The following is a 55676-nucleotide window of genomic DNA, read 5'->3' on the forward strand; positions in this document are numbered from 1 at the left end:
CGCCACCGCATCCTCGTCAGTTTCGCAGCCGTTCTGGTGGTCATGTCCGTGATAGCCCTCATCGCGTACGCCTGGTTTCTTCAGGCGGGGGAGGAGGCGACTGAGGTCGAGAAGGGCATCCTTCCGGACCTTTATCACAGTACCGAGATCATGACGGGCCAGATGGCGGCCCATAGTCTGCTTCAGGAATATGCCCTTCAGGACAACCCGTCAGACAGAAGCACGGTTGCAAACGCGATCACGACCAATCGCAACCAGGTGCAGCGGTCGATGGACGACTATGAGGCAACGATCGTCTCCGATATCGACAAGCAGAATTATGCAGCCGTCAAACAACTCGCCAACCAATTCCGTCTGGCTGAAACTGCTGTGCTGGAAACAAGCCGGGCTGCCTTGTCGAAAGGTGAAACTCCCAATGAAAGCCCAGCTATCAAGAACGAAGTAGAGCCGATCTTTGTAAAATTGCAGTCCGCTCTGCAGGCCATGGTTGAGGATCACAGAGGCGAGGCAAACAGCGCGACGCAGCGGATCAGCTCGATCGTCAGAACGGCCGAAGTCGGTTTGAGCGTTGGCTTGTTGATAGCCCTCGGGCTAGCCCTTCTTTTGGGTTACCAGCTGTTTCGCGCCATTACAGGTCCGCTCACCCGTTTGGTCGACGCGGTTCAATTGATGCGGCAAGGCGACTTCAGCGAACGGCTCGATCTGAGGCGCCGAGACGAATTCAGCGTGCTTGCCGACGGCTTCAACGCAATGGCGGACGATCTCACAACCCTCATTGGTCAGGTTCAAAGGTCCAGCATACAGGTCGGCACGTCGATAACTGAGATCGCCGCCACCTCCAAGCAACAGCAGGCAACTGCGACTGAAATCGCAGCGACCACAACAGAAATCCGAGCGACAGCCAAGGAAATCTCCGCCACATCAAACGAACTGGTCCGCACGATGAACGAGGTCTCCACAGTTGCCGAACAAACCGCTGCCGTGGCTGGCGGGGGGCAAGCGGGGCTGACCCGTATGGAAGAAACCATGCAGCAGGTCATGGAAGCGGCTGGCGCGATCAATTCCAAACTGGCGATCCTGAGCGAGAAAGCCGGCAGCATCAATCAGGTGGTGACGACCATCACCAAAGTGGCCGATCAGACGAACCTGTTGTCGCTCAACGCTTCCATCGAGGCGGAGAAGGCAGGCCAATATGGCCGGGGTTTTGCAGTGGTGGCAACGGAAATCCGAAGGCTCGCGGACCAGACAGCTGTCTCCACCTACGATATCGAGCAAATGGTCAAGGACATCCAGTCGGCAGTCGCGGCCGGGGTGATGGGCATGGACAAGTTTTCCGAGCAGGTCCGTCGGGGTATGCAGGACATCCAGCAGGTCGGCGGGCAACTCTTCGAGATCATTCAGCAGGTTCAGGGGCTGGTGCCACGTTTCGAAGTCGCCAATGAAGGCATGCAAGCACAGGCGACCGGCGCGGGGCAGATCAGCGACACGCTAACCCAGCTAAGCGAGGCAGCTCAGCAAACAGTCGAGTCCCTTCAGCAATCGACGCTCGCGATCGACGAGCTCAATCAAGTCTCAGGCGGCATGCGAAGTAGCATATCGAGGTTCAAGCTACGAGCATAGCGAGCCGGCAGTAGGAGGTGACAATGCTATTCCTCGCCTTCAGCATGGGTCCGGATCGCTACTTGATCGATGTCCACAAAATTGAAGAGGTGCTGCCCTATATCGACGTGAAAGTTCTTCCGGGTGCGCCAACTGGTGTGGTGGGTTTGGTCAGCTATAACGGAATACCCATCCCCCTGATCGATGTCACCCTTCTTGCGCTTGGCCGACCATCGGAGCGCCTGTTGAGCACCCGGATCGTTGTGACGCGCTATCCGGCGGATGATGGCGAGCGACGCCTGCTGGGGCTGATCGCGGAACGGGTGACGGATACGATCGAGCGAGACCCGGCCGATTTCGCGCCGTTCGGACTGGAACCAGGAACCCCGCCCTATCTTGGGCCGGTGGCTTCCGATGGTTTGGAGATCATTCAGTGGGTCAAAGTGGAAGCGCTGCTTTCGGAAGAGATTCGTACCGCTTTGCTCCGCCAGGCGGCAATAGGTGATCAATGACCGGAGCAATAGAAAAGCTCCTGACGGAAACCATTGGACTGGACAGTGCCAGCGTTGGTCCGACAGTGGTTCGTCAGGCGGTCAGAGAACGGATGGAAGCATGCCGGATAACCAACCCTCAGGCCTATAGGCAACACTTAGCCGGTTCCTCGCAGGAGCTGCAGGAGCTGATCAATGCGGTGGTGATCCCAGAGACCTGGTTCTTTCGCGACCGAGAAGCGTTCACGATGCTGGCGCGGCATGCGCGCGCGCACAAGCCTGCTCAGCCGATAAGAATCCTGAGCCTGCCATGTTCAACCGGCGAAGAGGCTTACTCGGTCGCCATGGCCATGTTCGATGCCGGCTTTGAGGCGCATGAGTTCAAGATCGATGGCGTGGACGTCAGCAGCCGCAATATCGCGACGGCTGAACACGCCATCTATGGCCGCAATTCGTTTCGCGGCAGCCATTTAGAATTCAAGGATCGCTATTTCGAAGCGGCCGAGGGCGGGTTGCGGCCTGTTGCTGGGGTGCTGAAACAGGTTCGGTTCATGGTAGGAAACTTGTTCGGTTCTCACGCGCCTTTCGGGCAAGAGGTCTATGACATCCTGCTTTGCCGCAATTTGCTGATCTATTTCAATCGAGAGCTGCAGGATCGCGCATTGATCTGCCTGAAGGACCTGCTGGCCAAAGACGGACTTCTTCTGGTCGGTCCGGCGGAAGCAGCTCTTCCAAGGGTGCATGGCTTTCTTTCCGCTGAATGGCCATTGGCCTTCGCCTTTCTGAAATCGGAGCCCGTCAAGACCACGGCGCCGAAGGTTTCGGCCGCCGTCCCGGTGCGGACGCCAAGCCCTAAGGTCAACAAGAGCGAGCCTCTTCGTCCGTTCCGACCGACAAGTGGCAATGAAGGCCGCGGGCAGGCTCCGGCCAAGCCGCTTGCACGCGCCTCGGAAAGCCTCATCGCGGTTGAACGGATCGCCAATGCAGGACGCGTAAAGGAGGCACAGGAGGTCGCCCTGGCGCATCTCAGGGAGTTCGGTCCTTCCGCAGAAATCTTCTACCTGCTGGGCCTCGTCCAGGATGCGGATGGTTCTGCACCCGAAGCCGCGCAAAGTTATCGCAAGGCGCTCTATCTCGCGCCAAATCATCGAGAAGCTCTTGTCCATCTGGCCTTGCTGCTTAGCAAGCAAGGCGACCATAACGGCGCCGAGGCGCTGGCCGGCCGGCTGGGTCGGGTCCAGAAAAGGAGCGGCAGTTGATGGCGGCTTCGACAAGGATCGCTCAGCCGGTGGAGGAGATCGAAATCAACGACTGCTGGCGGCAAATAGGCGTACGGGGTGACAAGTCATGTCCGCTACTAGAGCAGCATCTCCACTGCCGCAATTGCCCGACCTACAAGAAGATCGCACGACGCCTCCTCGACCGTGCAGCTCCCTCGGCATCTCGCGACGAATGGCCTGACAAGGCTGGTCGTGCAGGGATCGATTCGGCAGACAGCGACGCGCTGCAGACGGCCGTTCTCTTCCGTTTGGGGGAGGAATGGCTGGCACTTCCGGTCGGTATTTTTCATGAAGTGGCTGAATCTCGTCGCGTTCATTCACTTCCACATCGCAGGAACAGTGCACTGCTCGGCATTGCGAATGTCCGTGGTGAATTGCTTATTTGCCTGTCCCTGGCCGAATTGCTCGGGATAGACGAGCGCAAGGAAGGGGAACAAGGCACACGAACCAAGGTATTTCGCCGCCTTGTCGTGGTAGGCGAGCGCGACAAGCGGGTTGCTTTTATGGTTGATGAGATCCACGGCTTACATCGGTACCAGGAACGCGACACTCTCGCTGTTCCGGCCATGATTGGCAAGGCACTGTCGGCCGCTACGGTTGCCGTGCTGCCATGGCAAGGACGAGCCGTTGGCTGTCTCGATCCACGACAACTGCTCACGATGCTGGATCGGAGCATCGCATGACAGATGAAGACTTCAGCCAGGTTTCGATGCTCAGCCTCTTCCAGGCCGAACTGGAGACGCAGTCACGGGCTCTGACCTCTGGACTTCTGGCACTCGAACGCGATCCTATCGCCGCCGACGCCCTGGAAGCATGCATGCGTGCCGCGCATTCCCTGAAAGGAGCTGCCCGCATCATCGACCTGATGCCCGCAGTCAAAGTTGCAAATGCGATGGAAGACTGCCTGGTCGCAGCGCAACGCGGGCATCTGAGGGTGCGACGGGAGCATATAGACGCGCTTCTGCAAGGTTCTGACCTTTTGAAATTGATCGCATCGGGATCATCGAGCGAAAGCGCCAACTCAGAAGTCGAAACCTTTCTCGCGAAGTTCGAGGGGTTGTCCCTCCCCCAGGCAAAGCCCGGGCCCCAAGATTCTGCAGCTGATTTCGCAACTCCAGATCATGCCCAGGAGCAACTGGCGACGACCTCTTCAGCGAACCTCCTCGTTGGGGCGGTGCCGCAAGCCCACGGCAGCATCAGCTCTGATAGAATGGTTCGGGTGACGGCAGACAGCCTGAACCGATTGCTCGGGCTGGCTGGCGAGTCGCTGATGGAAGCTCGGCGGCTCAGGCCATTCGCTGACGGGCTGCTACGGCTGAAGCGACTTCAATCGGACCTCGCAAGTGCATTCGACAATCTTCATGCAGTGCTGCCGCCGGTTTCAAACGATGCGGCGGTGGTGGAGGCGCTGGCTGAAGCGCAGCGAAAGCTTCGGTTGAGCCAAGCGTTCCTGGCGGAGCGTTTCGATGAGTTGGATTCAGTGGATCGGAAAGCGACCGATCTTGCCAACAGATTGTACGACGAAACGTTGGCGAGCCGGATGCGGCCTTTTGAGGACGGCGTGCGACACTATGCGAGAATGATCCGCGACCTCGGTCGTACCCTTGGCAAGCGGGTGCGACTGGAGATCGTAGGCGGCTCGACCGGCATCGACCGCGATATCCTCGAGCAGCTCGATGCCCCTTTGGGGCACCTTCTGCGCAACGCTGTAGACCATGGGCTTGAACCGCCTGAGGAGCGCCTCGCGATGGGCAAACCCGAAGAGGGGCTCATCAGGCTCGAAGCGAGGCACAATGCCGGGCTGCTGCAGATAGCCGTGGTGGACGACGGCAGGGGGATAGAGCTCTCGAAGCTGCGCGAGGCCGTCGTCGCCCGGCAACTTGCAACCAGGGAAAGTGCTGAAACACTCAGCGAAAGCGAATTGCTCGCGTTTCTGTTTCTGCCAGGCTTTTCCATGAAAGCGGGCCTTACCGACGTCTCAGGTCGCGGTGTGGGGCTCGATGCAGTGCAAGCCATGACGAAGGAAGTCCGGGGAGTCGCAAGCGTCTCCTCAGAATTTGGCCACGGAACCCGATTTCAACTGCAATTGCCGCTGACACTGTCGGTCCTCCGCACGCTGCTCGTCGATGTCGATGGAGAGCCCTATGCTTTTCCACTCGCTGCCATTTCCAAGACTTTGAAACTGCAACGGACGGAGATCAACGTCCTGCAGGGCCGGCCGCATTTTCGATTGAACGATCGACAGATCGGGCTGGTCACCGCTCGCGAGGTGCTCGATCGAGGTGAGCCCGGATCGGAACCGAACGAACTATCGGTCGTCGTCGTGGATGCGGGTCGGGGCGATGCGTACGGCCTGATCGTTGACCGTTTTCTCGGGGAACGCGAGTTAGTGATCAGACCTCTCGATCCACGGTTTGCCAAGATCAAGGACATCAGCGCAGCGGCCCTGATGGAAGACGGTTCGCCTGTTCTGATCTTCGACGTCGACGATCTGATCCGATCGGTGGAAAAGCTTGCATCGTCCAGCGGATTTCGAGCTCTTCGGCGCGCCGCGGGCGGTCCCGAAGCGAGCAGGCGCAAGCGCGTGCTCGTGATTGACGATTCACTGACGGTTCGCGAACTCCAGCGCAAGATGCTCGGCAATTACGGTTATGAGGTCGAAGTGGCGGTAGACGGCATGGACGGGTGGAATGCCGTCCGGTCTGGTCCTTTCGATCTCGTCGTCACCGACATCGACATGCCTCGCATGGATGGCATCGAGCTGGTGAGTTTGATCAGAAAGGATGCTGATCTCAAGAACACACCCATTATGATCGTTTCATACAAGGATCGGGAAGAAGATCGCGCGCGCGGGCTCGACGCAGGTGCGGACTATTATCTGACCAAGAGTAGTTTTCAGGACGAGGCGCTGATCCATGCCGTCGTGGACATGATTGGCGAGGCGGCTGAATGAGATCGAGATTGGAAGCCAGCGAATGAGAATCGGCGTAGTTAACGACATGCCGATGGCGGTTGAACTTCTGCGTCGACTGGTTCTGTTGACCGGCGAACATCAGGTCGCGTGGATCGCGACTAATGGGCGTGAGGCGGTCGAGGTCTGCAGACGTGATCTGCCGGATCTGATACTCATGGATCTAGCGATGCCAGAGATGGACGGCGTGGAAGCGACCCGCAGAATCATGGCGGAAACCCCGTGCTCAATCTTGCTGGTGACCGCCAGTATCGAAGCCAACCTCGCCGGCGTCTACGAAGCAATGGGTCATGGCGCGCTTGACGCAGTCGATATTCCGTCAGTGGGCATCGAAGGCAACGCGTCCTCGCAATCCGCCCGGCTTTTGACGAACAAGATACTAACGATAGGCAAGCTGATCGGTGATGCGCCTACCCAGGCAAAAAGGCGGATGTCACGTGCGGCTGAGCCGTCAACTCGACGCCTGATAGCAATCGGCGCCTCTGCGGGCGGGCCGGCTGCCGTTGCCGCAGTCCTGAGCGCGTTTCCCGTTGATTTTGGCGGCGCGATTGTGCTCGTCCAGCATCTCGATGCTCAGTTCGTTCCAGGCCTTGTTGATTGGCTAGGGCAGCATACGCGTCTCCCGATCCGTCCGGCGGGGGAAAGGGATAGCCCTCAAGCGGGCACCGTTCTCGTTGCCAGTTCTGCGGATCATCTGGTTTTCAAGTCAGCTCAGCAACTTGGCTATACGCCCAGCCCCAAGGACAATGTTTATCGGCCGTCCGTAGATGTGTTCTTCGAAAGTGCGGCGCAATGGTGGCCTGGCCCGGTGATTGGTGTTCTGCTCACAGGCATGGGCAGGGATGGTGCGCGCGGGCTGAGACAGCTCCGTGACAAGGGGCATCTCACAATCGCGCAGGATAGAGCAACCAGTGCCGTCTATGGCATGCCGAAGGCCGCCGCCGACATCGGCGCGGCTGTTGATATTCTTCCTTTGGGTGCGATCGGCTCACGTATAATCGAAGCCTGCGAGCGCTCCACGTGAAAGGCCCCTTCCGATGACGCAAGAACCAGAGTTGGTCCCGCCACTCGCAGATAACTATTCATCCATGGTTCTGCTCATCGATGATCAGATCATGGTTTGCGAGGCGGTCAGGCGCGCTCTAGCCAACGAGCCCGATATTTCCTTACACTTCTGCACCGACCCGTTGAGAGCGATGACGGTCGCGGATGAGGTAAAGCCAACCGTTATCCTGCAGGATCTCGTGATGCCAGGGGTCGATGGGCTGCATCTGGTGCGAGAATACAGGAAGCATGCGTCGACACGCGCGGTGCCAGTCATTGTGCTGTCGAGCAAGGAAGATCCAGCCACCAAGGGCGAAGCCTTCGCTGCGGGCGCGAACGACTATCTCGTCAAACTGCCGGATCGTATCGAGTTGATTGCACGCATTCGATATCACACGCGGGCCTATCTGGATCACGTCCAGCGAGACTCGGCACACCGAGCGCTGAGGGAAAGCCAGCGACAGCTGATCAGTGCAAATCTAGAGCTTGAACGTCTGACGCGGATCGATGGCCTGACGGGTCTCGGCAACAGGCGCTATTTTGACGAATATCTGGCGGCTGAATGGAAACGCGCTTTTCGCGCACAGTCCCCACTGTCGCTGTTGATGATCGATGCCGACAACTTCAAACGATACAACGATACCTATGGCCATATGGCCGGCGACGATGTGCTCAAGCAAATCGCCCGCGTAATCCAGAGCGGTTCCGGCCGCTCCACCGATCTCGCTGCGCGGTACGGAGGCGAAGAGTTCGTCATCGTGTTGGTCGACACTATACTGGAACAATCCAGTGCGATCGCCGAGCGGCTCGTCCAGAGCGTGCGGGAGTTGAACATACCCCACGGCCCGGATCGCGTGACCATCAGCGTCGGCGTCGCAACAGCGGTGCCCACCGAGAACGAGACGCCAAACGATTTCGTCAATGCCGCCGATTTGGCTCTGTTTCGTGCCAAATCGGAAGGACGAAATCGTGTTGCGCTTCATATGTCCCGCAGCTAGAGAAGCTCACATCTCAGTCAACGAAGCGCGCCCTGTTCGATTTGAGGACGACCTTGGCAAAGTCGGGCATCTCGAGACCTTGCCGCACCAGGCCATCAAGAGTTTTCTCAGCCGCCCTGATGGCGGAGAGCCGGGCCAGCACAGTCTCAGCCTCCAGGCGAGGCACCACGGCGACACCGTCGCGGTCGCCGACCAGTATGTCTCCCGGCGAGATAGTCACTCCTCCCAGCACCACCGGGAATCCGACCGTGCCTGGACCATTTCGCGCAGGCGAATTCGCAATGACCCCGGCACAGTAAACCGGCAACCCGACCGCCTCGATCCCGACAACGTCGCGCACCAGGCCGTCAGTGATGAAGCCGGCGACCCCCTTGTTGCGCGCCATGCCGAGCACGAGATCGCCAGTTACCGCGGTACCGGCAAAGCTGTCGGTGGCCGCGACGATGACATCGCCACTTGCTGCGGCATCCAGTGCTCCAAACAGGGCGAGGTTGTCGGCGGGACCGCAGTGACAGGTCACGGCGACGCCGACCATCGTCGCAGTAGCTGGCGACAGTGGCTTGATCGCATAATGCAAGGCGCCGCGTCCCCCCATCGCGTCTACGACCTGGCTAACCGGCACGCCCGCAAAAGCACTGATGATTTCTGCTGCGGGCCGTTCGAAACGGCGCTTGATGGTGAGCAGTGGTGGGTCTTCAATCATGTAGCGGCCCCATTCCCTGAACGAACGAAATACAGTCCGGCCCGAGGTCGCGCAGGCTCCGCGCGCCCATCAGTCCCATGACGCGGTCGATCTCCTTGCGGTAGAGTTCGAGCACGTGGCGTACCCCCTCCTCGCCGGCGACCGCGAGCCCCCACAACTGCGGCCGCCCGATCAGACAGCACGAGGCGCCGAGCGCCAGGGCCTTGACGACGTCAGAGCCTCGCCTGATGCCGCCGTCGATAAGCACTGGTACGCGGCCGGCGACAGCCGCGACAACCGCCGTCAACGCGTCCAGGGATGCGGCGGCGCCGTCAAGCTGACGTCCCCCATGATTGGATACGATGATGCCGTCGATTCCTCGGGCTACAGCCTCGGCGGCTTCGCTGGGATGCAGGACGCCTTTCAGCAACAACGGTCCGGACCAGACAGTGCGCAGCCAGTCGACATCGGCCCAGGAGAGTCCGGGATCGAGCATTGCGGCCATTCGGCCCGCCAATGCACCGACCGTCGCCGTATCTCCGGGGCGCGCGTAGTTGCCGAAAGTCAGTTTCGGGAGTCGGGTGCGCATACGAAGAAGCCACGCCGCCTTGGTGGCGGCCGCGAGGGTTCCGGCCACACCGAAGCGCGGCGGGATGGCAAAACCGTTGCGGATGTCGCGTTCACGGTTGCCAAGCATCTGGTTATCAATGGTGAGCACCAGCGCGTCGTAGCTTGAGGCACGCGCCCGATCCACCATTTCTCGGGTGAAGCCGCGATCGGTATAGACGAACACCTGCATCCACCGTGGGCTACTTCCGGTGGCTGCTATATCCTCCAGCGTGCAGACCGATCCGTGGCTGGCGCAGTAGAATGTCCCTGCGGCCGCTGCGGCTCGGGCGGCTGCGCGCTCGCCGTCGGGCCAGAACAGCCCAGCCAGGCCGGTTGGCGCGATGCCCAGCGGGATGGCAAGTTTCGCGCCGAAGAGGTCAAGGGAAAGGTCTCGCGTCGTTGCACCGTTGAGTGGTCGCGGCAGAATGGCAACCTCGTTAAAAGCTTGCTCGTTCCGGCGCAGCGTTCGCTCATCCTCGGCACCGCCATCGGCGAAGTCGAACACCGGGCGTGGCAAAGTCCGCCGCGCGGCGACGCGGACCGCGGCCACGCTGTACAGGCACTTCAACGCCGCCATCGAAGCAGACGATGCCGCACCGCCGGCACCGCGGTCATCGCCTGTGTTTGAGGCGGACGAGGAGCTACTCACGGTTGCTTTCCGCCGATGCGACCATGATGCGTCGGTCCACCGCCTCCCGGAACACGCACGCAGGAGAGTGTTCCCTCAAAGGAGGGATCGCTGCCGGTCGCCAGCACGCCGGCATTTGTCACCCAAAGCATCTCGCCCGAGAAGACGCAGTTGGTCGTTGCCTTGCCGCAGACGAAGAAACCCTCCGCTGTGCCGTTGGGCTTCAGAACGTGAATGCCGTTGGCGGCAATATCCGTGACATAAAGGCGGCCATCGGCTCCGACCTTCAGCCCGTCCGGGATCGGATTGGCCCCAGGCAAGCGGCCCAGGTCTTCGACGGAACCATCCGGACGCTGCCGCTTGACGCGCCCCGTATAGGACTCCCCCAAATGATCGAGCCGTCGGCTTCGATCGCCACACCATTGGGGAAGGTCGGCTTGTCGAAACCGAGAGCAAGGTAAGCACTGCCATCGGGGTTGACGGCAAAAATGTAGCTTGGGTCCGGATTCCCCGGGTTGTATGTGCCGGGATCGCTGAAGATGAGCCGGCCGTCAGCAGCAAATACAAGATCGTTTGGCCCATTGAGCCGAATGCCCGCGACTTCGCTCAGCAGGATTTCCGGCTTTCCGCCTTCGGCAACCCGCTGGATCGATGGCGTCGTCATGTCCGCGGCCCGCCAAGGTCCGGTCGTGCCGCCGTTCTGGCAGACATAGAGCAGGTCATCCGATCCGAGAACGCAGGCGTTGGGCGCTCCGGCAACATACGCGAACTGGCGAGCACTTCCGTCGCGATCTATGGCCGTCAGCTGGCTGCGATAGCTTTCGACGATGACAATTCGGCCATCGGGCAGCACCGTCGGGCCCTCGGGCCAGCCAAGGCCGGTCGCGACAACCTCGACGGCCAGCTTTTCAACCTCGTTCATCGTGCGACCCCCAGAACGGCAGCCTAACAAGATTTGTCGGGTATAATCCAGCCTGGCGGTCTCCGGACCCGGCGAGTCAAAGATAGCTTGGCTGACGTGCGCGTTGCTGGGCCCCCTAGGTGTTTGATCCCAGGCTTTGATGGCGCATACTTTTCGTCCGAATCAAAGGATGCGCTATGGGCCAGGTTCTTCATGGGAGCGCCACGACGACAGAGGCGATCCGTCGAGCGATACAGCATAGTCAAGAGAGCCTGAGGGCGCTGGCGAAGCGCTACGGCATCAATCAGAAGACGGTTAGGAAGTGGAGGAACCGGACGTCGGCCGCCGATCTTCCGACTGGCCCCAGAGATCCGAAGTCGACAGTGCTATCGACTGAGGAAGAGGCGGTCATCGTCGCCTTTCGGCGTTATACGCTGCTGCCACTGGACGATTGCCTCTATGCTCTCCAACCGACGATCCCGCATCTGTCGCGGTCATCCTTGCATCGCTGCCTGCAGCGTCACGGGATAGGCAGGTTGCCGGATGTCGAGGGCGACAAGCCGGCAAGGAAGAAGTTCAAGGCCTATCCAATCGGCTACTTCCATATCGACGTCGCCGAGGTCCGAACCGAGCAGGGCAAGCTGCATATGTTCGTGGCCATAGATCGGACCTCGAAGTTCGCTTTCGTCGAGCTGCACGAGAAGGCAACGACAGCGGTCTCCGCCGATTTCCTGCGCCATCTTCTTGATGCTGTCCCTTACAAGATCCACACAGTGCTTACCGACAACGGCATTCAGTTCACGACCCCAGGTGCCGGCGGCTCGGCCGTTCCGCTGATCAAGGAAGCCATGGCGGCGGGAGAAATCATATGGGCGCACGCCTTCGAACATACTTGCGCCAAGGCCGATATCGACCACCGAACGACAAAGCCAAGGCACCCATGGACCAACGGCCAGGTCGAACGCATGAACCGCACGATCAAGGATGCGACCGTCAAACGCTTCTACTACGAGAGCCATGACCAACTGCGCCAGCATCTCGCCGATTTCGTCTTAGCCTATAATTTCGGCCGTCGACTGAAGATCCTCAAGGGCCTCACGCCCTTTGAATACATCTGCAAAATCTGGACAAAAGAGCCCGAACGATTCAGGCTCGATCCAACCCATCAAACCTTGGGACTAAACACCTAGGCCGCCCCCCCACCCCGGCGCCGGTGAACCCCGACGGGCGGAGGCCTATGGCTACAGCGCGAGCCGATCGGTGTCTACATAGCTCGGTAGCACTGGCTTGCTCCTCCAGGTTGGGTGGCAGGATTAGGTGCTGCTGAGGCCAGCGTGCAAGGAACAAGTGCAGGTGGAGAAGGTTGAATCTCAGTTCCTCTCCCTCTAACACTCACAAAGTCCAACAATTCTCTGCTCCGCTGCCAGGCGCTCTTGAGCCGAGCGTTTGCAGGGCGTGCGTGTGGCCAAAAGCTGGGGAGCGCCGCAGCGCCCAGGCGTGCAAATTGCTCTCTGAACGCCGATCCTTCTCCGAAGCTGGGGAGTAGCCCCAAAATCCAACAGCAATATCATGCCTCAACGGCGGTTTTGCCACTGCCAGTTTTGCGGTTCGCTCGCCTGTCAAAAGGGACAGTCTTTCGGGTCACGATCCGGAGTGGGTTTGCCAAGGCTCCCGGAATCGAGGTGGCTCACTTTTGCGTCGGGGCTCCGCCACTCTTCAGATCAAAAGCAACCAGCACCAATACGCACCAATCACCATTTGCACAGCGAACGCGGTGAACCTGAGACTGACCGCGAGTTGGCTGGTTGAGACGAGGTGGATCACCGACTGCACTATACGTGCGCCTAACATCGTGGAGGCCAAGGGATCCGTGACATCTGTCTTTGAAATGATGATCGCGACTCCGAGCAGACCTCCGAAGATTGGAAGCCCTTCAATGCAGTTGGCGTGGGCACGGGCTAACCTCCGCATAAACGGGGAGAGGGCTCCGTTATCTGGCGTAAAGCCGTTTGCCGGGACTTGCCCAGAGATCACCAGGTAGCTCCGGATAACTTCCATCACGATCAGCAGGGCCAGCGCCCACGAGATGAAGCCAATCAATGCGTAAGCACTCGCCGACATGTGCCCTCCCCGTTGCTAGCACTCTAGGTCGTTGTAGCCGATCAACTAGTCTAATGCTATTCGACGAGGAGGGGCGGCCTGTAGTGGGGCCGAAACGGAATAGCAGCTTTTGGACGTTGTGCCCGGAATAGCTGCCGTTCAGCCAATCAGCAGTGATTGACCGCTTTCGCCCTTTAGCGACCCTTCCGCGCCAGATCAGTCGATGCTTGAAGCTGCCATTCGCAGAGTGAAAGCGGCGTCGAGCATGGCCAGAAAGGCGCGCACGGCGGGGTTGGCGCGTCGGCTTGCCGGCCAGAGCACGGTGACATTGTTTCGCTCGACCGCGAACGTGGACAGCACTGGGACCAGTTCGCCGCGCTTCACATAGGGAGCCGCCATGAAGGAGGCGCCTATGCCTATCCCACCGCCGGCTGCCAGCATGATGAGCACGGCATCGCTGGCATCGGCGACCACACCGGAATTGGGCACGATCTCGATTTCACGGTCGCCAATCCGGAAGGGCCAGCGAAAGGCCTGGCCTGTGCTCTGATATCGAAGGTTGACGGTGTCGTGCCCTTCCAGGTGATCGGGATGGGTCGGTGTGCCGCGTTCCTCGAGATAGGCTGGCGAGGCGAAGCAGCAAAGCCGATGGGGTGCGAGCTTGCGTGATAGTAGCCGGGTGTCAGCCAGATCACCGATGCGTATGGCGACATCGATCCCTTCCTCGATCATGTCCACCATCTGGTCACCCAGCCTGAGATCGACGATCAGGTTCGGATGGAGCCGACGGAAAGCCGGTAAAGCCGGAGCGATCAGATGCAGTCCGATCGGCAGCGACGCGGCCACGCGCAACGTGCCCGATGGTTCGGAGCGCGCGGTCATTGCCGCCTGCTCTATTTCCTCGGCCTCGCGTAGCAGACGCAGCGCGCGCTCATGCAGGTCGCGCCCTTCGGGCGTGAAGGTGAGCGAGCGCGTTGTACGGGTAAACAGCGACACTCCTAAATGCCGCTCGAGCCGCTGGACGCTCTTGCTGACCGCCGACGGGGAAATCGACAGCGCGCGCGCCGCTGCCGTGTAGCTGCCGAGCGATCCCGCACGCGCGAAGGCGATGATGCCAGTGAGCCGATCCAAAGTGATATGTTCCGCCATGGCATTACTTAACCGCCATCGGCACCGATTATCAACCGGCGGTCATGCCGCTAGATTCGCTCCAATGACATGGATGAGCGGAGATTTCACCAATGAGCGATAAGATGAAGGCAGTCCGTCTGCACGCATTCGGTGGTCCCGAGATGCTGGTGTACGAAGACGCGCCTAGGCCGGGTGTGAAGCCCGGCGAGGTGCTTGTCCGAGTCCAGGCGGCCGGGCTTAATCCGCCCGACTGGTATCTGCGGGATGGCTATCGCGCACTGCCGCCAGAATGGCGACCCAACGCGTCCTTCCCACTGATTCTCGGCACGGACGTGTCGGGCGTCATTGAAGCGGTTGGCGCTGACGCCGCTGAGTTCAGCATCGGTGACGAGGTCTACGCAATGGTTCGCTTCCCCGATAACTTGATGACGGGTAGCAATGCCTACGCGCATTATGTCAGTGTGCCGGCATCGCATGTTGCGTTGAAACCAGCCGGCATCGACCATATTCATGCGGCTGGTGCGCCGATGTCGCTTCTGACGGCATGGCAGTTCTTGATCGAACTTGGCCACGACGAGCCGAATCCGTTCCAGCCCTTACCGCATGAGCCGGTGCCCCTCGACGGCAAGACGGTGCTCATCAATGGTGCCGGAGGCGGTGTCGGGCATCTGGCCGTCCAGTTGGCGAAATGGCGGGGCGCGCGCGTCATCGCGGTGACATCGGCCAAGAACGAGGCGCTGATGCGCGATCTCGGCGTGGATCAATTCATCGACTACAAGACAACCGCGGCGGAAGATGTCGTTCGAGACGTCGACCTTGTCCTCGACGCGGTGGGCGGCGCGGACATGGAGCGCTTCTTCCATGTTCTGAAGCCGGGCGGCGCGCTGTTCCTGGTCAACCCACTGGGCTTCGCTGGTCACGAAGAGACAGAGAGGCTGGGGATCACGGTCTCATCCACACAGGTTCGATCCAATGGCGCGCAGTTGGCAAAAGCCGCCCGCCTGCTCGACGACGGCCTTGTGCGTGTCGTCATCGACAGCACATTCCCGCTGGCCGAGGCATCGCGCGCACATGAGCGCGCCGCCGACGGCAGTATTCAAGGCAAGATCGTGCTGGCCGTCTGAATTGTTGCTTTCAGTCCGAACGACCATCGGGAGTGCAGACGATCGGGCGCGATTACGCCGTTTAGCCGACGAAGACCACCGACCGACGTCCGGCTGAATCGTGCTCGACTACAAGTGCCGCGATGGCTGCCGCGATCTTCGCGCCGCCTTGCACTGACGGTTCGATAGGATTGGCGAAGTCCGCGTCCTCATTCGATACCAAGCGCAGGTCGACGAGCGGCAAACCGCGCGAGAACGCCGCCCGGGTGATGACGTCGTTGAGGACCGTCAGGGCAGTTGCGGCAAGTCTACGACGCTATGGGTCGGGAAAGCGCGCCTCGTAGATCGTGCAGACAGCGGTGGGTAGGTTTTGGCCCAGCGCCCCCTCGAGCATCGTACAGTAGTCGTGCTCGAATTCCTCCCGGATATCGCTGATCCTGTCCAGAACCTCGGCCACCGAACAGGCCCCCTGCTCCAGAATCCCTGCATGACGAAGAGCATCATTGCCACCGACGCTGACGACAAGATGGCTAGCATCCTGGGGGAGCCGTTCAAGCTGCCGCTCGACGCCGCTTGTGACGGCGCCGTCGACGGCGTTTACCGTTGCACGCCACCCCTCCGGCAACCGCTCCCGCAGCTGCCGCACTACGTCGGGCCCGTGCGCGACATAGGCAGCGTTGTCAAAGATCGAATCCCCGAGAAGGACGACGTGTGGCATCGGATGCTCCGTTGAGGCCTCTGCCAATGCTGCATCAGCAGAGGAGGTAAGGTGGTGGGTTGTGACCGCGGCAGCGAGCACGGTCAGGAGATCACGGCGAGTCAGGCCACCTACAGAACGGAACGGCATCTCAGCCGTCCAGGAACGCCAGAAGCGCGGCATTCACCGCGCTGGCCTCTTCGCGCTGTTCCCAATGCGTCGCCTTCTCGAACGTCTGCAGGCCCCGATCGTTGCAAAGGGCCAGACTGCGCTCGGCCAGGCCATATTCCAGAGCTTGGTCCTGCATCCCCCACAGTACAAGGGTCGGCGTCGTGATCCGCTCATTCAGGCTTGGGCGGAAGCGCAGCGCCCGATACCAGTTGAGCATGCCTGTCAGCGCCCCCGGCCGTTCCCAGGCCTGCCGATACTCTGCGATTTCCTCCGCCGTGAAGGCATCTGTTCGGCTGGATTTGATGAGCGCCCGTGCCAGCAGAGCCGAGCGCCCCGCCCCCAGAAAAGCCTCCGGCAGCAAGGGGAACTGGAAGAAGGCCGCATAGCTGCTCCGCAGGAACTGGGTCGGAGATCGCAAGGAATGGGCAAGCAGCACCTCGGGATGGGGCGCGTTCAGGATGACGAGCCTTTCCAGGCGGTGCGGCAGCTTTGCGCCTGCGGCCCAGGCGACGATACCGCCCCAGTAAATGACCGACGAGGTGAAACCTTCCGATGCCGAGCGCGTCGGCGATGGCAACGACATCGCCGACGAGCTTGGGGAGCGTGTATTCACGGATGGCTTTCGGCTTGTCACTGGTGTTGTAGCCCCTCTGGTCGGGAACGATGACCCGGAACCGGCGGTAGCGAGCGCATCGATCTGCCGTCTCCAGCCGATCCAGAAGTCGCCGGGAGCAGTCTGTCCCGGTCCAGCCGCTAGGCTGGCAGCAGCGGAGGCGTCGATCAAAGTGAATACCTCGCGGAGTTGACGAGGAGTTCTGATAGGCAAGTTTCAATTTCGCGCTTTTTCCCGAAAATTCGAGAGCGTGAGGAATTGAAACCATTCGTTGATTAATCAGGGGTTTTCGCCGGCCTGTCACGCCGGAGGTCGCGGGTTCGCGCCCCGTCACTCGCGCCATTTCTCCTCAGGAGAAATGTGACATAATCGTCTAGAATCATGGTCTTGCATGTGGAAATTCAGATCCGGTCGGATCTGAATTCGGTCTCTCCCGCAACGACGTCACCCCTTGGCCAGCAGCGCCTCGACCTCCTGCAGCGTCGGCATGGATGGCGCCGTACCCGGCCTTGTCACCGAAATGCCGGCGACGGCGCAGGCGAAGCGGACGGCTTGCAGCGGCTCCACGCCTTTGGCGAGTGCTGCGGCCAGGCCACCATTGAAGGCATCACCCGCACCAGTGGTTTCAACCACCGGGCCAGCACTGACCACGGGAACATGGTCGGAACGGTTCGCCGTGTGCAGCAGCGCGCCTTTTTCGCCGAGCGTGATGATGACCGAGCCGACGCCCTTTTTGAGCAGGCTGTCGGCGGCGCGGCGAGCCTCGTCGATCGAAGAAACCTTGATGCCGGTCAGCTCTTCGGCCTCGGTCTCGTTGGGGGTGACATAGTCGCAAAGCGTATAGATGCGGTCCGGCAGCTTGGCCGCCGGCGCCGGATTGAGGATGGTGGTCACCCCTGCACCGCGCGCGATTTCGAGTGCGCGCAGTGCCGCGTCGATCGGCTGTTCGAGCTGGGTGACGAAGACGCCGGCGCCGCCGATCAGGCCGGCGTTGGCCTCGATGTCTTCAGGCGAGATCAGCATCGCCGCACCCGGGCTGACGATGATGGCGTTGTTGCCGGTTGTCTCCTCGATGAAGATATAGGCCGCGCCGGTATAGCTTTGCGGCGTCTCGATGACGGCGGATTTGACGCTCGCCTCTGCCCAGGTCGCCTTGGCCATGTCGGCGAAAGCATCGACGCCAAGCCGGGTCAGGAAGGTGACGTCCGCGCCGAGCTTGCCTGCCGCCACCGCCTGGTTCGAGCCCTTGCCGCCCGGTCCCAGCTTGAAGGAATTACCAAGAATGGTTTCACCCATGCGCGGCTGTCGATCGGCGCGGTAGGCGGTGTCGGCGACGAAAACGCCCAGAATGACGACAGGTTTGCCCGACGCCATGGCCCTACTCGGCGTCGGGCGGCACGACGCCCTTGCGAAAGGCGAAGCAGCCATAGAAGCGGCGCTCGCCGGTCTGGATGACGCAATAGGCTTTCTTGGCGCGCTCGTAGAAGGCATAGCGCTCGACCGAGATCATCGGCCAGGCCTTGCCTTCCGCCTTGTCGATCTCCTTCTGCACCTCTTTTTGCACCGGCGGGATCTCCTCCGGCTTGCCGACGATCTCCATGCGCGCGGCCGCATCGTCGACGAAAGTGTCCAGCGGATAGAGCGACAGCACCGCCTTGACCACATCGGCCGCCGAGGCGTCGATGTGCAGCAGCTTGCCGAGCACGGTCTGCTTTGCCACCGAATCGGCGGGGAAATTGGTGTCGGCGATGACCAGATCGTCGCCGTGTCCCATTGCCCTGAGCGCCTGGAGCACATCGGCATTGAGCAATGGGTTGATCCCTTTGAGCATGGCAGTCCTCGTCAAACAGGTTTGGTCAAAGTCGATTGGAAATCAGAGCCGGTTGCCGGTCTCGGCGTCGAAGAGATGGACCTGGTCGAGGCGCGGCTTGAGATTGAGCGTGTCGCCGGGCTTGAAGTCGTGGCGCTCGCGAAACAGCGCCACCATCTCGCCCTCGCCGAAACGCACGAAGACCAGCGTTTCGGAACCGGTCGGCTCGACCACCGAGATCTTTGCTGGCACGCCGTCGGCATGGATTTCGAGATGCTCGGGCCGCACGCCATAGACCACGGCCTGGCCCTCCTTGGCGGCGCTGCCGGCCGCGATCGGGAACAGCGTGCCCGCTACCTCGACCTTGTCGCCCTTGCGCACCACGCCCTTGAGCAGGTTCATCGACGGCGAGCCGATGAAGCCGGCGACAAACAGATTGGCCGGCCGGTCGAACAATTCCAATGGCGCGCCGACTTGCTCGATGCGGCCGTCGCGCATGACGACGATCTTGTCGGCCATGGTCATGGCCTCGATCTGATCGTGGGTGACGTAGATGGTGGTGGTCTTCAGCCGCTGGTGCAGTTCCTTGATCTCGGTGCGCATCTGCACGCGCAGCTTGGCGTCGAGATTGGAGAGCGGCTCATCGAACAGGAAGACCTGCGGGTTGCGCACGATGGCGCGGCCCATGGCGACTCGCTGGCGCTGGCCGCCGGAGAGCTGGCGCGGATAGCGTTTCAGGTACGGATTGAGGTCGAGAATGTCGGCGGCGCGCTTGACCCGCTCGGCGACCACGGCCGGATCGGTCTTGCGCAGCTTCAGCGCAAACGCCATGTTCTGCTCCACCGTCTTGTGCGGATAGAGCGCGTAGTTCTGGAACACCATGGCGATGTCGCGCTTGGCCGGCGGCAGATTGTTGACGATGCGCTCGCCAATGGCGATCGTGCCGCCGGAGACGGTCTCCAGCCCGGCCACCATCCTGAGCAGCGTGGACTTGCCGCAGCCCGACGGGCCGACCAGCACCACGAACTGGCCATCGGCGATGTCGACGCTGACCTCGTGCAGGACCTTGACGGTTCCGAACGCCTTGGCCACATTGCTGATCGCGACTTGAGCCATCGTCCCCCCTTTTCTCGCGGTGAAGCTAGCCATTGCCAACGGCAAGGGCAAGTCGGTATGTTATCGATAAAAAGCCATTCGTGTTGACAAGGTAATCGATTACGCAAATATTAGCTGTTGCCAATCCGGCAGTCGGATTTTTATCCGAAAATCGGAGCTCCAGGCGACGCAGGGTGGGGTCCCACGTCCCCGTATGATAAAGGAGAACCGCCGACGTTTCGGCGTCGGAGGGATTGGCATTTCAATTCACGACTGTTGTTCTGGGAGGAATAGATGAGAGTCGGTCTTTACGAAAAACTCGTCCGCGCGGGTGCCACCCGGCGTGACATACTCAAGGGCGCGGCCTCAATGGCCGCGATCGCCGCCGCATCGGGCGCTGGGCTCGGCGCTTTCACCCGCCCGGCTGAAGCCGCCAGCGAGCTACGCTCCAAAATTCTGCAGATCCCCGGCGTCGGCAAGGGTCAGCCGACGGATGCCGATTTCCAGAAGGTCGGCGAACTCTGCCTGGAAGCCACCAAGGCCAACGTCAAGGAAGGCGAATTCGCCGGCGTCGAGCTCACCTTCATGGGCCTCAACAACCAGAACCTGCACAATGTGCTGTTCCGCGGCTTCCTGAAGCCGTGGGAGGCCTATACCGGCGCCAAGATCAGCTGGATCGACCTGGCGCAGGCCGACTACAATGCCCGCCTGCAGCAGTCGATCGCCACCGGCACCGTCGACTTCGACATCATCGAGATGGGCGCGCCCTTCGAAGGCGATGTCTGCGGCAAGGGCCTGACCTCCGAGATGCCCGACTGGGTCAAAGAGCAGATCGACATGAAGGATGTCGTGGCCTACCTGCAGCCGCCAGTCGGCACCTGGGACGGCAAGCAGTACCGGATCACCGTCGATGGCGATGCGCACAACTTCAACTACCGCACCGACGTTTTTGCCGATGCCGACCTCGCCAAGGCGTGGAAGGACGGCGGTGCGACCACCGAATGGGGTGTGCCGAAGACCTGGCAGGAAGTCCAGGCCGTCACAAAATTCCTCAAGGGCAAGAAGTTCAAGGACCAGGACGTCTTCGGCTATCTCGATGCGCCCAAGGCCTGGGGCGGTTTCGGCTTCTACTTCCTCGGCAGCCGCGCCACCGCCTATGCCAAGCATCCCGACGACAAGGCCTGGCTGTTCGATGCCGACACGATGAAGCCGCGCATCAACAATCCGGCCTGGGTGCGCGCCATCCAGGACGTCATCGACGCGCTGCCGTCGGAGCCCGCCGACCAGATCAACGCCGACCCGAACACGACAGCCTTCCAGCAGTTCCTGGCCGGCACCGGTTCAATGGTCACCTGGTGGGGCGACGTCGGCTCCAACGTCAAGACCAACGATAGCTCGGTCATCGGCGACGTCACCGGCTTCTCGATCCTGCCGGGATCCGACGACGTCTACAATGCCAAGACCGGCGCCTGGGACAAACTCGCCAGCGGCCCGAACTATGCGCCAAACTGTGCCTATCTCGGCTGGGGCGTCTATGTCATGGCCCGCGTCGATACGGACGAAAAGAAGAAAAAAGCGGCATGGTCGGCCGCCGCTCATCTCGGCGGCAAGGACCTGTCAATCTGGACGGCGATGTATCCGTCCGGCTTCCAGCCCTACCGCAACTCGCATTTCGACATTCCCGAATGGGTGGCGGCAGGCTACGACGAGGCGTTCATCACCTCGTATCTGAAGTCGGAAGCCGACAGCTACAACCATCCGAACGCGGCGATCGAACCGCGCATCCCCGGCATCTTCCAGTACTATTCGGCTGCCGAGGACATTCTGGCCAACACATTCGCCGGCAAGATGAAGGCGCAGGAAGGCGCCGACGCCATTGCCGCGGCCTGGGAGAAGCTGACCGACCAGATCGGCCGCGAAAACCAGATCAAGCTCTACAAGGCCTCGCTCGGCGTGTAGGCTGATCCTATCGTGACAACAGGTCCGGCGGTGCAAGCCGCCGGACCTGACCGGCTCGGGCCGGTCGCAGGCTTGATTTTTTAAACGGACGGGGACGCGTGGCTGACCAGACCACCAATGTATGGCCGGCCAACGCCGGCCCAGCCGATCTGATCTCGCCGGCCCGCAAGCGGGCGGGTTTTGCCCTGATGGCGGCCGCCACGCTTGGCCTGCTGGCGGTGATCGCGTTTGAGATCCTCTACAAGAACGAGATCACCACGCTCGGCTTCGAGACCTGGCGTCCGATCGTCTACGCCTATGTTCTGTGGGGCGTGACGCTTGGCATCGGCCAGGTGCTGACGCGCGGCGAGGACGGCCAGCGCGCGCTGTTCCTGCTGCCGGCGCTGCTGTTCACCATCGCCATGGTGATCTTCCCGACGCTGTTCGGCTTCTATATCGCGCTGACCGACTGGAACCTGTCGTCCTTTTCCGGCCGCAAGTTCAACGGGCTCGACAATTTCTGGCAGATGCTGGCCGATCCCTACTACCGCAACGCGCTGTTCAACATGGTGCTTTATGTGCTCGCCGTGCTGGTTGAGTATGTGATTGCCTTCGGCCTGGCGCTGCTGCTCAACGCGCAGATCCGGGCGCGCAAATTCTTCCGAGTCGTCTTCCTGATGCCGCTGATGCTGTCGCCGGTCGCGGTGTCGTGGATGATCGGCAAATCGCTGATGGAGTACCGTTTCGGGCCGGCGGCGACGCTGGCGCGCCATTTCGGCTGGGAAAACCCCGCCTTCTTCTCCAACCCGATCACCGCCCGCATCTCGATCATGGTGCTCGACGCCTGGACCTTCATCCCGTTCATGATGATCATGCTGCTTGCCGGCCTGCAGGCGATGTCGCGCGACGTGCTGGAAGCGGCGCGCGTCGATGGCGCCACGCCCTGGCAGACTTTCTGGCAGGTCACCTTCCCGCTGATGCTGCCGGTGTCGGTCACGGCGGTGATCCTGCGCATCATCTTCAAGCTGAAGCTTGCCGACATCATCATTACCGTCACCTCCGGCGGCCCCGGCGGCGCCACGGATTCAGTGTCGAGCTTCATCTACCGCGAATACCGCGACCGTTCGAATGTCGGCTACGGCACCATGCTGGCGATGGCCTATCTCGTCATCATCGTCGTGTTCGTGACCTGGCTGTTGAAATTCGCCAATCGCTTCGTGCGCAACGTGAACTGACGAGGCACAATGAGCGTCCAGACCACCGACTATGCTGCCTCGGAAATCCGCTCACCGCTGGGTTTTCTGGCCAATCGCATCTTCATCTATGGCGCGCTGGCGTTCTGGGCCTTCATCTGCCTGTTCCCGATCTACTGGACCATCACCACCTCGTTCAAGACCGCGGTCGACGTCACGCAAGGACACCTCATCCCGTTCGTCGACTTCCAGCCGGACTGGAAGGGCTGGCGCTCGCTCGGCCTGTCGCCGGATTCGATCTTCCAGACCTCGACGGTGCGGGAGGAGTTTTTCAAGCGCTTCATGAATTCGGTCATCACCTCGGTCGGTGCGTCGAGCCTCGCCATCGTCATTGGCAGCCTCGCCGCCTATGGGCTGACCCGCTACCGCTATCAGTTCGCCTGGTTCAAGAACGAGGACATCTCCTTCTTCTTCCTGTCGCAGCTGATCCTACCGCCGGTGGTGCTGGCCCTGCCCTTCCTGGTGCTCTACCGCGAGGTCGGCCTGCTCGACACACGCATCGGCCTGATCCTGCTCTACACGCTGATGGTGCTGCCGATCGTCATCTGGATCATGCGCGACCAGTTCAACTCGATCCCGGTCGAGCTCGAGGAGGCAGCGCTGGTCGACGGCCTGTCGATCTGGGGCGCTTTTTTCCGCATCGTCATGCCGATTGCGCTGCCGGGCATGGTCGCCGCTTTCATCCTGGCGATGGTGCTGTGCTGGAACGAGTATTTTTTCGCCGCGCTGCTGACCTCGACCGACGCCAAGACCATCCCGGTCATGGTGGCGAGCCAGACCGGCTCGCAAGGCATCAACTGGTGGTCGATGGCGGCTCTTGCCACCGCCGCGATCGCACCGCTGGCGGTCATCGGGATTGCGCTTGAGCGGTATCTGATCATGGGCATGACGGCTGGGGCGGTGAAGTAGGCGAGAGGCAGCCCCCCATCGCTTCGTCATCCTAGGGCGAAGCAAGGAGCGAAGCGACGCGGCGCACACCCTAAGATAACGAAAATACGAAAGCCGCCCGACAGTCTCGTAGCTAGCGCCTCAGGATTTCCGTGAGATGATCCATGATCATCGCGACGCCCTTCTGCCCAAGCTCCGCCGAGGCGTCCTTGGCACTCGCCGTGTACCAGCTTGTATTGTCCGCAAAACGCCCGGCATCGACCGCTTCCGGACACAGCGCCAGCATCAGCGACGTCTCGCCGATGCCGGCATGATCGAACGGATACTTCCCGTTCATGGCAGCCGACATTAGCGGGTGCACCTGCACCCAGTTGAAGAAATTCTCGCCGGCGGCGTGCCCGGCATAATAATCGGCCATCCCGTCTGAGCCCCACCAGCCCTCGCCGCGCTGCTTCTCGAGGAAGCGGAAGATCGCCTGGCGGCCGGCGGCCTTGAAGGCGAGATCGGTCGGCATGCCGGCGGCAAAGTTCTCGGTCTGGTGGTGGATGATGGCGTTGATGTTACGAAAGCCGATGCGCAGCAGGCTGTAGAACAATTCTTCGGCGAACGGCGCCAGCTGGTTGCCGCCGACCTGCACCGAGCCGTTGCCTTCGGGTGCTGCCACCACATAGCTCGCCGCACCGTAGTAGAAAGCCGGCAGGATGACGATGTCGGCCTCCTTCTCGTAGAGCTCCAGCGTCTTGATGACGGCCAGCGTGTCCATGCCGACAGCCATGTGCTCGCCGTGATATTCGAGCACGCCGAGCGGGAGAGCGACCGGCCAGTTCTCGGCGATCGCCTTGCGGATCTGGTGCGGCAGCATCAGTTCGTAGCGCATGATCTATTCCATGTTGGTGTGGCGGGCGCGCATGGCCTCGGACGACTGGCCGGTCAGCGCCTTGAGCTTCAGCACCATGACCTCGAACAGCAGGAACAGCGCCCCTTCGAAGACCGAGCCCATCGGCAGCAGCGATGTCTTTTGCGGCCCCTGGTCGCGCGCCATGGTCTGCGCCGGGATAAGCAAGGTGAAGTCGGCAAGCGCGACCGCACTGCTGCCTGCCTCGGCGGTGAGCAAAAGCACGGTGGCGCCGGCCTTGCGGGCGACTTGCATCAAGGTGAGCACCGTCGTCGTCTCGCCCGGGCCGGAACTGACCAGGAAGACATCGGCTGCGCCAAGCGGTGGCGTGTTCATGTCGCCGACCACCGACACCTCAAGCCCGAGGTGATAGAGGCGCATGGCGAAACCCTTGAGCTGCAAGGCCTCGCGGCCGCAGCCATAGACGACGATCTTTTGCGCGCGGGCCAGGGTTTCGCAGGCGGTGTCGATGCCGGCTTCGTCGACGCGCGCCAGTACGGCGCCCAGCTCTTGCAGGGCGGTCGAAAACATATCCGAGCCGGCATTCGTCATGAGAGTCCCATCTGTCCGGCTGGGTTTGTGGCCGGTGATTTCGGTTGCGCGCTTTCGGAGAAAGGCTTGTTTTTGTTCATGCTATCACCGCGAAAATGCCTGTCCAACGGCCATGGCGGCTTTTGCTGAGCCAGCGGCGTGATAGTGTCATGTCAGACAAATCAATCCAGGAAATCAGCACGACATGAAGACACGGCATTTCGACCGCATCGGCAATGGCGGCCTCGACTTCACCGAGCTTGGCTTCGGCAGCGCGCCGCTCGGCAACCTTTACCGCGCCGTCCCTGACGCGGATGCCAACGCAACGCTGGAGGCGGCGTGGGCGACCGGCTGCCGTTACTACGACACCGCGCCGCTCTATGGCCTGGGTCTCGCCGAAACGCGGCTCAATGCTTTCCTGCGCGGCAAAAGCCGGGACGACTACGTGCTGTCGAGCAAGGTCGGCCGGCTGCTGCGCGCCTGCCCGCCGGAGGAGCGAACCGGCATCGGCAAGTTCTTCGACACACCGACGCGCAAGGAGGTCTACGACTACAGCTATGACGGCGTCATGCGCTCGTTCGAGGCGTCGCTGGAACGGCTTGGCGTCGACCGCATCGACATCCTTTTCGTCCATGACCTCGACATCTTCACCCATGGCAGCAAGGAGGCGTCAGACCAGCGCATCGAGGAATTCATGGCCTCGGGCTACAACGGACTGGTTGCGCTGCGCGACCAGGGCGTGATCAAGGCCTTCGGCGGCGGCATCAACGAATGGGAGGTTTGCCAGACGCTGGCGGAGCGTGGCGACTTCGACCTGTTCCTGCTGGCCGGGCGCTACACGCTGCTGGAACAGGAAGCGCTTGCCACCTTCCTGCCGCTCTGTGAGCAACGCGGCATCGGCATCGTTCTCGGCGGTCCTTACAATTCCGGCATCCTGGCGACCGGGCCGAAGCCAGGCGCCTATTACAATTACTCCGAGGCGCCAAGGGACATCATGGATCGCGTCGGGCGCATCGAGGCCGTCTGCGAGCGCCATGGCGTCAGGCTGATCGAGGCGGCGCTGCAGTTTCCGCTGCTGCACCCTTCCGTGGTGTCGGTCATCCCCGGCGGCCAGCGGCCGAGCGAAGTCGAAAGCAACCGCGCCCTGCTCGATGCCAAGCTGCCCGCGGCGCTGTGGGCGGACCTCAAGCAGGAAGGCCTGATGCGCGCGGATGCGCCGGTGGGCTGAAGGCGCGCCTCAGCGGGCTGACGGCTTGCCGCGATCGAGGCAAAAGAAAAGCCGGGCGAACCCGGCTTTCCAACATTCTCTGAAAAAATTTTTAGTTGACCGCGTCCTTGAGGCCTTTGCCGGCCGAGAACTTCGGCACGGTACGCGCCGGAATCTTCACTTCCGCGCCAGTCTGCGGGTTGCGGCCAGTCGATGCCGCACGCTTGGAGACGGTGAAATTTCCGAAGCCGACGAGCCGTACATCGCCGCCCTTCTTCAGTTCGCCAGTGATGACGGAGAACACCGCCTCAACCGCCGACTGTGCGTCACCCTTCGAAATGCTCGCGGATTCAGCGACAGCCGAAACCAGTTCGTTCTTGTTCATAAAAATTCCCTTCCATGAGAAAACCGGAACTTTCGACTCATCCGGCAGGAGAGGGACTTTAGAAAGAAGCGCTCGCAAACCCAAGTCAAAAAGCCGGAAATAAGTTGAAAAAAGCCCGGAAAAGGTGGGTTTTTCACATGAAAAAGCCGGGCTCAAGGCCCGGCTCTCTCTTTGTGCACTGCAACTTTAGTAGTTTCTAATGTGCAAGCGACTTTCCAGCATCGTCAACGGTATCGGTGGAAGCCGGCGGATTGACCGGCTCGACCCACTCGATCGGCTCCGGCATGCGCACCAGCGCGTGCCTCAGAACCTCGCCGACACGTGAGACCGGAATGATCTCCATACCGTTCTTCACATTGTCCGGAATCTCCGCCAGATCCTTGGCATTGTCTTCCGGGATCAGCACCTTCTTGATGCCGCCGCGCAATGCGGCGAGCAGCTTCTCCTTGAGGCCGCCGATCGGCAAGATGCGGCCGCGAAGCGTTATCTCGCCAGTCATCGCCACATCGGCCCGGACCGGAATCCCCGTCATGACAGACACGATGGCTGTCGCCATGGCAGCACCTGCAGACGGACCGTCCTTCGGCGTGGCGCCTTCGGGCAAGTGGACGTGGATGTCACGCTTGTCGAACAGCGGCGGCTCGATGCCGAAATCGATGGCCCGCGAGCGGACATAAGAGGCCGCCGCCGAGATCGATTCCTTCATCACGTCGCGCAGATTGCCGGTCACCGTCATGCGGCCCTTGCCGGGCATCATGACGCCTTCGACCGTCAGCAGCTCGCCGCCGACTTCCGTCCAGGCAAGACCGGTGACGACACCGACCTGATCGTCAGCCTCGACCTGGCCGAAGCGGAAGCGCGGAACACCGAGGTAATCGGCGAGGTTCGCCGCCGTGATGCTCACCGTCTTCTTCTTCGTCTTCAGGATCTCGGTCACCGCCTTGCGCCCGAGCTTCATCAGCTCGCGCTCCAGGCTTCTGACGCCCGCTTCACGGGTGTAGGTCTGGATGATGCCGCGGATCGCGTCTTCGCCGACGGAGAATTCCTTCGGCTGCAGGGCATGGTCGCGGATCACCTTGGGCATCAGGTGACGCTTGGCGATCTCGATCTTCTCGTCCTCGGTGTAGCCGGCGATGCGGATGATCTCCATGCGGTCCATCAGGGGCGCAGGGATGTTCAGCGTGTTCGCCGTCGTCACGAACATCACGCTCGACAGGTCGTATTCGACCTCGAGGTAATGGTCCATGAACGTCGAGTTCTGCTCGGGATCGAGCACCTCGAGCAAGGCCGATGACGGATCGCCGCGGAAGTCCTGGCCCATCTTGTCGATCTCGTCGAGCAGGAAGAGCGGGTTGGACTTCTTGGCCTTCTTCATCGACTGGATGACCTTGCCGGGCATCGAACCGATATAGGTGCGGCGGTGGCCACGGATCTCGGCCTCGTCACGCACGCCGCCAAGCGCCATGCGGATGAATTCGCGGCCGGTCGCCTTGGCGATCGATTTGCCGAGCGAGGTCTTGCCGACGCCGGGAGGGCCGACGAGGCACAGGATCGGCCCCTTCAGCTTCTTCTGGCGGCTTTGCACGGCGAGATACTCGACGATGCGGTCCTTGACCTTGTCGAGGCCGAAATGATCGGTGTCGAGCACGTTCTGCGCAAACGCCAGGTCCTGCTTGACCTTGGAGTTCTTGCCCCACGGGATCGACAGGATCCAGTCGAGGTAGTTGCGCACCACGGTCGATTCCGCCGACATCGGCGACATCGTCCGCAGCTTCTTCAACTCGGCTTCCGCCTTTTCGCGGGCCTCCTTGGAGAGCTTGGTCTTCTTGATGCGCGCCTCGATCTCGGCGGCCTCGTCGCGGCCGTCCTCGCCTTCGCCGAGCTCCTTCTGGATCGCCTTCATCTGCTCGTTGAGGTAGTATTCGCGCTGCGTCTTCTCCATCTGGCGCTTGACGCGCGAGCGGATGCGCTTCTCCACCTGCAGGACGGAGATTTCGGCCTCCATGAAGCCCATCGCCTTTTCCAGCCGTTCCTTGACGGACAGCGTGGCAAGCATCTCCTGCTTCTCGGGGATCTTGATGGCGAGGTGCGAAGCAACCGTATCGGCGAGCTTGGAATAGTCGTCGATCTGGCTGGCGGCGCCCACCACTTCAGGCGAGATCTTCTTGTTCAGCTTGACGTAGTTTTCGAAGTCGGTGACGACCGAACGGGCGAGCGCCTCGACCTCGACCTCTTCCTCCTCCGGCTCGACCAGCGCCGTGGCGGTAGCTTCGTGGAAGTCCGGACGGTCGGTGAACGAGACGATCTTGGCACGCGAAGCGCCTTCGACCAGCACCTTGACGGTGCCGTCGGGCAGCTTCAGCAATTGCAGCACATTGGCGAGCGTGCCGATGTCGAAGATCGCATCGGGCTCGGGATCGTCATCGGCGGCATTCATCTGGGTGGCAAGCAGGATCTGCTTTTCCTGACCCATAACCTCTTCCAGCGCCTTGATCGACTTTTCACGCCCGACAAAGAGCGGAACGATCATGTGCGGGAACACCACGATGTCGCGCAGTGGGAGGACTGCGAAGACGCCGTCGCTGGGAGCCTTGGATATTTTGGCCATTGTCCAACCTTTCATGTCGCGGCCGCTAATCGAGCCAACCGCGAATCTCATATTAACGACCGGGGATCGTTCCGCCTACCACCGTTTGTGACGGGAGTTTTACAGCACAGAATTCGGCACCTCGGCCTTCCAGTGTTAGTTGGATGCACGGTGGGCAAAGATCAAGGGTCAACACGGTCCGTTCATCCACTCCGTTACAAGGATCGGTACCTCACCACAGCAAAACGGCGCCCCGCGGGCGCCGTTCCATAAAAAGGTTAGGCCAGATGCCAGATCAGGCGCTGACGTTGCCCTTCTTTTCCTTCTGCTCGGAATAGATGTAGAGCGGCCGGGCGCTGCCGGTCACCACTTCTTCCGAAATCACCACTTCGCGCACGCCTTCCAGGGCGGGCAGTTCGAACATGGTGTCGAGCAGGATCGCTTCCATGATCGAGCGGAGGCCACGGGCGCCGGTCTTCCGCTCGATGGCGCGCTTGGCGATCGCCGACAGCGCATTCTCATGGAAGGTCAGGTCGACACTCTCCATCTCGAACAGCCGCTGATACTGCTTGACCAGCGCGTTTTTCGGCTCGGTCAGGATCTGGATCAGCGCTGGCTCGTCGAGGTCTTCCAGCGTCGCCAGGACCGGCAGACGGCCGACAAACTCGGGGATGAGGCCGAACTTCAAGAGATCCTCGGGCTCGACCAGGCGGAACACGTCACCGGTGCGGCGATCCTCGGGCGAAGCGACGATGGCGCCGAAGCCGATGGAAGTCTTCCTGCCGCGATCCGAGATGATCTTGTCCAGCCCGGCGAAGGCGCCGCCGCAGATGAACAGGATGTTGGCGGTGTCGACCTGCAGGAACTCCTGCTGCGGATGCTTGCGGCCGCCCTGCGGCGGCACGGAGGCAACGGTGCCTTCCATGATCTTCAGAAGCGCCTGCTGCACGCCCTCGCCCGACACGTCGCGGGTGATCGATGGGTTGTCGGACTTGCGCGAGATCTTGTCGATTTCATCGATGTAGACGATGCCGCGCTGGGCGCGCTCGACATTGTAGTCGGCCGACTGCAGCAACTTCAGGATGATGTTTTCGACGTCCTCGCCGACGTAACCGGCTTCGGTCAGCGTCGTCGCGTCGGCCATGGTGAAGGGCACGTCGATGATGCGGGCCAGCGTCTGGGCAAGCAGCGTCTTGCCGCAGCCGGTCGGGCCGATCAGCAGGATGTTGGACTTCGCCAATTCGACGTCGTTGTTCTTGCCGGCATGCGCGAGGCGCTTGTAGTGGTTGTGGACAGCCACCGACAGCACGCGCTTGGCGTAGGGCTGGCCGATGACATAGTCGTCGAGAACCTTCAGGATCTCCTGCGGGGTCGGCACGCCCTCGCGCGACTTCACCATCGAGGTCTTGTTCTCCTCGCGGATGATGTCCATGCACAACTCGACGCACTCGTCGCAGATGAACACCGTTGGGCCGGCGATCAGCTTGCGCACCTCATGCTGGCTTTTGCCGCAAAACGAGCAATAAAGCGTGTTCTTCGAATCACCGCTGTTGTTGCCGACTTTGCTCATTTTCCTGTCCTTTCATGGCCGCCCGCCGATGGTCTGGCTGAAAGGGCGCATATTCTATCTATCGCGGGAATTCGCCGCCGCCAGTGTCCCGGCTCCCGCAACGCATTCCGTACGAAACACAAATCAGAAAACGTCGCAATGATTCGCGCCAACCCTGCACAAAGCTAAGCCGTCGAAAATCAACATAGCCTTAACGTAGGCAATCCCATCCACCGAGGGAACAGCCAATTGTGGCCGAAATGCCGCAAATCCCAGCAAAAGCGCGTTATCCCGCCATCCAACTGCCATGCAGCGCTTATGCCGCAGCGCCTTCGACCGGCTCGCGCGACGAAATGACCTTGTCGATGAGGCCGAAATCCTTGGCTTCGTCGGCGGTCATGAAATGGTCGCGGTCAAGCGTCTTTTCAATGTCTTCGTAGCTCTTGCCGGTGTGTTTGACGTAGACCTCGTTGAGGCGGCGCTTCAGCTTGATGATGTCCTGCGCGTGCCGCTCGATGTCGGAGGCCTGGCCCTGGAAACCGCCGGAAGGCTGGTGAACCATGATACGGGCGTTCGGCGTGGCAAAACGCATGTCCTTGTGGCCGGCGGTCAGAAGCAGCGAGCCCATCGACGCCGCCTGGCCGATGCACAGCGTCGACACTGCCGGCTTGATGAACTGCATGGTGTCGTAGATCGCCATGCCCGAGGTCACCACGCCGCCCGGCGAGTTGATGTAGAGATTGATCTCTTTCTTCGGGTTCTCGGCCTCGAGGAACAAAAGCTGTGCACAAACCAGCGTCGCCATACCGTCTTCGACCGGGCCGGTGATGAAAATGATGCGCTCTTTCAGCAGGCGCGAGAAAATGTCGTAGGCCCGCTCGCCGCGATTGGTCTGCTCGACCACCATCGGAACGAGGTTCATGTAGGTTTCGACGGGGTTCTTCATGGACTACCCTTTTTGGAGATGGGGATTCCGGCGCCGGGAAATCGGGCAGAATCGGTTCTTGATGGTTAGAATGTAAATAGGATGCCGGCTCACCCTAGCGCAAGGCCGCCTCTCCTAGCCATCTGGTTAAGTCGAATCAAGGTTTCCGCGCAAGGGAAAGTCCGAACGCGGCCAGCGGCGTTTTTGCGGTGTAGCAATTCCTTAACCGCGTCGCTTAACGAAATGCGGCGAAACCGCTTTCCCCCGGAGAACCTTCCCCTACAGTTCAACGTTGAACCTCACCTTCTCGCGTTCAAACAGGGGGAGTGCCATGATCAGGAAAACTGTTTGCCTCGCCATTTCCGGCCTTGCCGGTCTCGGCATCGTGTCCGATGCGGTTGCCGGCGGCCGGGCCGCCGAATGCTATGAGCCGGTGCACAGGCCGGCGCTCTATGACACCGTCTATGAAGACGTCATGGTCAGTCCCGGCGGGCAGCTGGTCGACTATGATCCGCCGATCTATGGCACCATGGAGCGCGTCGAGCAGATCGCGCCGCCCCGAGTCACCTATGACATCGTACCGGCGAGAACCCGCACCGTTTACCGCACGGTCCAGGTCGACGATGGCGGCTATGCCTGGGAATGGCGCGTCATCCACGGCCGCAAGGTGCTGTGCAAGGTGTGGCGCAAGGCCCGCTACGCGCGTGTGGCCGAAACGGTGGTGGTTGAACCGGAGCGCACCCGCCGGGTTGTGCTGCCGGCCGAATATGAGAGCGTCGCCCATGAAGTGCTGGTGCGGCCCGAGCGGCGGCACGTCACCCAGATAGCGCCGTCATACCAGAGGATGGCGCGCCGGGTGGTGGTGCAGGAAGGCTCGACCAGCTGGCGCCGCGTGCATATTGCCAGGCATTGCGAGGATTAGACTTCGGTACTTCGCCGAGGTCCGCCTCGGTTGGCTCAATCCATAGGGCCGTCGGGTGCCAACATCCGGTCTGGCACCAAGCCGGCAAGCCGCGGTAATGGTCTGGCATGACCACATCCATGCCGCCCTACCTCGCCTTTGATCCAGCCACGCGCCGCCTGCGGCTCGATCCGCACGAACCGGCGTTTTTCCAGAACCCCTACGACGCCTATGCCGTCCTGCATGGCGCATCGAATGCCTTCTTCTGGGAGGAATTCGGCTTCTGGTGCTTTGGCGGCTTCGACGACGTCAACCGGCTGTTGCGCGACCGCCGCTTCGGCCGCCAGAACCCGGCCGGCATTCCCGACAGCCGCGGCATCGGCGAGGATCGCTCGCATTTGGCCGCTTTCGACGGCATCGAGAGCAATTCGATGCTGGAGCTGGAGCCGCCGGTGCACACCAGGCTCAGAACCCTGGTCAACCGCGCCTTCGTCTCGCGCCAGGTCGAGCGGCTGCGGCCGCGCGTGGAGGCGCTGGCCAATGAGCTGATCGACCGTTTCGAGCCGCGCCAGGTCGATCTATTGCCCAGCTTCGCCGCACCTTTGCCGATCACCATCATTGCCGAAATGCTCGGTGTGCCGGTCGAAATGGGGCCGCAACTGCTCGACTGGTCGCACCGGATGGTGGCCATGTACATGCATGGCCGGACGCGCGAGACCGAGGAAGCGGCCAATCGCGCCGCGCGCGATTTTTCCGACTTTTTGCGCGGCTATGTCACCGAGCGGCGCAAGAAGCCTGGCGACGACCTGCTGTCGCTGCTGATCGCGGCGCAGGAGGATGGCCAGAAGCTGTCGGAAGACGAGTTGGTCTCGTCCGCCATCCTGTTGCTCAATGCCGGCCACGAGGCGACCGTCCATCAAACCGGCAACGCCGTGCGCACGCTGCTGGCGCAAGGCGGCGACCCCGGCCGTTTCTTCACCTCGCCGGAAGCAACCGCTGCGACGGTCGAGGAGTGCCTGCGCTTCGACGCGCCGCTGCACATGTTCACCCGCTACGCCTACGAGGAGGTCGAGGTGACATCCGGGGTTGTCGTACAGCCGGGCGAGACGATCGGCCTGCTGCTCGGCATGGCCAATCATGATCCGCTTGCCTTTGCCGAACCTGGCGCCTTCCGGCCCGGCCGACCAGACCAGAAGAATGTCTCGTTCGGCGCCGGTATCCATTTCTGCATCGGTGCGCCGCTGGCGCGGCTGGAGTTGCAGGTGTCGCTGAAAACCCTGTTCGAGCGGCAGCCGCAACTCCATCTTGCGGAGGAGCCGCGCTTCCGCGACACCTATCATTTCCATGGGCTGGAAAAGCTCATTGTGAGCTTGTGAGGACGGCGGAGCCGACGCATGCCCGAGAAAATGAGATTCGCCTTTCTACAGGAACCACCCTTCTGCTTTATCGACGGATCGGCACGTCTGGGCGGCAGCGATGCCCAACTGGCCACGAGGGTCTGCCTGACGCTCGGGCTGGAACTTTTGCCCATCGAGACCGAGTTTGCCGAGCTGCTGCCTGGGCTTGCCGAACATCGGTGGGACATAACCACCGGCCTGTTCATTTCCGACGGCCGCCGGAAGCTGGTCGACTTCACAAGGCCGATCTGGATGCTGGCGGATGGATTGCTGGTCGCGAAAGACAATCCCCGCGCCTTCGATGGCTATCGGTCCGTCGCCAATGATCGGACGGCGCTGATCGGCGTCATATCCGGCCAGATCCAGCACCGGACGGCCCTGCAAAACGCTATTCAGCCCGAACGGCTAAGGATATTTGCCACTCAGGCCGAAGCAGCTAACGCCGTCGCGGCCGGCGTGGTGCATGCCTATGCGAGTGTAGCGCTCGCGCATCGCGGCTATCTGAGCCGGCGACCCGACGCGCCTCTCGACGTCGTCGACGTCCCGGCAGTCGAAAAACAGCCAGCGCCCGGCGCTTTCGCTCTCGCCAAAGGCACTGCCACCCTGCTCCAGCGCATCGATTTATGTCTCAGTGATTTGCTTGGAAGTCCCTGGCACAGGGAGATGATGAGCGGATACGGCTTTTCCGACACTGACATCGATCGGCTTTTGTGAAGTCCAAGCGCGACCGAGCGTCAGAGCTTGATCACATACTCCTTGCGGGTCGTTTCAAGCACTTCCCAGCTGCCCCTGAAGCCTGGCCTGAGCACGAAGCTGTCGCCGGCGCGCACCGTGCGGGCCTCGCCACCGTCCTCGGCAACCACCGAGACGCCGGACAGGATGTGGCAGAACTCCCATTCGTCATATTCGATGCGCCATTTGCCCGGCGTCGCTTCCCAGATGCCGGCATAAAGGCGGCCATCGCGCTCCTCGACATTCCAGGTGCGGAACTTCGGATCGCCCGCAATCAGACGATCCGGCGCCGGGGCGCCATGTTCGGCGTCGACGCTGTCGGTCAATATGGCCAGGTAATGCGCGGACAGGGTTTGCCTCCAACAGATTAGTGACTAGTGAGTAGTGCAGTGAGTAGTGAGTAGTGAGTAGTGAACGGAAAGCGCTCCCTCGAGCGGGTGGCTGATCACTAATCACTGCTAACTAGTGAATACCGACTACTACTCACTACTCACTACTCACTAAAAAAATCAAACCTTGGCCAAAGCCTGTTCCAGATCGGCGACGATGTCGTTGACATCCTCGATGCCAACCGACAGCCGGACCGTGTCCGGTCCCGCACCCGCCTTGACCTTCTGCTCGTCGGAAAGCTGGCGATGCGTGGTCGATGCCGGATGGATGACCAGCGACTTGGTGTCGCCGACATTGGCGAGGTGCGAGAACAGTTCGAGCGCCTCGACGAACTTGATGCCGGCCTCGTAGCCGCCCTTCAGGCCGAAGGTGAAGACAGCACCGGCGCCTTGCGGCGAGTATTTCTTCTGCAGCGCGTTGTTCTTGTCGCTGGGCAGGCCGGGATAGTTGACCCAGGCGACCTTGGGGTGGTTGGACAGCCAGCCGGCGACGGTGACCGCATTATCGCAATGGCGCTGCATCCTGAGCGGCAAGGTCTCCAGCCCGGTCAGGATCAGGAAGGCATTGAACGGCGAAATTGCCGGGCCGATGTCGCGCAGGCCGAGCACGCGCGCGGCGATGGCGAAGGCGAAATTGCCGAAGGTTTCGTGCAGGACAAGCCCGCCATATTCGGGGCGCGGCTCCGACAGCATCGGATATTTGCCGGATTTCGACCAGTCGAACGTGCCGCCATCGACGATGGCGCCGCCGATCGAATTGCCGTGGCCGCCGATGAACTTGGTCAGCGAATGGACGACGATGTCGGCGCCATGCTCGATCGGCCGCACCAGATAGGGCGAGGCCAGTGTGTTGTCGACGATGAGCGGCAAGCCGTGCTTGCGGGCGATGTCGCCGATCTTCTCGATGTCGACGAAGGTGCCGCCGGGATTGGCCAGGCTCTCGATGAAGATCGCCTTGGTCTTATCGTCGATCTGGCTTTCGAAAGTGGAGATGTCGTTGGTGTCGGCCCAACGCACCTCCCAGCCGAAATTCTTGAAGGCATGGCCGAACTGATTGATCGAACCACCGTAAAGCCTTGTGGCGGCGACGAAATTATCGCCAGGCCGCATGAGATTGTGGAACACGATCACCTGTGCGGCATGGCCGGAAGCAACGGCAAGTGCAGCCGTGCCGCCTTCGAGCGCCGCGATCCGCTCTTCCAGCACCGCCTGGGTCGGGTTCATGATGCGGGTGTAGATGTTGCCGAAGGCCTTCAGCCCGAACAGCGAGGCGGCATGGTCGGCATCGTCGAACACAAAGGAGGTCGTCTGGTAGATCGGCGTGGCGCGTGCGCCCGTTGCCGGGTCGGGCTTGGCGCCGGCATGGACGGCGAGCGTGTTGAAACCGGGCGTGCGGGTCATCGAAAACCTCCCTGAGCGGTAAACGTGTGAATGGTGAAATGATGAATGGTGAGCGATAAATGGTGGTCGCAAAGTCGGCCAGTCCCACCTTGATTGCAAGCCGCTCATATGCGGCTTTACCCGGCTTCCAGGAAAATCCTTCTATTCACCATTCACCATTCACCATTCACTGCCTTACTTCTGGCGCACACCGAAACTCTGGAATCCCGACCGCATCAGCGGCTTCTTCGACGACAGCACACCGGAGTTGACGCCGGTCCAGCCAATCTCGCCCGACAGCTTGCCATATTCGATCTTCGGGCAGCGGTTCATCACCACCTTGATACCGGCCGCCTCGGCACGCGTCGCCGCCTCGTCATCGCGCACGCCAAGCTGCATCCAGACGACTTTCGGCAAGGGGTCGAGCTTCAGCACCTCATCGACAATGCCGGGCACCGCTGCGGAGGCGCGAAAGATGTCGACCATGTCAACCGGCTCCGGCAGATCGGCAAGGCTGGCATAGGTCATGCGGCCGAGGATTTCCTTGCCGGCCTGCCCAGGATTGATCGGAAACACCGAAAAGCCCTTGGCCAGCAGATATTTCAGCACGAAAAAGCTCGGCCTGACATCGTTGGCCGACGCGCCGACCATGGCGATGGTCTTCACAGAATTGAGGATGCCGCCGATATAGGCATTGTCGTAGCTATCGTGATTCACTCGTCGGTCTCCCTCAGTGCTTCCTCCATAAAGGACTGCGGGTCCGTGCAGAAGTCGCGCATCATGCGAAAATGATCGGTATCGGTGAAATCTGTGGGGTCGAGGCCGAAACGGCTGATGCGGAAGAGCCGCGCGCCGGGACAAGCCATCAGCAGCGGCGAATGCGTCGCCATGATCACTTGCGCCGTGCCTGACCGGTCCATGCGCCGCAGCATCTTCAACAATTCGATCTGCCGCGACGGCGACAGCGCGCTTTCGGGCTCGTCGAGGATGTAGATGCCTTGCCGGCGGCAGCGCTCCTCGAAAAAGCGAATGAACCCTTCGCCATGCGACCACGATAGAAAGTCCGGCGGCGGCGGTCCGAACGGGTCTTCGAGTGCCGCCTGGTCGAGATAGCGCGCGACCGAGTAAAAAGATTCGGCACGAAAGAACCAGCCGGCGGTGACTTTTGGCAGCCAGTGGCCGCGGAATGTATTCGCCAGTGCCGCACCGCTCTTGTCGATGGCGATGGAATGATCGACCGGACGATAGCCCTTGCCGCCGCCGGCCTCGTCGTAACCGGCCAGCGCGCCGATGGCTTCCAGCAGTGTCGATTTGCCGGTGCCGTTTTCACCGACAATGATGGTGATCGGCGTGGTGAATTCGATCTCGAATTCACGGCCGCGAAACAGCGGCAGGTTCCATGGATATTTTTCCCAATCTTCCACGCGCTCGGGGTCAATCAGGATGCGTTTGAGATAAGGCGCCTTAAGCCGGGTCAGTTGCTTGCGATAGCCCATGCGGACGCTCAGTCCGGCAGCGAGATGGTGCCGTCATCCGCGATCGGGAAGGCCGGATTGTGTGCGACTTCCCAGACATGGCCGTCGGCATCGGCGAAATATCCATACCAGCCGCCCCAGAAGGCGCGGCCTGCCGGCTTGACGATCCTGCCGCCGGCCTTCTCGGCGGCCGCCAGCACGTCGTCGACTTCGGCATCGGAGCGGGCGTTGTAGGCGAGGTAGACCGCCGACGGTGCTGCGGCGAAGGCAATGCCTGAATCCTCCTCGGCGCTTGGCCTCGGGAACAGGCCGAGAATGGCGCCGCCCATCTGGAAGAAGGCGACGCCATCGGTGATGCCGGCGTGGCGCTTCAAGCCCATGCCTTCGTAAAAGCGCACGGCGCGCTCGAGATCGTCGGTGGCGATGGTGATGATGGAGATGCGCGGTTCCATGGATCGAAAACCTATTCGTCCGTCCATTCCGGTTTGCGCTTGCCGATGAAGGCGCCGATGCCTTCCTCGGCGTCGCGGGCCAGCATGTTCTCGACCATGACGCGGCCGGTATAGGCATACGCGTCCGCCAACCCCATCTCGGCCTGCGCGTAAAAGGCTTCCTTGCCGGTCTTGACCACCAGAGATGATTTGGAGGCAATGGTTTGCGCGTATTTGGTGACGATCTGATTCAGGTATTCGCGCGGCACGACGCGGTTGACCAGGCCGAATTCCTTGGCGGTTGCGGCATCGATGGTCTCGCCGGTGAGCAGCATTTCCATGGCGTGCTTGTGAGACACGTTGCGTGACAGCGCCACCATCGGCGTCGAACAAAACAGGCCGATATTGACGCCCGGCGTGCAGAAGGTCGCTTCATGCGAGGCAATGGCGAGGTCGCAACTGCAAACCAGTTGCAGCCCCGCAGCGGTGGCTAGGCCATCGACTTCGGCGATGATCGGGAGCGGATGGCGCACGATCTGCTGCATCAACGCCGCGCAAGCCGAAAATGTCTGCTCGAAAACCCCTTGCCCTTGTCGGCGTCGGCGCGGCGCGCGGTCATTTCCTTGAGATCGTGACCGGCGCAGAAGACTTTCCCGGCGGCCGCCAAGACGATGACGCGGACCGATTTGTTGGCCTTGGCACGGTCGAGCTCGGCGCTCAATGCCGCCATGACGGAAAGCGACAAGGCATTGGCGGGCGGATTGGCGAGCGTCAGGCGCAGCACGCCCTTGTCCAGCCCGGCGATGACCGGCCCGTCTATGGCAACAGGTTTGATCGAAAGGATTTCGGCCATGACAAGGGTCTCCGCGATTCCGCCGGGCGCCGCCAGACTATCTAATATCGGATCGAGTTTCATCAACACCCATCGCTTGCGCCAAGGTGTTGCCAGAAGCGCATCATTGCGTTCATACAGGCCCGGCATAGAACGAGAGACCGACATGCCCGCCCAGGATAATCTCAAGCCGGTGCTGACGGCGGCTGAAGTCAATGCGCTGATGGCCAGCGTCTACCCGCAGCTCAACGACGAGTTCACGTCGTATGAGGCGCTCGACGTTTTCCCTGGCGGCTGCACTGTGCGGCTCAACGCCAACGAACGGCATTTGCGTCCCGGCGGCACGGTATCGGGTCCGTCGCTGTTCACGCTGGCCGACATTGGCGGCTATGTCTGCGTGCTCAGCCATGCCGGGCCGGATGCGCTTTCGGTTACCGTCAACCTCAACATCAATTTCGTCCGCAAGGCCGAGGCCGGCCCGATCGACGGCCATTGCCGCATCCTAAAGCTGGGCAAGAGCCTGATGGTGTTCGATATCGACATCGTCGGCGGACCGAGGGAACACACGGTAGCGCATGCGACCGGCACCTATTCGATCCCGCCGAAGCGCGCCGCCGATGTGGTAAAATAACACCTTTTGGTCAAACCTTTGTTTTTATTACACTTTGCGAGCAGACGTGCGTTTCCTGCGCCTTGACGTGCCCACTCCCCTCGCCTATAAGCCGTCACGAAGCAGCGGCCCGCAAAGGCCGCCGTTTTGTTATTGGCGGCGGGCAAGTGCCTTGTCGCCAATCCAAGCAACAAGAAACGCCTTCTTCGGAAGGTCAAAATTGAAAGCAGAAATCCATGGCAACCTTTTCGCAGAAGCCTGCGGATGTGGTGAAGAAGTGGGTGCTGATCGACGCCGAGGGTCTCGTCGTCGGCCGTCTCGCCACTGTCATCGCCAATCATCTTCGCGGCAAGCACAAGCCCACCTTCACCCCGCATGTCGACGACGGCGATAACGTCATCGTCATCAATGCCGACAAGGTGGTGTTCACCGGCAAGAAGTTCACCGACAAGGTCTATTACTGGCACACCGGTCACCCCGGCGGCATCAAGGAGCGCACCGCGCGCCAGCTGCTCGAGGGCCGTTTCCCCGAGCGTGTCGTCGAGAAGGCCGTCGAACGCATGATCCCGCGCGGGCCGCTCGGCCGTCGCCAGATGAAGAACCTCCGCGTCTATGCAGGCACGGAACATCCGCATGTCGCCCAGCAGCCCGTCACCCTCGACGTCGGCGCGCTGAACGCCAAGAACAAGAAGGTTGCATAAGATGGCTGAGCTTTCCTCGCTCGCAGAATTGGGCGCCGCCACCGGCAACACCAACACCCAGCCGGCAGCACCCGTCCATGTCCAGAAGCTCGACAAGTCGGGCCGCGCCTATGCCACCGGCAAGCGCAAGAACGCCATCGCCCGCGTCTGGGTGAAGCCGGGTTCGGGCAAGATCGTCGTCAACGACAAGGAATTCGCGACCTATTTCGCGCGTCCGGTCCTGCAGATGATCCTCAACCAGCCGATCATCGCTTCCAACCGCGCCGGCCAGTACGACATCGTCGCCACCGTCATCGGCGGCGGCCTCTCCGGCCAAGCCGGTGCCGTTCGTCACGGCATTTCCAAGGCGCTGACCTACTACGAGCCGGCACTGCGCGCCGTGCTCAAGAAGGGCGGCTTCCTGACCCGCGACAGCCGCGTCGTCGAGCGCAAGAAGTACGGCAAGGCGAAGGCCCGTCGTTCCTTCCAGTTCTCGAAGCGCTAAGCGCTGCGACGTTCCAGACATCGAAAGGCCGCCTCCGGGCGGCCTTTTCTTTTGGGTCTCGGCAGTCACCCCACCCGGCGCTTCGCGCCGACCTCCCCATCGAGGGGAGGTAGGAGGTCGCGGCAGTTTTGCCGCCCGGACAATCCACGATGGTCCAGCGGCTAGCAAACCAGTTCGACCATAAAAACGCGGCACCCTACCTCCCCTCGATGGGGAGGTCGGCGCGAAGCGCCGGGTGGGGTGATGGCGCCGGCCTCGGTTCAAGTCTCAGAACTTGCCGGCCTTGATGTAATCGATAAACGCCCGTAGCGGCGCTGGAACCAGACGCCGTCCGGGATAGTACAGAAATGGTCCGGGAAAACTCTGCCACCACGGTTCGAGCACGGGCTCCAGGGCGCCGCTTTCGAAGTGAGGGCGAAGCCAGCCCTCGAAGAGAGCGACGATGCCGCTGCCGGCAATGGCCGCATGGACGGCAAGATCGCTCGCCCCGCCGATCCGCACGATCAACGGCCCCGTCGTGTCGACACGCACCACCTCGCCGTCGCGCTCGAATTCCCACGGCAGCATCGCACCGCTGGCAAAACGACCGCGCAGACAAGCATGGCCAAGCAGGTCGCTCGGGTGCTGCGGCCGCCCATGGCGCTCGAGATAGGCGGGGCTGGCGCCAGTGGCGAAGCGCTGGACGCGCGGTCCGATCGGCACCGCGATCATGTCCTGCTCCAGTCGCTCGTCATAGCGGATGCCGGCGTCGCAGCCCGCCGCCAGCACGTCGACGAAGTTCTCATCGGCGATGACCTCCAGCCGAATGCCGGGATAGGCGGCGAGGAAGCCCGGAACGATGTCGGGCAATATCAGCCGCGCGGCGCTGACCGGGACGTTGAGGCGCAGCGAACCAGCCGGCCTGTCGCGAAAGCCATTGACCACGTCGAGGGCCGCCTCCACCTCCGACAGCGCCGGGCCAAGCCGTCCGAGCAGGCTGAGACCTGCGTCGGTCGGAACGACGCTGCGTGTCGTGCGGTTGAACAGCCTGACGCCGAGCTGCGTCTCCAGGCGGCGCACCGCTTCGCTCAGGCCCGACGCGCTGCCGCCGCCGGCGCGAGCCCCTTCGCGAAAGCCGCCGGCACGCGCCACCGTCACGAAAGCGTTCAGATCGCCAAGGTCCATCATTGTTCGCCATTCCGCACAAGCTGTACGGATTGTACCTTATTATCCCGAGGTTGAGCAGCGTCTATCTTCGCCTCCTCAAAGGAGACCGACCATGTCCACCATCCAAAAATCCGGCACATTCACCCTCGGCAGCCACACCGTGAAACGGCTCGGCTACGGCGCCATGCAACTTGCCGGCCCGCACGTTTTCGGTCCGCCGAAGAATCATGACGCGGCCATTGCAGTGCTGCGCGAAGCAGTGGCGTCCGGGGTCAACCACATCGACACCAGCGACTATTATGGCCCGCATGTCACCAACCAGCTGATCCGCGAAGCGCTGGCGCCCTATCCGCAAGACCTCGTCATCGTCACAAAGATCGGGGCGCGGCGCGGCAGCGACGGCTCATGGCTGCCTGCCTATTCCGCCAAGGAACTTGAGCAGGCCGTGCACGATAATCTCAGGAATCTCGGTCTTCAGGTGCTGGATGTCGTCAATCTGCGCATCATGTTCGGGGTGATGGGTCCCGCCGAGGGCTCGATCGAGCCGCAGTTGACCGCGCTTGCCGAACTGCAGCGCAAGGGTCTGGTGCGCCATATCGGCCTGAGCAACGTCACCCCAGCGCAGGTCGAGGAAGGCCGTGGGATCGCCGAGATCGTCTGCGTGCAGAACCAGTACAATCTGGCGCATCGCGACGACGACGGGTTGATCGATGAACTGGCGCGCGCCGGTATCGCCTACACGCCGTTCTTCCCGCTCGGCGGTTTCAGCCCGCTGCAGTCGTCGACCTTGTCGGATGTGGCCGCGCGGCTCGGCGCCACACCCTTGCAGGTTGCGCTCGCCTGGCTGCTGCGCCGCTCGCCGAACATCCTGCTGATCCCGGGGACGTCGTCGATCGGGCATTTGAGAGAGAACCTGGCGGCGGCGGAACTGGAGCTGTCGGCCGATGTGCTAAGGGAATTGGATGGGGTGGCGAAAGCGGCGTGAAGATTTTGCGGGCGGCGCTGTCACCCCACCCGCGCCTTCGGCGCGACCTCCCCATCGAGGGGAGGTAGGAGGTCGCGGCAGCCTTGCATGCCTCGCAATCGCTACGACTGTCGGAATCTAAAGCGCCAACGCCCTACCTCCCCTCGATGGGGAGGTCGGCGCGCAGCGCCGGGTGGGGTGATGGCGCCGACGTACGATTTCTAATTGATACTCGCCGTATTCGCGGCTCGGCCGGCTTCGCCTCATCCACATAAGGCACCCTAAACCCGTTGGCCCCCAGCCAGCCAATGGCAGCCTTCGGTTCGTCGGTCTGGATGATGGTGGCGCCGCGTTCGGCCCAGAAACCGTGGTCTCGGCCGGCATGCCGGCCTGCACCGCCAGTTCATCGCCGCAGCCGCCGGAGAGGAAGCCGCCGGGCCTTGCACCTTGGCGATACAAGTCCTTCGCCAAGCTGTGACTGGCATCTTGCGTGCCGGTTCTGTAGTTGTGGCAGCCCGATGAACAAAGAAGGACCCGTAATGGCGAACCAGACCATCGACAACGCGTTCACCGCCCGCTCCAAGACGGGGCCTTCCTTCGAGCCGACCTATGCCGGCGCGCTGTCGTTCATGCGGCGCAAATACACCAAGGATGCAAAGGGCGCGGACGCCGTCGTGTGGGGCATTCCGTTCGATGCCGCCGTCACCAACCGGCCGGGCGCGCGCTTCGGGCCGCAGGCGATCCGCCGCGCCTCGGCGATCCTCGACAACGACCCGCAATATCCGTTCTCGCGCGACCTGTTCGAACATCTCGCCGTCATCGACTATGGCGATTGCCTGCTCGATTCGGGCAATCACCAGAAGACACCAGGCACGATCGAGCGCGAGGCGGCGAAGATCCTGAAATCGGGTGCCTTCCTGTTGTCGCTCGGCGGCGACCATTTCGTCACCTGGCCGCTGCTCAAGGCGCATGCCGCCATCCATGGGCCGCTGGCGCTGGTGCAGTTCGACGCGCATCAGGACACCTGGCCTGACGATGGCAAGCGCATCGACCACGGTTCGTTCGTCGGGCGCGCCGTCAATGAGGGCATCATCGATCCTGATCGTTCGATCCAGATCGGCATCCGCACGCATGCCCCCGATACGTTCGGCATCAAGATCCTTTACGGTCACGAGATCGAGGAGATGCGGGCTTCCGACATCGCCTATGCGATCGTCGACCGCACCGGCGGCAGGAAGACCTATCTCACCTTCGACATCGACTGCCTCGACCCGGCCTTTGCGCCCGGCACCGGCACGCCGGTTGCCGGCGGACCGTCCTCGGCGAAAATCCTGTCGACGCTGCGCCAGCTCGGCCAAGTCGATATTGTCGGCGCCGACGTCGTCGAGGTTGCGCCGGCCTATGATCACGCCGATATAACGGCGATCGCCGGCTCGATGGTGGCCATGCACTATCTCGGCCTGGTGGCCGAGCGAAAAGCGCGGGCGGAAGAGCTGAACAGCGGCAACCATGGCGCGGCAAACCATGGCCAGGGCATATAGGCCTGAATTAGCAGGGAATTGACGGGCACATGAAACCGAAAATCTTCATCGATGGCGAACACGGCACCACCGGCCTGCAGATCCGGGCGCTGCTGGCCGAGCGCGGCGACCTCGAGATCATCTCGATCCCGGCCGAGCGCCGCAAGGAAACGGCGGCGCGCGCCGAGTTCCTCAATGCAGCCGATGTCGCCATCCTGTGCCTGCCGGATGCGGCTGCCAAGGAAAGCGTATCGCTGATTGCCAACGACACCACCAAGGTGATCGACGCCTCCACGGCGCATCGCGTAGCCGAGGGCTGGGAATATGGCTTTGCCGAGATGGAAAAGGGCCAGGCCAAGATCATCGCCAATGCAAAACGCGTCGCCAATCCCGGCTGCTGGCCGCAAGGACCGATCGCGACACTGCGGCCGCTGGTCGCCGCCGGTCTGCTGCCGGCGGATTTCCCGATCACCGTCAATGGCATTTCGGGCTATTCGGGCGGCGGCCGGCCGATGATCGAGGACTATGTCGCCAAGGGCGAGGATGCCTCTGAATTCCAGGTCTATGGGCTGACCCTGCAGCACAAGCATGTGCCGGAGCTGCGCACCTATGCGAAGCTGTCGCACGATCCGATCATGCAGCCGGCGGTCGGCAATTTCGCCCAAGGCATGATCACAGTGGTGCCGCTGCAGCTCGGCGGGCTCGACCATGTGCCGGCCGGCGCCGAACTGCACGCGGCAATCGCCGACCATTTTGCCGCCATCAAGGGCGGCGTGGTCGAGGTAGCTCCTTACGAGCACGTGGAGCGCCTGCCCGAGATCAATCCCGAGGTCTATAACGGCACCAACCGCATGAAGGTCTATGTCTTTGCCAATGACGACAGGGCGCAGGCGCTGCTGATTGCGGTCTATGACAATCTCGGAAAGGGCGCCTCGGGTGCTGCCGTTCAGAACATGGATCTGATGCTCGGCCTTTAATTCAGTTGGAGAGAGCATGTTGCCCGAAAACCGCTTAACACTTTTCGGCATCACGCTCTGAATGGACGCGCCTGCATTTCCAAAGCGCTGGAAGATCAGCGCGCCCGAGCTCATTGCGGAGACGTTTTCGAGCCGCATCTGGAAGGTGCGGCGTGAGGACGGCTCGCCGGCCATCGTCAAGGCGCTCAAACCATTCGACGATGTCGAGGACGAGTTGCGCGGCGAGCACTATCTCGCATGGCGGCGCGGCGAAGGCGCGGTGCGGCTGCTTGGCCGGGACGGCCACCGCATGCTGCTCGAATATGCCGGCGACACCCTGCTTTCCGACGTTCTGGCCAAAGAAGGCGACAACGCCGCGACCGCAATCGCGGCCGAGTTGATGGGGAGACTGTTCTCGCCCTCAAGACACCCTGCCCCGCCGGACCTGCAGCCGCTGCGGACACGGTTTGCCAGCCTGTTCAAAAAGGCCGGAGCCGATCGCGACGCCGGAGAGCACAGCCTCTATATCGAGGCCGCCGAAATCGCGGACCGGCTGCTCGATGCCCCGCATGCGGTCAAGCCGCTGCATGGCGACCTGCATCACGACAACATTTTGCACGGTGCGCGCGGCTGGCTGGCGATCGACCCGAAGGGCGTGCTCGGCGATCCCGGCTTCGACGCCGCCAATCTGTTCTACAACCCACTGGGGCGCGACGACCTCTGCCTCGATCCCGAGCGCATCGCGCATATGGCTGAGATCTTCGCCAGGACACTCGGCCAGACGCCGGCTGCCATTCTCGACCATGCCATCGCGTATGGCTGCCTGTCGGCCGCATGGCATCATGAGGACGAGAATGCGGTCGACGAGAACCGCGAGCTGTCGGTTGCGGGAGTGATCCGAAAGGTGCGGCTCAGCTTCTGACCGGCGCAGCCTCGCGCTTTAGACGTAGCGAGGCAGTTCGTTCGCGAAATAGATTATTGCGACGGCCAAGACACCGTAGACGATGTACCTGCGTTCATGGGCGGCCGCGTTGGCAGTGGATAGGCGCCCTTGTTGCCGCGCCAGTGGGCGGCGGCAAATCCCAGCAGGACCAGCGCGAAGGCCTGATGGGTCAGCGCCATGTGCAGCGGCACCTGCATCAGCAGCGTGCCGATGCCGATCGAGGCCTGCACCAGCACCAGCAGAAACAGCAGCGTTGCGCGGCGTGCGTGTGTCGTGCCCGGCAGCCGCCGGCGCGTCGCTATCATATGCCAGAGCGCGATGGCAAAGACCGTATAGGCGCCGAGCCGGTGGACGAACTGCACCGTCTTCGGGTTCTCGAAGAAATTGCGCCAGGCCGGTTCGAGCAGCAGCAGCTCGCCGGGGATGATCTTGCCGTCCATCAGCGGCCAGGTGTTGTAGCTCAGGCCGGCGTCGAGCCCTGCGACCAGCCCGCCGAGATAGATCTGGACCAGCGCCAGCAGCACGATGAAACCGGCCAGTCTTTGCGTCGACCGGCCGGCGGCAGGCTCCGAATGCGGCGCCAGCCCGCGCGCGACCACCATGGTGGCAGTGAAGATCAGGGCGGCAAGCGTCAAATGCGTCGCCAGCCGGTACTGGCTGACGGAGACGCGGTCGACCAGGCCGGAGGCCACCATCCACCAGCCGATGGCGCCTTGCAGGCCACCAAGCAGCAGAATACCGACCAGCTTTGGCCCAAGGCCGCGCTCGATGCGGCGCGTCGCCCACAAGACCAGCAACGGCAGGCCGAAGACCAGGCCGACACTGCGCGCCAGGATGCGGTGCGCCCATTCCCACCAGAAGATCGATTTGAAGGCGTCCAGGCTCATGCCCTTGTTGAGCTCGGCATATTGCGGAATCTTTTGATAAAGCTGGAATTCCTCCTGCCACTCCGCGTCATTGAGCGGCGGTATCACACCGTGGATCGGCTTCCACTGCGTGATCGACAGGCCGGAATTGGTGAGCCTGGTGGCGCCGCCGACCAGCACCAGCGCAAACAGCACCAGAAGCACGACATACAGCCAGCCGCGCACCAGCGCCCGATTTTTCAAGTCGCGATCGCGGTCAATGTAAGGCGCGGCGGCTGATATGGCGGCCATGGTTGGTCCCGGCAGGTTGACGTGGCGGATTGGTGAACCATCGCAACCCGGCTGACAAGACCGGACGGCGCGGCACGCCGTCGCGCCGCATCTCCCGGGTTGCACAGGCGCGCGGTTGGGCCTAAGCGGAGGCGATCAACGAGAACGCTCATGCCCATCCGCCTGAAAAAGCTGATCGGAACTTTCCTGCTGGTGGCGCTGGTCATCATCTATGCGCTGGTCGCGTCGATCATAGCGGTCGCGCAGCTGTCGCAATCCAGCCCGCTGGTGCACTTCCTGTTCTTCCTGTTCAGCGGCCTGTTCTGGGTGCTGCCTGCGATGGGCATCATCAAATGGCTGATCCTGGAGCCGCCGCCGAAAGGCTGAAGAGCCCGCCCCAGGTCAGATGGTGACCACCATTTTGCCGGCATTGGCCAGCGGCGTCGTTAAGCCCGACAACATGGTGCGGATATGGGCGACGCTCTGGTAGCGGCCGTTGATCGAAATGCGCGGCAGCGCGTGCAGGAAGCCGGCGTGCTCGGCGTGCAGCACGCCGTGGCGAGTGGTCACCGCCGAGGCGTAGCCGGCGTCGCGGGCAAAGCCCACTTCGCGGCAGCCGACAGCGCTGGCGTAACCATAGGGGTAAGCGAGATGACGGGGGTCTTCGCCGAGCTGCGCCTGCAGCTGGCGCCTGACGTCGACGATCTCATGGCGCGCATCGCCTTCGTCGAGCCGCTTCAGATTGCGGTGGTTGACCGTATGCGCGCCGATCGTCACCAGCCTGTGCCCGGCCACGGCGCGGATGTCGTCCCAGGTCATCAGCGTGCTTGGGCGCAAGCCATCGAGGTCGATGCCGTTCGAGTGCGCCAGATCGCGCAGCACGGCGCGCTGATCCTCCTCGCGCACCTCGAGCGTCAGATAGGCATGCAGACGCGCATTGGCGTGGAGTTTCTTGCCGTGGGTCGAGCAGTCTATGGTCACCGGCCCCTTCGGCGTCGCCAGCGTCAAACGCTCCCGCGCGTTGACGATATCCTCGACCACGTCCCACCATAAATCGGCGCTGCCGTCGATCAGACCCGGCGCGACATAGATGGTGATCGGCGCGTCGTGCTTTTCGAGCACTGGCAGCGCTTCGGTCATGTTGTCGCGATAGGCGTCGTCGGCGGTGATGGTGGCGAACTGGCCGTCCTTGCCGCCGGCCTTGATGCGCTCGATCGCCTCGTCGAGGGTGACGAAGGCATAGCCCCTCGACTTCATGTCGGCGACGAGAGCGTCGAGGAATCGCGGGGCGATGTTGAGGTGGCGGTTAACGCCGTCCGGCTTCTCCGGCGTGGCGGTGACCCGATGCAACATGAGGACGGCGCCAATGCCGCCGACAAACGGCTTGGCCAGCGGTGCAAGGCCGGTAAAGCGGGCGATATTAAGCGCCAGTTTCCGAACTGCCTCACCACCGTCGATCATTCATTCACCTTTTGCGCCTAGGCTCGATCCAAGCACGGAACGCGCCGACGCGAACTCCTGATCGCGACGAATACGCCTTAAGGATTGAGGTATGGTTGACGCCACCGCGTCATTTGACGGCAATCGGCTCGCCGCAAGCAAGGCGTCTGCGCGCACGCCGGCTGCCGACCAGACCAGTCTGTCGGTGTCGATCGCAGATGCTGCCGCGCTCGCCTCTTACGGCGAATTCTGCCGTTCGGCGCTGTTTGCGCCGGCGCAAAGCGCGGACTGGGTTCGTGCCTGGACGGCGCAGGCCAATCCCGATGCCGTCATTGCCACGCTGACAATCGAGGACAGGCCGGTCTTTGCACTGGCACTGGAAATCACGCGAACTGGTCCATTCCGCGTCGCCCGCTTCATGGGCGGGCGCCATGCCAACGGCAATTTCGCCGCCGCCGATCCGGCATGGCTGGCAAAGGCAGATGCTGGGGGGATCCGCAGGCTGGTGACGGCGATCGGCAAGGCGCGTCCCGACATCGATCTCGTTGCCTTGGAAAGGCTTCTGCCCGACCTCGATGGTGTTGCCAATCCGCTGGTGGCGTTCTCCAACTTTCCGAGCCCAAACCTGTCGCTCGCCGTCAATCTCGACGGTGGTTTCGATGCGCTGCTGTCGCGTGTGGGCGGCAAGCGCAAGCGCAAGAAGCACCGTTCGCAGACACGAAAATTCGAGGCGGTCGGCGTTCATCGCCGCATCGAGGCGCAGACACCCGAAGACGTGAACCGGCTGCTCGACGCTTTCTTCGAGATGAAGGAGTTCCGCTTCGCCAAGATGGGCATCGCCAATGTCTTCGGCGAGCCGGAGGTGCGGGCTTTCTTCCGTGCCCTCTTCGCCGGCGCGCTGGCCGAGGAGAAACCGGCCTTTGTGCTGCATGGGCTCGAAGTGGCCGGCAAGCTGCGTGCAATCACCGGCTCGAGCCGCTCGGGCAAACGCCTGATCTGCGAATTCGGCGCCATCGCCGAGGACGATCTCGGCCACACCAGCCCCGGCGATTTCCTTTTCTTCGACATCATCGAGGAAGCCTGCCAAACAGGCTTCGATGTCTATGATTTCTCGGTCGGCGACGAGCCCTACAAGCGGCTCTGGTGCGATATCGAGACCCAGCATTTCGAGGTGCTGGCGCCCCTGACGCTGAAGGGACGCGCCCTGGCGTCGGCGCTGCGGCAGGGCGCACGGGCGAAAGCCTTCATCAAGAACAACCCGACGGTCTGGAAGCTGACCAAGATGCTGCGCCGCAAGGCCGCCGGACAGGCAGCGCCCGCTCCCACGGACGACGAAAACTAGCGTTCAGAAATTCAGCGCTTCGCGGAGCGCCGGGCCGGCCCTGACCCGCAGGTCGAGATCTGCCTCGATGTGGTCGATATGGTGCAGCATCAGCCGGCTCACCAACCCGCAATCGCCGCTTTCCAGCGCGCCGACCATTTCCGTGTGCTCACTGTGTCCGCAGGCCGACACGCCGGATCGTCCGTAAAGGGCGATGACCAGCGACGAACGCGCCACCAGCTCCTCCATGAAGCGCTGCAGGATGGCATTGCCGGCGACGGAGGCGAGCAGCAGATGGAAATCGCCCGACGCCTTGATTTCGGAGCGCCGGGCGGTTGGGCCGCGCTCGGCGATGAAGCGGCCTTCCTCGTCGAGCTGCGCGCGGAACGCAGCGATATCGGTGGCTGTGACCCGCCCACAGGCGGCAATGGCTATGCCCGGCTCGATCAGCCGGCGCGATGCGAACACCTGGCGCGCTTCCTCGGGCGAAGGGTTGGCGACGAAGGCGCCACGGTTGCGCTCGGTACGCACCAGCCCCTCGAAGGACAGCATCTGCAGCGCCGCGCGCGCGACCGTGCGCGAGACGTCGAACAGCGTGCCGACCTCGCCTTCCGACAGCTTGGTGCCGGGCGTCAGCCGACGGTCAACGATGGCGTCCCGCAGATTGTCGCGAATCGCCTGGGCGCGATCCTGGTTGGCGCTGTCGGCGGAATGGATCTGATCGGCAATGTTCATGGCGATGATGGTTCCCAGCCTCTTCTAGCGCAACTCGTCGCCTGCGCACGAGAGGCAAAGTGGACACGAAGCCAAAAAAGATTGCATACGATTCTTGTGCAGATCGCGCACAATCGCCCATAATTTGTGCAATGCACAAGATAGCCTACCGGCTAGGCAGTGGGCAAGAACCCCGATTTTTCTGTCGATTCAAACGCTTGGGCCGATTGCCGCCGATTGGCACGCATAATGCTTTGGGTAATGCGACCAAACGGGGAAGCCTGAATGTCCAAAGCCGCCGAGATCGACATCGTCTCCGTTTCGAAAGTGTACGGAACGACGACTGCCGTCGAGGCCATCAGCCTGAAGATACCGGCAGGCACCTATTGCTGCCTGCTTGGCCCCTCCGGCTGCGGCAAGACCTCGACGCTGCGCATGATCGCCGGCCACGAAAGCATTTCGTCGGGCGATGTCCGCCTCGGCAACATCGTCGTCACCGACTTGCCGCCGGCAAAGCGTGGCACGGCGATGATGTTCCAGTCCTATGCGCTGTTTCCGCATCTCGACCTTGTCGACAATGTCGCCTTCAGCCTGAAGATGAAGGGCGTCGACAAGGAGCAGCGCCGTGCCAAGGCGCTCGACATGCTCAAGCTGATGCAGATGGAGGCCTATGCGACGCGCCGGCCGGCGCAGCTTTCCGGCGGCCAGCAGCAGCGTGTTGCACTCGCCCGCGCTCTGATCACCGATCCCGAGGCGCTGCTGCTCGACGAGCCGCTGTCGGCACTCGACCCGTTCCTGAAGATACGCATGCGCGCCGAGCTGAAGAAATTGCAGACCTCGCTCGGCATCACCTTTGTCCACGTCACCCACAGTCAGGAGGAGGCCATGGCATTGGCGGACCTGATCGTGGTGATGAATGACGGCCGCATCGAACAGGCTGCGCCGCCACGAGATGTGTTCGAAAGGCCGGCCACCGCCTTCGTCGCGCGCTTCATGGGCGACCACAATGTCATCTCCGGCCGGGTCACCGGCGCGCGCGACGGCATGGTCGTCTTCGACGTCAATGGTGGCGCCTCGCTCGCCGCCCGCGGGCAAGGCCGGGAGGCGGGCCAGGAGGTGGGCACGCCGATCGACATCGCCATCCGCACCGACCATGTGCGCATCGGCGAAGCACCCTCTCCCGGCCTCGGCTTCACCGGCATCGTCTCCAACATCGAGTATCGCGGCGCCACGGTGAAGCTGTCGGTCACCGGTGCCGGCATCGACGATTTCACGGTCATCATCGACGATTCCGACTTCTTCGCCAAACCCGTCGCCCTTGGCGGCGCCGTACCGCTCGCCTGGGATTCCGAGGACGCCATCGTCCTCGGGCGCCTTCATTCATGAGTTCGCAAAACAAAACAGGGGAATAGGAATGACAAAAACAGTAGAAACAAAGACCGGAATTTCGCGCCGTTCGTTGCTCAAGACAGGTGCGGCCGCCGTCGGCCTCGCCGCAGGCTCGGGCGCCATTAAAGGCTTCCCGACCATCTGGGCGCAGTCCAACATCACGCTGCGCCAGTTCGGCACCGGCGTGTCGAACCTGAACGCGATCGCCGACAAGTGCAAGGCCGACCTCGGCATCACGCTGGAAATGACGGCGACCGATTCGGACGCGGCCGCCCAGCGCGCCGTGACCCAGCCCGACAGCTATGACATCGCCGACATCGAATACTGGATCTGCAAGAAGGTGTTCCCGAGCGGCGTGCTGCAGCCGATGGATGTCAGTAAGCTGAAATACTACGACGAGCTGGTGCCGTTGTTCAAAACCGGCAAGCTGACGCCCGACAGCATCATTGCCCAGGGCACCGCGCCGCACACGGTCGGCTATGTCGAAGCGCAGGACTCAAAGACCTTCGCCAAGGCGCCGACCAAGTGGTTCACCATGGTGCCGACGATCTACAACGCCGATACGCTAGGCATCCGGCCCGACCTCGTCGGCCGCGACATCACCACCTGGGCCGACTATCATGGACCCGGCCTTCAAGGGCAAGACCGCGATCCTCAACATCCCGTCCATCGGTATCATGGATGCGGCCATGATCATGGAGGCCACAGGCAGCATCAAATATGCCGACAAGGGCAACATGACCAAGGAAGAGATCGACAAGACGATCGACTTCCTCATCAAGGCCAAGCAGGCCGGCCAGTTCCGCGCCTTCTGGAAGTCGTTCGACGAGAGCGTCAACCTGATGGCATCGGGCGAAGTGGTCATCCAGTCGATGTGGTCGCCGGCCGTCGCCGCCGTCCGCTCCAAAGGCATCGCCTGCCGCTTCCAGCCGCTCAAGGAGGGCTACCGCTCATGGGGCGGCGGCCTTGGCCTTGCCGCCCATCTCAAGGGCGCCGAACTCGACGCGGCCTACGAATACATCAACTGGTATACGTCGGGCTGGGTCGGCGGCTATCTCAACCGCCAGGGCTACTATTCCGCCAATATGGTCTCGGCCAAGAAGTTCATGTCCGACGACGAATGGGGCTACTGGATCGAAGGCAAGCCGGCCAAGGGCGAGATCAAGGCGCCGGACGGCACCGTCATGGAAAAGGCCGGCGCCGTGCGCGACGGCGGCTCGTTCGAAGAGCGCATGGGCAAGGTCGCCTGCTGGAACTCGGTCATGGACGAGGACCGCTACATGGTGAAGCGCTGGAACGAGTTCATCGCGGCGTAGAGCGGACGCGTTCACTGTGATGTTGCGATCCTTCGCGCCCCCCTCTGTCCTGCCGGACATCTCCCCCACTTGGGGGGAGATTGGCAGCGTCATGGCCGGCTCTTCGTTAGCAACGTTGGAGTTTGGCGAAGGCCGTTATGAGAGTTCGATCTCCCCCCTCGTGGGGGAGATGTCCGGCAGGACAGAGGGGGGCGCGAAGGATCGCAAGTCATCGCGATCACGCGGAGGATTTTCCCAATGACAGTCGCGCTCGAACGCCCCGCCATCGCAGCAGCCAAGCCCGCCAGACGCCGGCGCTTCTCCATCAGTGCCGTCACGCCCTACCTCCAATCGGCGCCGCTGGCGCTCATCCTCGGTGCGTTCCTGCTCTTGCCAATCATCATGATCGTCGTCGTCTCCTTCTGGGATTATGACTTCGCCGCCATGTATCCGGATTTCCTGACGACGAACTATTTCGACGTGCTGGGATCATGGGTCACCTGGAAGACCTATCTCAACACCATCAAATTCGCTGCCATCGTCTGGGCCCTGACCTTGTTCATCGGCTTCTGGGTGGCCTATTTCCTCGCCTTCCATATCCGCACCACCGCCATGCAGATGGTGCTGTTCCTTGTCTGCACGGTGCCGTTCCTGACCTCCAACATCATCCGCATGATCTCGTGGATCCCGGTGCTTGGCCGCAACGGGTTGATCAACTCGGCGCTGGTGCAGTTGGGGCTGGTGCCAAAACCCATCGAATGGCTGCTCTATTCGGAATTCGCCGTGGTGCTGGCCATGGTGCATCTCTACACGCTGTTCATGGTAACGCCGATCTTCAACACGTTGATGCGCATCGACCGCTCGCTGGTCGAGGCCGCGCGCGATGCCGGCGCGTCCGGCTGGCAGGTCTTGTGGAACGTCGTCATCCCGCTGGCCAAGCCCGGCATGGCGATCGGCACCATCTTCGTCGTCACGCTGGTGATGGCCGATTTCTCCACTGTGCAGGTGATGTCGGGCGGCCAGAGCGCGTCGGTCGCACTGATGATGAAGAACCAGATGTCGCTGCTGCAGTATCCCGCAGCCGCCGCCAATGCCGTAGTGTTGCTGGTGTTGGTACTGTTGATGGTCGCGGGCATCCTGCGCATCGTCGACATCCGCAAGGAGCTTTGAGGTGAGCCACGAAAAACGCACCCTCGAATTCTATGTGCTTGCGGTCTTCTTCACTCTGTTCGTGCTGTTCCTCTACGGCCCGCTGTCGGCGATCCTGATCCTTTCTTTCCAAGGCGAGACCGGCGGCCTCACCTTCCCGCTCAAAGGCGTGTCGCTGCACTGGTTCGCCAATCTGTTCGAGCGCCAGGCGGTCGGCGATTTCGGCGGCAGCTTCAAGCGCTCGCTCGTGCTCGGCCTTATGGTGATGATCGTCACCGTCGTCGTGTCGC

The 55676-nt window shown here is 61.9% G+C and carries 55 protein-coding genes and 4 pseudogenes (2 of these 59 cut by a window edge); 29 read left to right on the forward strand and 30 right to left on the reverse strand.

Going from position 1 to position 55676, the window contains the following annotated elements; genetic code table 11:
- The 7 genes from NLY33_RS22835 to NLY33_RS22865 all read left to right on the forward strand — a co-directional run.
- Positions 1–1620: the 3' portion of a methyl-accepting chemotaxis protein gene (locus tag NLY33_RS22835; protein WP_023705668.1), read on the forward strand. The gene continues 18 nt to the left of window position 1, outside the view; the window shows 1620 of its 1638 coding nt (coding positions 19–1638); its start codon lies off the left edge, out of view; its stop codon occupies positions 1618–1620.
- Positions 1621–1643: 23 nt separating this feature from the next.
- Entirely contained in the window at positions 1644–2111 is a 468-nt protein-coding gene (locus tag NLY33_RS22840; protein ID WP_023700505.1) for a chemotaxis protein CheW, read from the forward strand.
- Positions 2108–3349, forward strand: a complete 1242-nt coding sequence (locus NLY33_RS22845; protein ID WP_023705670.1) for a CheR family methyltransferase — start codon at positions 2108–2110, stop codon at positions 3347–3349. The genes NLY33_RS22840 and NLY33_RS22845 overlap by 4 nt, the downstream gene beginning before the upstream one ends.
- A complete protein-coding gene (locus NLY33_RS22850) occupies positions 3349–4053 on the forward strand; it encodes a chemotaxis protein CheW (RefSeq protein WP_023705671.1) in 705 nt (234 codons plus the stop codon). Before NLY33_RS22845 ends, NLY33_RS22850 begins: the two co-directional genes overlap by 1 nt.
- Positions 4050–6323, forward strand: a complete 2274-nt coding sequence (locus NLY33_RS22855) for a hybrid sensor histidine kinase/response regulator (protein ID WP_023705672.1) — start codon at positions 4050–4052, stop codon at positions 6321–6323. Before NLY33_RS22850 ends, NLY33_RS22855 begins: the two co-directional genes overlap by 4 nt.
- Positions 6324–6345: 22 nt before the next feature.
- Positions 6346–7365, forward strand: a complete 1020-nt coding sequence (locus NLY33_RS22860; RefSeq protein ID WP_023705673.1) for a chemotaxis response regulator protein-glutamate methylesterase — start codon at positions 6346–6348, stop codon at positions 7363–7365.
- 64 nt (positions 7366–7429) lie between these two features.
- Positions 7430–8383: a response regulator gene (locus NLY33_RS22865; protein WP_023669440.1), complete on the forward strand. Its 954-nt coding sequence runs from the start codon at positions 7430–7432 to the stop codon at positions 8381–8383.
- Between the two features lie 13 nt (positions 8384–8396).
- Here the strand turns inward: NLY33_RS22865 and NLY33_RS22870 are convergent, their stop codons facing one another.
- From NLY33_RS22870 to NLY33_RS22885, 4 genes are all read right to left on the reverse strand, one after another.
- On the reverse strand, positions 8397–9086 hold the full coding sequence (locus tag NLY33_RS22870; protein ID WP_023682289.1) for an RraA family protein: 690 nt from the start codon (positions 9084–9086) through the stop codon (positions 8397–8399).
- Positions 9079–10251: an alpha-hydroxy acid oxidase gene (locus tag NLY33_RS22875; RefSeq protein WP_023724766.1), complete on the reverse strand. Its 1173-nt coding sequence runs from the start codon at positions 10249–10251 to the stop codon at positions 9079–9081. The genes NLY33_RS22870 and NLY33_RS22875 overlap by 8 nt, the downstream gene beginning before the upstream one ends.
- A 68-nt stretch (positions 10252–10319) precedes the next feature.
- Positions 10320–10622, reverse strand: a complete 303-nt coding sequence (locus NLY33_RS22880) for an SMP-30/gluconolactonase/LRE family protein (RefSeq protein WP_286439049.1) — start codon at positions 10620–10622, stop codon at positions 10320–10322.
- A complete protein-coding gene (locus NLY33_RS22885; protein WP_286439051.1) occupies positions 10589–11224 on the reverse strand; it encodes an SMP-30/gluconolactonase/LRE family protein in 636 nt (211 codons plus the stop codon). Before NLY33_RS22885 ends, NLY33_RS22880 begins: the two co-directional genes overlap by 34 nt.
- Before the next feature lie 176 nt (positions 11225–11400).
- On the opposite strand from NLY33_RS22885, the gene NLY33_RS22890 reads away from it, so the two are divergent.
- Positions 11401–12393: an IS481 family transposase gene (locus NLY33_RS22890; RefSeq protein ID WP_023709719.1), complete on the forward strand. Its 993-nt coding sequence runs from the start codon at positions 11401–11403 to the stop codon at positions 12391–12393.
- 526 nt (positions 12394–12919) lie between these two features.
- Here NLY33_RS22890 and NLY33_RS22895 read toward each other — a convergent pair.
- Positions 12920–13324, reverse strand: a complete 405-nt coding sequence (locus NLY33_RS22895) for an MAPEG family protein (protein ID WP_023708654.1) — start codon at positions 13322–13324, stop codon at positions 12920–12922.
- A 195-nt stretch (positions 13325–13519) separates the two neighbouring features.
- Positions 13520–14452, reverse strand: coding sequence for a LysR family transcriptional regulator (locus tag NLY33_RS22900; protein ID WP_023705025.1), 933 nt, complete (start codon positions 14450–14452; stop codon positions 13520–13522).
- A gap of 92 nt (positions 14453–14544) precedes the next feature.
- Between NLY33_RS22900 and NLY33_RS22905 the strand changes: the two genes are divergently transcribed.
- Positions 14545–15558, forward strand: coding sequence for an NADP-dependent oxidoreductase (locus NLY33_RS22905; RefSeq protein ID WP_023705026.1), 1014 nt, complete (start codon positions 14545–14547; stop codon positions 15556–15558).
- Between the two features lie 295 nt (positions 15559–15853).
- Here NLY33_RS22905 and NLY33_RS22910 read toward each other — a convergent pair whose 3' ends face one another.
- The 6 genes and pseudogenes from NLY33_RS22910 to NLY33_RS22930 all read right to left on the reverse strand — a co-directional run bounded on the left by NLY33_RS22910 (position 15854) and on the right by NLY33_RS22930 (position 19944).
- Entirely contained in the window at positions 15854–16255 is a 402-nt protein-coding gene (locus tag NLY33_RS22910; protein ID WP_245261195.1) for a GDSL-type esterase/lipase family protein, read from the reverse strand.
- A 130-nt stretch (positions 16256–16385) separates the two neighbouring features.
- A complete protein-coding gene (locus NLY33_RS22915; protein WP_198023180.1) occupies positions 16386–16982 on the reverse strand; it encodes an alpha/beta fold hydrolase in 597 nt (198 codons plus the stop codon).
- 10 nt (positions 16983–16992) lie between these two features.
- Positions 16993–17361, reverse strand: a pseudogene (locus tag NLY33_RS29550) (alpha/beta fold hydrolase); the annotation flags it as partial.
- A 101-nt stretch (positions 17362–17462) separates the two neighbouring features.
- Positions 17463–18392, reverse strand: a complete 930-nt coding sequence (gene rbsK / locus NLY33_RS22920; RefSeq protein WP_023705028.1) for a ribokinase — start codon at positions 18390–18392, stop codon at positions 17463–17465.
- Positions 18393–18396: 4 nt separating this feature from the next.
- A complete protein-coding gene (locus NLY33_RS22925) occupies positions 18397–18849 on the reverse strand; it encodes an RbsD/FucU family protein (protein ID WP_023705029.1) in 453 nt (150 codons plus the stop codon).
- Positions 18850–18891: 42 nt separating this feature from the next.
- Positions 18892–19944: an ABC transporter ATP-binding protein gene (locus NLY33_RS22930; protein ID WP_023705030.1), complete on the reverse strand. Its 1053-nt coding sequence runs from the start codon at positions 19942–19944 to the stop codon at positions 18892–18894.
- 273 nt (positions 19945–20217) lie between these two features.
- Here NLY33_RS22930 and NLY33_RS22935 point away from each other — a divergent pair, with 273 nt between their 5' ends.
- The 3 genes from NLY33_RS22935 (at position 20218) to NLY33_RS22945 (ending at position 24023) form a co-directional block, all read left to right on the forward strand.
- On the forward strand, positions 20218–21882 hold the full coding sequence (locus NLY33_RS22935; RefSeq protein ID WP_023705031.1) for an ABC transporter substrate-binding protein: 1665 nt from the start codon (positions 20218–20220) through the stop codon (positions 21880–21882).
- A gap of 98 nt (positions 21883–21980) precedes the next feature.
- Positions 21981–23096 carry a carbohydrate ABC transporter permease gene (locus NLY33_RS22940; protein WP_023705032.1) on the forward strand — a complete coding sequence of 372 codons (1116 nt, stop codon included), beginning with the start codon at positions 21981–21983 and terminating at the stop codon, positions 23094–23096.
- Between the two features lie 9 nt (positions 23097–23105).
- On the forward strand, positions 23106–24023 hold the full coding sequence (locus NLY33_RS22945; RefSeq protein WP_023669427.1) for a carbohydrate ABC transporter permease: 918 nt from the start codon (positions 23106–23108) through the stop codon (positions 24021–24023).
- Positions 24024–24135: 112 nt separating this feature from the next.
- Here NLY33_RS22945 and NLY33_RS22950 read toward each other — a convergent pair whose 3' ends face one another.
- Both NLY33_RS22950 and NLY33_RS22955 read right to left on the reverse strand, forming a co-directional pair.
- Positions 24136–24879 carry a creatininase family protein gene (locus NLY33_RS22950; protein WP_023705033.1) on the reverse strand — a complete coding sequence of 248 codons (744 nt, stop codon included), beginning with the start codon at positions 24877–24879 and terminating at the stop codon, positions 24136–24138.
- 3 nt (positions 24880–24882) lie between these two features.
- Positions 24883–25449: an SIS domain-containing protein gene (locus NLY33_RS22955; RefSeq protein WP_023669425.1), complete on the reverse strand. Its 567-nt coding sequence runs from the start codon at positions 25447–25449 to the stop codon at positions 24883–24885.
- A gap of 184 nt (positions 25450–25633) precedes the next feature.
- Here NLY33_RS22955 and NLY33_RS22960 point away from each other — a divergent pair, with 184 nt between their 5' ends.
- Positions 25634–26656, forward strand: a complete 1023-nt coding sequence (locus NLY33_RS22960) for an aldo/keto reductase (protein ID WP_023705034.1) — start codon at positions 25634–25636, stop codon at positions 26654–26656.
- Between the two features lie 91 nt (positions 26657–26747).
- Here the strand turns inward: NLY33_RS22960 and NLY33_RS22965 are convergent, their stop codons facing one another.
- From NLY33_RS22965 to clpP, 4 genes are all read right to left on the reverse strand, one after another.
- Positions 26748–27020: an HU family DNA-binding protein gene (locus NLY33_RS22965; RefSeq protein ID WP_023669423.1), complete on the reverse strand. Its 273-nt coding sequence runs from the start codon at positions 27018–27020 to the stop codon at positions 26748–26750.
- A gap of 196 nt (positions 27021–27216) precedes the next feature.
- Positions 27217–29628, reverse strand: a complete 2412-nt coding sequence (gene lon / locus NLY33_RS22970; RefSeq protein ID WP_023682304.1) for an endopeptidase La — start codon at positions 29626–29628, stop codon at positions 27217–27219.
- 274 nt (positions 29629–29902) lie between these two features.
- On the reverse strand, positions 29903–31177 hold the full coding sequence (clpX, locus tag NLY33_RS22975; RefSeq protein ID WP_023682305.1) for an ATP-dependent Clp protease ATP-binding subunit ClpX: 1275 nt from the start codon (positions 31175–31177) through the stop codon (positions 29903–29905).
- Between the two features lie 295 nt (positions 31178–31472).
- Positions 31473–32102 carry an ATP-dependent Clp endopeptidase proteolytic subunit ClpP gene (gene clpP / locus NLY33_RS22980; RefSeq protein WP_023682306.1) on the reverse strand — a complete coding sequence of 210 codons (630 nt, stop codon included), beginning with the start codon at positions 32100–32102 and terminating at the stop codon, positions 31473–31475.
- Between the two features lie 310 nt (positions 32103–32412).
- Between clpP and NLY33_RS22985 the strand changes: the two genes are divergently transcribed.
- From NLY33_RS22985 to NLY33_RS22995, 3 genes are all read left to right on the forward strand, one after another.
- Positions 32413–33003, forward strand: a complete 591-nt coding sequence (locus NLY33_RS22985; protein WP_023705035.1) for a hypothetical protein — start codon at positions 32413–32415, stop codon at positions 33001–33003.
- A gap of 107 nt (positions 33004–33110) precedes the next feature.
- A complete protein-coding gene (locus NLY33_RS22990; protein ID WP_023708655.1) occupies positions 33111–34358 on the forward strand; it encodes a cytochrome P450 in 1248 nt (415 codons plus the stop codon).
- Positions 34359–34376: 18 nt separating this feature from the next.
- On the forward strand, positions 34377–35093 hold the full coding sequence (locus NLY33_RS22995; protein ID WP_023705037.1) for a transporter substrate-binding domain-containing protein: 717 nt from the start codon (positions 34377–34379) through the stop codon (positions 35091–35093).
- Positions 35094–35113: 20 nt separating this feature from the next.
- Here the strand turns inward: NLY33_RS22995 and NLY33_RS23000 are convergent, their stop codons facing one another.
- The 6 genes and pseudogenes from NLY33_RS23000 to NLY33_RS23025 all read right to left on the reverse strand — a co-directional run bounded on the left by NLY33_RS23000 (position 35114) and on the right by NLY33_RS23025 (position 39639).
- Positions 35114–35440: a cupin domain-containing protein gene (locus NLY33_RS23000; protein ID WP_444849045.1), complete on the reverse strand. Its 327-nt coding sequence runs from the start codon at positions 35438–35440 to the stop codon at positions 35114–35116.
- A gap of 180 nt (positions 35441–35620) precedes the next feature.
- Positions 35621–36901, reverse strand: coding sequence for an O-acetylhomoserine aminocarboxypropyltransferase (locus NLY33_RS23005; protein ID WP_023708656.1), 1281 nt, complete (start codon positions 36899–36901; stop codon positions 35621–35623).
- A 174-nt stretch (positions 36902–37075) separates the two neighbouring features.
- A complete protein-coding gene (locus NLY33_RS23010; protein WP_023705040.1) occupies positions 37076–37597 on the reverse strand; it encodes a CoA-binding protein in 522 nt (173 codons plus the stop codon).
- Positions 37594–38376 (reverse strand): AAA family ATPase, encoded by a 783-nt coding sequence (locus NLY33_RS23015; protein WP_023689471.1) that lies wholly within the window; start codon positions 38374–38376, stop codon positions 37594–37596. Before NLY33_RS23015 ends, NLY33_RS23010 begins: the two co-directional genes overlap by 4 nt.
- 8 nt (positions 38377–38384) lie before the next feature.
- Complete coding sequence (locus tag NLY33_RS23020) at positions 38385–38807, reverse strand: VOC family protein (RefSeq protein ID WP_023705041.1); 423 nt, start codon at positions 38805–38807, stop codon at positions 38385–38387.
- An 11-nt stretch (positions 38808–38818) separates the two neighbouring features.
- Positions 38819–39639, reverse strand: a pseudogene (locus tag NLY33_RS23025) (enoyl-CoA hydratase).
- A gap of 145 nt (positions 39640–39784) precedes the next feature.
- Between NLY33_RS23025 and NLY33_RS23030 the strand changes: the two are divergent.
- From NLY33_RS23030 to rpsI, 3 genes are all read left to right on the forward strand, one after another.
- Positions 39785–40249 carry a PaaI family thioesterase gene (locus tag NLY33_RS23030; RefSeq protein WP_023689474.1) on the forward strand — a complete coding sequence of 155 codons (465 nt, stop codon included), beginning with the start codon at positions 39785–39787 and terminating at the stop codon, positions 40247–40249.
- 215 nt (positions 40250–40464) lie between these two features.
- Positions 40465–40929: a 50S ribosomal protein L13 gene (gene rplM / locus NLY33_RS23035; RefSeq protein ID WP_023669409.1), complete on the forward strand. Its 465-nt coding sequence runs from the start codon at positions 40465–40467 to the stop codon at positions 40927–40929.
- 1 nt (position 40930) lies between these two features.
- Positions 40931–41413, forward strand: coding sequence for a 30S ribosomal protein S9 (rpsI, locus tag NLY33_RS23040; RefSeq protein WP_023669408.1), 483 nt, complete (start codon positions 40931–40933; stop codon positions 41411–41413).
- Positions 41414–41680: 267 nt separating this feature from the next.
- Here the strand turns inward: rpsI and NLY33_RS23045 are convergent, their stop codons facing one another.
- Positions 41681–42580 carry a LysR family transcriptional regulator gene (locus NLY33_RS23045; protein WP_023693291.1) on the reverse strand — a complete coding sequence of 300 codons (900 nt, stop codon included), beginning with the start codon at positions 42578–42580 and terminating at the stop codon, positions 41681–41683.
- Between the two features lie 91 nt (positions 42581–42671).
- Here NLY33_RS23045 and NLY33_RS23050 point away from each other — a divergent pair, with 91 nt between their 5' ends.
- Positions 42672–43544, forward strand: a complete 873-nt coding sequence (locus NLY33_RS23050; protein ID WP_023705042.1) for an aldo/keto reductase family oxidoreductase — start codon at positions 42672–42674, stop codon at positions 43542–43544.
- Positions 43545–43744: 200 nt separating this feature from the next.
- Here the strand turns inward: NLY33_RS23050 and NLY33_RS23055 are convergent.
- Positions 43745–43964 (reverse strand): annotated as a pseudogene (locus tag NLY33_RS23055) (glycerophosphodiester phosphodiesterase family protein); the annotation flags it as partial.
- 98 nt (positions 43965–44062) lie between these two features.
- Here NLY33_RS23055 and speB point away from each other — a divergent pair.
- The 3 genes from speB to NLY33_RS23070 all read left to right on the forward strand — a co-directional run bounded on the left by speB (position 44063) and on the right by NLY33_RS23070 (position 46921).
- Complete coding sequence (gene speB, locus NLY33_RS23060; protein ID WP_023669405.1) at positions 44063–45064, forward strand: agmatinase; 1002 nt, start codon at positions 44063–44065, stop codon at positions 45062–45064.
- 29 nt (positions 45065–45093) lie between these two features.
- Positions 45094–46020, forward strand: coding sequence for an N-acetyl-gamma-glutamyl-phosphate reductase (gene argC, locus NLY33_RS23065; protein ID WP_023669404.1), 927 nt, complete (start codon positions 45094–45096; stop codon positions 46018–46020).
- Between the two features lie 61 nt (positions 46021–46081).
- On the forward strand, positions 46082–46921 hold the full coding sequence (locus tag NLY33_RS23070; protein WP_023669403.1) for an aminoglycoside phosphotransferase family protein: 840 nt from the start codon (positions 46082–46084) through the stop codon (positions 46919–46921).
- A gap of 53 nt (positions 46922–46974) precedes the next feature.
- Here the strand turns inward: NLY33_RS23070 and NLY33_RS23075 are convergent, their stop codons facing one another.
- The gene (locus NLY33_RS23075; protein ID WP_023708657.1) at positions 46975–48099 is read right to left on the reverse strand and encodes a COX15/CtaA family protein; all 1125 of its coding nucleotides are present in this window, start codon (positions 48097–48099) and stop codon (positions 46975–46977) included.
- Positions 48100–48249: 150 nt separating this feature from the next.
- On the opposite strand from NLY33_RS23075, the gene NLY33_RS23080 reads away from it, so the two are divergent.
- A complete protein-coding gene (locus NLY33_RS23080) occupies positions 48250–48465 on the forward strand; it encodes a DUF2842 domain-containing protein (protein ID WP_023669401.1) in 216 nt (71 codons plus the stop codon).
- Between the two features lie 15 nt (positions 48466–48480).
- On the opposite strand, the gene NLY33_RS23085 is transcribed toward NLY33_RS23080, so the two are convergent.
- Complete coding sequence (locus NLY33_RS23085) at positions 48481–49539, reverse strand: polysaccharide deacetylase family protein (RefSeq protein ID WP_023705044.1); 1059 nt, start codon at positions 49537–49539, stop codon at positions 48481–48483.
- 91 nt (positions 49540–49630) lie between these two features.
- Between NLY33_RS23085 and NLY33_RS23090 the strand changes: the two genes are divergently transcribed.
- Positions 49631–50860 (forward strand): GNAT family N-acetyltransferase, encoded by a 1230-nt coding sequence (locus tag NLY33_RS23090; RefSeq protein ID WP_023669399.1) that lies wholly within the window; start codon positions 49631–49633, stop codon positions 50858–50860.
- 3 nt (positions 50861–50863) lie between these two features.
- Here NLY33_RS23090 and NLY33_RS23095 read toward each other — a convergent pair whose 3' ends face one another.
- A complete protein-coding gene (locus tag NLY33_RS23095; RefSeq protein WP_023669398.1) occupies positions 50864–51574 on the reverse strand; it encodes a GntR family transcriptional regulator in 711 nt (236 codons plus the stop codon).
- Positions 51575–51838: 264 nt separating this feature from the next.
- On the opposite strand from NLY33_RS23095, the gene NLY33_RS23100 reads away from it, so the two are divergent.
- Positions 51839–52939 (forward strand): ABC transporter ATP-binding protein, encoded by a 1101-nt coding sequence (locus NLY33_RS23100; protein ID WP_023669397.1) that lies wholly within the window; start codon positions 51839–51841, stop codon positions 52937–52939.
- On the opposite strand, the gene NLY33_RS23105 is transcribed toward NLY33_RS23100, so the two are convergent.
- Positions 52934–53155, reverse strand: coding sequence for a hypothetical protein (locus NLY33_RS23105; protein WP_245261202.1), 222 nt, complete (start codon positions 53153–53155; stop codon positions 52934–52936). The genes NLY33_RS23100 and NLY33_RS23105 overlap by 6 nt on opposite strands.
- On the opposite strand from NLY33_RS23105, the pseudogene NLY33_RS23110 reads away from it, so the two are divergent.
- From NLY33_RS23110 to NLY33_RS23120, 3 genes and pseudogenes are all read left to right on the forward strand, one after another.
- A pseudogene (locus tag NLY33_RS23110) lies at positions 53064–54258 on the forward strand (ABC transporter substrate-binding protein). The gene NLY33_RS23105 and the pseudogene NLY33_RS23110 sit on opposite strands and share 92 nt — an antisense overlap.
- 237 nt (positions 54259–54495) lie before the next feature.
- Positions 54496–55407 carry an ABC transporter permease gene (locus NLY33_RS23115; RefSeq protein WP_023705046.1) on the forward strand — a complete coding sequence of 304 codons (912 nt, stop codon included), beginning with the start codon at positions 54496–54498 and terminating at the stop codon, positions 55405–55407.
- Between the two features lies 1 nt (position 55408).
- Positions 55409–55676, forward strand: the start of a protein-coding gene (locus NLY33_RS23120; RefSeq protein ID WP_023705047.1) for an ABC transporter permease. Its footprint extends 551 nt past the window's final position; only the first 268 of its 819 coding nucleotides appear in the window; it begins with the start codon at positions 55409–55411; its stop codon lies off the right edge, out of view.

It is taken from the genome of Mesorhizobium sp. C432A (genome assembly GCF_030323145.1).
Lineage (GTDB): Bacteria > Pseudomonadota > Alphaproteobacteria > Rhizobiales > Rhizobiaceae > Mesorhizobium.

Excerpts from the sequence above, each read along its gene's own strand:
- NLY33_RS23085 (WP_023705044.1), bottom strand. The coding sequence starts at position 49,539 with ATGATCGACGGTGGTGAGGCAGTTCGGAAACTGGCGCTTAATATCGCC.
- NLY33_RS22910 (WP_245261195.1), bottom strand. The coding sequence starts at position 16,255 with ATGCCACACGTCGTCCTTCTCGGGGATTCGATCTTTGACAACGCTGCC.
- NLY33_RS23115 (WP_023705046.1), top strand. The coding sequence starts at position 54,496 with ATGACAGTCGCGCTCGAACGCCCCGCCATCGCAGCAGCCAAGCCCGCC.
- NLY33_RS23045 (WP_023693291.1), bottom strand. The coding sequence starts at position 42,580 with ATGATGGACCTTGGCGATCTGAACGCTTTCGTGACGGTGGCGCGTGCC.
- NLY33_RS22895 (WP_023708654.1), bottom strand. The coding sequence starts at position 13,324 with ATGTCGGCGAGTGCTTACGCATTGATTGGCTTCATCTCGTGGGCGCTG.
- NLY33_RS22890 (WP_023709719.1), top strand. The coding sequence starts at position 11,401 with ATGGGCCAGGTTCTTCATGGGAGCGCCACGACGACAGAGGCGATCCGT.
- lon (WP_023682304.1), bottom strand. The coding sequence starts at position 29,628 with ATGGCCAAAATATCCAAGGCTCCCAGCGACGGCGTCTTCGCAGTCCTC.
- argC (WP_023669404.1), top strand. The coding sequence starts at position 45,094 with ATGAAACCGAAAATCTTCATCGATGGCGAACACGGCACCACCGGCCTG.
- NLY33_RS22850 (WP_023705671.1), top strand. The coding sequence starts at position 3,349 with ATGGCGGCTTCGACAAGGATCGCTCAGCCGGTGGAGGAGATCGAAATC.
- NLY33_RS22960 (WP_023705034.1), top strand. The coding sequence starts at position 25,634 with ATGAAGACACGGCATTTCGACCGCATCGGCAATGGCGGCCTCGACTTC.
- NLY33_RS23015 (WP_023689471.1), bottom strand. The coding sequence starts at position 38,376 with ATGGGCTATCGCAAGCAACTGACCCGGCTTAAGGCGCCTTATCTCAAA.
- NLY33_RS23090 (WP_023669399.1), top strand. The coding sequence starts at position 49,631 with ATGGTTGACGCCACCGCGTCATTTGACGGCAATCGGCTCGCCGCAAGC.
- NLY33_RS22925 (WP_023705029.1), bottom strand. The coding sequence starts at position 18,849 with ATGCTCAAAGGGATCAACCCATTGCTCAATGCCGATGTGCTCCAGGCG.
- NLY33_RS22930 (WP_023705030.1), bottom strand. The coding sequence starts at position 19,944 with ATGGCTCAAGTCGCGATCAGCAATGTGGCCAAGGCGTTCGGAACCGTC.
- NLY33_RS22860 (WP_023705673.1), top strand. The coding sequence starts at position 6,346 with ATGAGAATCGGCGTAGTTAACGACATGCCGATGGCGGTTGAACTTCTG.
- NLY33_RS23080 (WP_023669401.1), top strand. The coding sequence starts at position 48,250 with ATGCCCATCCGCCTGAAAAAGCTGATCGGAACTTTCCTGCTGGTGGCG.
- NLY33_RS22865 (WP_023669440.1), top strand. The coding sequence starts at position 7,430 with ATGGTTCTGCTCATCGATGATCAGATCATGGTTTGCGAGGCGGTCAGG.
- rpsI (WP_023669408.1), top strand. The coding sequence starts at position 40,931 with ATGGCTGAGCTTTCCTCGCTCGCAGAATTGGGCGCCGCCACCGGCAAC.
- NLY33_RS23075 (WP_023708657.1), bottom strand. The coding sequence starts at position 48,099 with ATGGCCGCCATATCAGCCGCCGCGCCTTACATTGACCGCGATCGCGAC.
- clpP (WP_023682306.1), bottom strand. The coding sequence starts at position 32,102 with ATGAAGAACCCCGTCGAAACCTACATGAACCTCGTTCCGATGGTGGTC.
- NLY33_RS22935 (WP_023705031.1), top strand. The coding sequence starts at position 20,218 with ATGAGAGTCGGTCTTTACGAAAAACTCGTCCGCGCGGGTGCCACCCGG.
- NLY33_RS22905 (WP_023705026.1), top strand. The coding sequence starts at position 14,545 with ATGAGCGATAAGATGAAGGCAGTCCGTCTGCACGCATTCGGTGGTCCC.
- NLY33_RS22955 (WP_023669425.1), bottom strand. The coding sequence starts at position 25,449 with ATGACGAATGCCGGCTCGGATATGTTTTCGACCGCCCTGCAAGAGCTG.
- NLY33_RS23095 (WP_023669398.1), bottom strand. The coding sequence starts at position 51,574 with ATGAACATTGCCGATCAGATCCATTCCGCCGACAGCGCCAACCAGGAT.
- NLY33_RS22885 (WP_286439051.1), bottom strand. The coding sequence starts at position 11,224 with ATGAACGAGGTTGAAAAGCTGGCCGTCGAGGTTGTCGCGACCGGCCTT.
- clpX (WP_023682305.1), bottom strand. The coding sequence starts at position 31,177 with ATGAGCAAAGTCGGCAACAACAGCGGTGATTCGAAGAACACGCTTTAT.
- NLY33_RS23030 (WP_023689474.1), top strand. The coding sequence starts at position 39,785 with ATGCCCGCCCAGGATAATCTCAAGCCGGTGCTGACGGCGGCTGAAGTC.
- NLY33_RS22965 (WP_023669423.1), bottom strand. The coding sequence starts at position 27,020 with ATGAACAAGAACGAACTGGTTTCGGCTGTCGCTGAATCCGCGAGCATT.
- NLY33_RS22855 (WP_023705672.1), top strand. The coding sequence starts at position 4,050 with ATGACAGATGAAGACTTCAGCCAGGTTTCGATGCTCAGCCTCTTCCAG.
- NLY33_RS22950 (WP_023705033.1), bottom strand. The coding sequence starts at position 24,879 with ATGCGCTACGAACTGATGCTGCCGCACCAGATCCGCAAGGCGATCGCC.
- speB (WP_023669405.1), top strand. The coding sequence starts at position 44,063 with ATGGCGAACCAGACCATCGACAACGCGTTCACCGCCCGCTCCAAGACG.
- NLY33_RS22875 (WP_023724766.1), bottom strand. The coding sequence starts at position 10,251 with ATGGCGGCGTTGAAGTGCCTGTACAGCGTGGCCGCGGTCCGCGTCGCC.
- NLY33_RS23050 (WP_023705042.1), top strand. The coding sequence starts at position 42,672 with ATGTCCACCATCCAAAAATCCGGCACATTCACCCTCGGCAGCCACACC.
- NLY33_RS23070 (WP_023669403.1), top strand. The coding sequence starts at position 46,082 with ATGGACGCGCCTGCATTTCCAAAGCGCTGGAAGATCAGCGCGCCCGAG.
- rbsK (WP_023705028.1), bottom strand. The coding sequence starts at position 18,392 with ATGGCGTCGGGCAAACCTGTCGTCATTCTGGGCGTTTTCGTCGCCGAC.
- NLY33_RS23005 (WP_023708656.1), bottom strand. The coding sequence starts at position 36,901 with ATGACCCGCACGCCCGGTTTCAACACGCTCGCCGTCCATGCCGGCGCC.
- NLY33_RS22985 (WP_023705035.1), top strand. The coding sequence starts at position 32,413 with ATGATCAGGAAAACTGTTTGCCTCGCCATTTCCGGCCTTGCCGGTCTC.
- NLY33_RS22900 (WP_023705025.1), bottom strand. The coding sequence starts at position 14,452 with ATGGCGGAACATATCACTTTGGATCGGCTCACTGGCATCATCGCCTTC.
- NLY33_RS22840 (WP_023700505.1), top strand. The coding sequence starts at position 1,644 with ATGCTATTCCTCGCCTTCAGCATGGGTCCGGATCGCTACTTGATCGAT.
- NLY33_RS22945 (WP_023669427.1), top strand. The coding sequence starts at position 23,106 with ATGAGCGTCCAGACCACCGACTATGCTGCCTCGGAAATCCGCTCACCG.
- NLY33_RS22870 (WP_023682289.1), bottom strand. The coding sequence starts at position 9,086 with ATGATTGAAGACCCACCACTGCTCACCATCAAGCGCCGTTTCGAACGG.
- NLY33_RS22845 (WP_023705670.1), top strand. The coding sequence starts at position 2,108 with ATGACCGGAGCAATAGAAAAGCTCCTGACGGAAACCATTGGACTGGAC.
- NLY33_RS22995 (WP_023705037.1), top strand. The coding sequence starts at position 34,377 with ATGCCCGAGAAAATGAGATTCGCCTTTCTACAGGAACCACCCTTCTGC.
- NLY33_RS23020 (WP_023705041.1), bottom strand. The coding sequence starts at position 38,807 with ATGGAACCGCGCATCTCCATCATCACCATCGCCACCGACGATCTCGAG.
- NLY33_RS22990 (WP_023708655.1), top strand. The coding sequence starts at position 33,111 with ATGACCACATCCATGCCGCCCTACCTCGCCTTTGATCCAGCCACGCGC.
- rplM (WP_023669409.1), top strand. The coding sequence starts at position 40,465 with ATGGCAACCTTTTCGCAGAAGCCTGCGGATGTGGTGAAGAAGTGGGTG.
- NLY33_RS23100 (WP_023669397.1), top strand. The coding sequence starts at position 51,839 with ATGTCCAAAGCCGCCGAGATCGACATCGTCTCCGTTTCGAAAGTGTAC.